Below are 57671 nucleotides of genomic sequence, written 5' to 3'. Positions count from 1 at the left end.
GGACGACCTCCAAGTCAGCGGATGGAACACGCACCAAACGACGGTCCGCTCCCCACTGCCACACCTCCTGCACATGCGTATGGCCATGAAAGGCGATCTGCACTCCCCTGAGCTCCATGGCCGCCAGGGCTCGCCAGCGAGCCTCCGCATCCCGGTGCAGGGCTGGAAACATCGCCAGCCAGGACAGGCCATGTCGGCGGCGATAGGCCTCCGCCGCCTCCACGGAATCCACGTCCTCTGGCCAGTCGGGCGAAGCGTGTGCCGCCACCCACCGGTCCTCGCCCCACAACGGCGGCCACCCGCGCACCCAGGATCGGTGACGTTCGGCGTACCGATGCCAGCCGGACACCTCCCAATTGCCAAACACGCACACGGCCCTGATCTCGGACAGAAGGTCCAGGCAGGCTGAGCTGCCCACATCCCCCAGACAGACGAAGCGCTGCGCCCCCTGGCCGCGGGCGTCCTCCACAACGGCCTCCAAGGCGGCCAGATTCCCATGGATATCCGAGACGAAAGCGATCATTTCCCTCTCCAAGACACGTTTGATAGCACCCACGAAAATGTGAGCAGCCCTTCCCCCGCCCTCGCCCGCCTGGCCGGGACTTGAGCCAGTAACCTGCGGGCCTCTCGCTATCGAAACCGCAAAGACGCTTGCGGAACCCCGGGTTTTGCGATAAGGTAGAGGCCATCGTCTTTCCTCAACCCGCCATTGTCATCGCGGCCATAAGCGGGTTCCTCAGGCGAAGGGAGGCTGCAAGATGAAGATCACTGACGTGAAAACCGCCGTCGTACAGGGGAACTTCGAATGGATCCTGGTCCGCGTGTACACGGACCAGGGGATCATCGGATTGGGGGAGTGCTACTGGGGCGCCGGCGTGGAGACCATCGTGCGCCGCATGAAGCCGCTGCTGATAGGCGAAAGCCCGCACAACATCGATTGGCTGTACCAGAAGATGGTGCGGGGGATGTCTGGGGCCGGATCCACCGGCGGCGCCGTCGTGGCCGCCATCAGCGGCATCGAGCTGGCCCTGTGGGACATCAAGGGGAAGGCCCTGGGCACGCCGATCTACAACCTGTTGGGCGGGCGATATCGAGATCGGATCCGGGTATACGCGGACTGCGGTCATGGCGCCGAACCTACACCGGCCGCGTGGGCTGAGCACGCCCAACAGGCGGTCGCCGAGGGATTCACCGCCATCAAGTTCGATCTCGACAACATCGCCCCCGAACGATTCCGGGATCCCTACCACGTAGGCGTCGGCGCACGTAAGGGATGGCTCCAGGGCCAGCAACGCCCCCTCTCCACCCGGGAGATCGATCTCATGGTCAGCCTGGTCGGCGCCGTACGTGAGGCCATCGGCCCCGACGTGGACCTGGCCGTGGACTGCCACTGGAACTACAACACCCGTGATGTCATCAAACTGGCCCAGGAACTGGAGCCCTTCCGTCTGATGTGGATGGAAGATCCCACGCCGCCCGACAACGTCGAGGCGCTAAAGCGCGTCACCGAGCACTCGCCGGTCCCGATCTGCTCCGGCGAGAACCACTACACGCGCCATGGGCTGCGTCCCATAATCACCACTCAGGCGGTCGACATCGTCCAACCCGATATCCCCAAAGTGGGCGGCCTGCTGGAGGCTAAAAAGATCGCCGACTTAGCCGACATCTACTACATCCCCATGGCCGCTCACAACGTCTCCAGCCCCATCGCCACCATGGCCGCGTGCCACTCCTGCGCCAGCATGCGCAACTTTTTCATCCTCGAGTTCCACGCCCAGGAGGTGCCGTGGTGGGATGACCTGGTCGTCGGCGACACGCCGCTTATCCAGGACGGCTACATCGCGCTGCCGGACGAGCCCGGGCTGGGGATTACGCTAAACGAGGAGGTCGCACGAGCGCACCTACAAGAAGGGGCCTCCTTCTTCGAATAGCGTCATCACGGCCCGTCCATGGAGGCAGGCTCCCTTCGACGCCTTCCGTCCACGCCCCGTCGAACATCGAGCCATTCGCGGAGAGCACACCGGAAAATTCGCCGGCTCGGCGCCCGAAGGTGCTCCCTACCTCTGTGCCCTCCCAAGGGGAGGCAGATTCTCCCTCCTATTCGCATCAACTGAACAGCATGAGCGAGGCCCCTGCCTGCCACCTTTTCCCTCCACGGGCGGTCGCACCTGAAAGGGGGGGGCGGAGGGGAAGCCCCTCCGAACCACCCCAGAGATGCGGGGCCACGCTTCCATATCGCTTAAGTTGATACCAATGGGGAGGCAGATTCTCCCTCCCCAGAGCTCTCACCTCCCAGCCAGCACCTGCCGGGCCTCGGTCCTTTGTGTGGGGATCTGGGCCGAGGCCCGGCAGATCGGAGGCCGGAGAAAGAGATCTTTCCGGGGGGCTTTGCTCCTTCGGGTTATCCCGTAGTAATGTCTACTCATCCCTCGTCAGCGTCAAAACGGATCGCATCCACCGTGGTGATCGTCCCCTTGTACAGGAAGTCGATCTGATGCAACGCGGCCTCCTGGTCGAACTCGTTCAGGGCGGCCACGGCGTCCTTCGGGACCACGATCCGATACCAGCGCAGCGCCGCGCTTCCGGCCGTGTGGAGCACGCAGATATTGGTCACCGTGCCCGTGATGATCAGCGTGTCCACCTCCCAATGTGAGTGCAGCACGTCCTCCATGCGAGAGGCGTAGAAGGCATCGTAGCGAGGCTTCTGTACGATCTCATCCCCCGGCTGGGGAGCCAGCTCCGGGATGATCTCCGCCCCCCAGGTGCCTGCCTTCACGTGCTCCCCCCAGATCCCATACTCGGGATCATCCTCGCCATGCAGATCCTGCGTATAAATGATCAGAACGCCCGCCTCTCGCGCCCGCTCCAACAGTCGGGCGATCGGCTCCACGGCCTCCTGAGCGCTGGGAACGTGAAGCTTCCCATCCGGCTTCACGAAGTCGTTTTGCATATCCACCACCACCACGGCGGTGCGCCGCGGGTCGAGGGAAACTTCTCCAGCAACCGGATACATCGGTGCTTCCAACATGCGAGCCATATCCTCATCCCTCCATAGCCCATGCTAGAGGACGCGCCATCGTTGCGTCGCGTGGGCATTATACGGGCGCAGCACGGGCTCGTCAATGAATTCCCGGGAGGCGTGGCAGGACAGGCTGCCATCTCCTCGGACCGGCCGCACGATCCCCCCTCCGATTCTGCCTTCGACCTGCCCGGCCCCGGCCTGGATCCTTCGGAAAGGGCCGAGCAAGGCAGGTGCAGGCCGGAGAGGGACTCCCCTCCGCCCGAAGATACTTTCTCCTTTCCATCCATTAGACATGAGTCCACGCGGTGTGATATGATAGGCCCACGCCTCCCCCGATGGACGAATCGAACATCCTCTACGTACCCGAGAAGAGCAGGAGGCCTGCATGCCCGGCCGGGCACGAACGATCTTAGCCATCCTCATCGCAGGATTGCTGGCAGGGCTGATCCCAGCCATCGTCGTGAGCCATCTGGAGGAGGATAACCGGTTCTGTGCCAGTTGCCATCGCCCCTCGGAGGTGCGCTACGTCAATCAGGCCGAGCAGGCCACGCCGGACTACAGCCCCAACCTGGCGGCCTTCCACTACGCCGTCACCGTCAGAGGCGAATGGGAGGAGGAAGAGGACGACGAGGAGGAGTTCTATCAGTCCCCCGGAGGGGAAACACGAGGCGTCGTCAACTGCGTGGCCTGCCACCGGGGGGATCAAAGCCTGCGACACAGGGCGATCGCCCTGACGCTGGGCGCCCGAAACACGGTGAAATGGCTGCTCGGTGACGAGGGGACACAGGCGGTCGGGCGCTCACGATTCGATTGGCTTCCCAACGCGAGCTGCACGCGCTGCCATGAAGAGGCCATCGACGACCAAGACTTCGAGAATCACTACCACTTCTACCTGCCGGAGTACAATGCGGACCCCGTCGTCCGGGCGGACGCGGACGCGAACGTCCTGTACTGTAGCGATTGTCACGTCAGCCACCGGGATATCCCACAGGAGCTGGACTTTCTGTCCGAGGAGATCGTCTTCCCGGCCTGTGATCGATGCCACATCGTGTGGCAACGAGGGCCCCAGGGCGACCTGAACTGATCGCCGTGCCCTCCAAACCCGGCGCCCACCGCATCAGCGGGGTGGTCAACACGGTGCCTACGCCTGCTAACTCGTCATCCAATCACGTCTCCCGGATCTCGGAGCGATCGCTTCGGCTCCTCACCGGTCTGCGCGCCATCGCGTTGATCATCATCGCCCTGCACCTATCGGCGCCCGCCCTTGGGGAGACCCGCGCGTGGGGCCTGTGGCCGACGACCTATCTCCCGCCATGGGCGCGCTGGCCCCTGGCCGGGCTGGCAGTTCTCCTCTGCTATCCTCCCATCACGCGGCGGGCAGCGGCGTTCGCCGAGCGCATCCTGGCTCGCGTGACCATCCGACGACTGCCTCTGCTGCTGGCCCTGATCGGCCTGCCACTGTTCTGGCGATTCCGCCTGGTCCACACCCGCTGGGGCGACGCGTATATCCTCAGCCAGGCGATCGCGCACCCCGATGTCCATCTCACGTACACCTGGCAGGCGCCGCTGACCGTCTATCTGCACGCGCAGCTGTGGGCGCTGGGCCACCGACTGTGGGGCTGGAGCGACGCGATGCCCCCCTACGCGCTCACCAGTGTGCTGGCGGGCGGGATCTTTCTCTACGCGCTGGCACGCCTAGCCATCGAAACATCCCGTGATCGGTACGCGGCGGCGATCACCTTCGGCCTGGTCGCCACGCTGGGCACCATACAACTGTTCTTCGGATACGTGGAGAACTACTCCCTGATGACGCTGGGGATGATGATCTACCTGTGGCTGGCGTGGCGCTGCCTGCAAGACCAGATCCCGCTCCTCTGGCCCGCGACGGCGCTCGCGCTCACCCACGCGCTGCACCCATCGAGCATCGTGCTGGCTCCCTCTTTGTTGTACCTGGGATGGGTTTGGGCGCGAAAGGGCGAAGAGCGGCGCTACGGCGCGGCCGCATGGCAGATCATCCTGCCGATGGTGATCGTGGCCGGCGGTGTTATCCTCCTGATGGAACAGGGCGGGCACGGCCTCCGCTACCTGGTCGGAGAGGATCGGCCGGGGGGAGGCGATGGCAAATGGTTCGTGCCCCTATTCGCCGCGACCACCCGCTGGGAACACTACACCATGTTCTCCTGGGGACACCTGGTCGATATGCTGAATGAGCAGCTGTTGACGGCGCCCATGGCGCTATGGACGCTCGTCGCGCTGGCGGCCCTCGCCTGGCCGCGCGTGCGCACCGGATCGACGTGGACCCGCCTCCTGGCGATCGCAGCCGGCCTCTACCTGCTCTTCATCTGGACGTGGAACCCAGACTACGGGGGGCAACGGGATTGGGATCTTTTCGCCCCCGCGGCGGTCCCCCTCACGCTGCTGACGGTGGATCGCCTGATGGCTGCGCTTCCCGAACGCAGCGCGCAGCTCGAGGCCGGGATCCTGCTCATCGCCACGCAGGCATTCCACACCATCGCCTGGGTCTACCAGAACACGCTGCCCTGGAGCTGGCCTGATTGAGGGAGGGGGAAGGATGAGCGCTTCACCGATCACCTATCCGCCGATCACGCCCATCGCGGAGCTGTCGGACTGGGCAAGCACATTGCAGCGGATCGCCACCGAGCCGTTGGCGTTCTGTCCGGATTTCCCCACCATCGCCCGGCGCTTCGAGGCGTGGTGGGCCCACGAGCTACTGGACCGTCCCATCTTCATGGCGACGGCCAACACCGATCCCTCACGCCCCATCACCCGACGGCTGGAGCTGCTCCATGACCCCGACGCCTGGTTCGAGGCCAAATACGCGGACCTGAGACAGCTCCACCGGGTCGGCGACGCGCTGCCCTACATTCGCGCCGACTTCGGGCCGGTGCTGCTGAGCGGGATGTTCGGAGGAAAGCTGGAGTTCGGCGCCGACACGGGGTGGACGCACGCCTTCATCAACGACGACTGGTCCAACGCGCCCGATTGGACCATCCATGAGGACAATCCGTGGTGGAAGCTGTTGCGCCACCTGTTGCAGCGCGTGGCCAAGGATGCGGTGGGACGCTACCTGGTCTGCACGCCGGATCTGGGCGGATCGGCCGACGTGCTGCTCAACCTGCGGGGAGCCACCCAGCTCTGCATGGACGTCATCGACCAGCCCGACCGCGTGCGCGCCGCCATCGATGCCATCTACCCCGCCTGGCGACAGGTCTTCACGGAGATGTATCGGATCGTCCTCGGGCGGGGCGCGGGGCTGATCCACTGGCTCGGCCTGTGGTCGAACCGCCCCTACATGATCCCCGCCTGCGATTTCAACTTCATGATCGGGCCACGGGAGTTCGAGCGCCTGTTCCTGCCGGACATCGCCCGCCAGGCGGCGACCGTCGGCCGGGCGGTCTTCCATCTGGACGGCCCCGGGGCGGCCACCCACATCGACGCGCTGCTGTCGGTGCCCGAGATCCAGGCCATCCAGTTCACCCCGGGCGCGGGCACGCCTTCGGCCCTGGCCTGGGTGGATATGTTCCGCAAGATCCAACAAAAGGGACGATCCGTCCTGGTGATCTGTCCCCCTGACGAGGTGCTCTCCCTGTGCGAGGCGCTACGCCCCGAGGGTCTGGCCCTTCTGATCGATGGGGATCTCACGCCCGAGGAGCTGGATGATCTGTTCGACCGATTCTGTCGGCGCTATACATCGTCGTAGTGCATCATCAAAGCCAAAGGAGGGCAGATAGGGAAATCTGCCCTCCTTTCATCGTGCGCCAGAGAAAAAACCTCACCGCAGGATCTGCATGACCCTGTCCCAACGGTACGTGGTGCGAATCACTCGCAGGGTACCCGTCCTCGAACGAGTGACGATGCTATGCGTCCTGGCGTGCCTTCCGAAGTACTTCACGCCCTGCAACACCTCGCCATCGGTGACGCCCGTGATGGCGAAGAAGATATCCTCGCCTTTGACGAGATCATCCGACGAGAGGACCTGATCCTCGGCGATCTGCAGCTGAGACAGATATTCCGCCTCCTCCGGGTTGCGGATGTAAGGGCGACACAGGATCTCCCCGCCCAGACATTTGAGCGCGCAGGCGCCGAGCACGGCCTCCCCCGCGCCGCCGATCCCCATGAGCACATCGATGCCGCTCTCCGGCAGAGCGGTGTAGACGGCCGCGGCCACGTCGCCATCGCGGATCAGCCGGATACGAGCCCCGGCCGCCCGGATCTCCTCAATGAGCGCAATGTGCCGTGGTCGATCCAACACCATCACGGTCAGGTCGCCCACATCGCGCTGTTTCGCCTGCGCGATGCGCTGCAGCGTCTCGGCCACGGGCGCCTCGAGATCCACCACATCCTTCGCCTCAGGGCCGACGGCGAGCTTCTCCATATATCGCAGCGGGCCGGGCACGAACAGCGTTCCCCGCTCGGCCATGGCCGCCGCGGAGACGGCGCCGGGCCATCCCTCGGCCGTGAGCCGGATGCCATCCACCGGCTCGACGACGATGTCCAGCTTGGGAGCCGAGGCGATCCCCAGGCGCTCCCCATGGTACAACCGGGGCGTATCCGCCTTGTCCCCCCGGCCGATCACGACGATCCCGTCCATCTCGATCTGCTGCAGGACCAGGGACATGGCATAGACGGCGGCGCGCTCCACCGCCTCCTTGTCCCCGCGCCCGGTCCACCGGCCGGCGGCCAGGGCAGCCGCCTCGGTGACCTGCACCAGCTCCAACGCCAGATTCCGCTCCGGCAGCTCTGCCATCGCTCCTCCTCACGTCACCCCGGGCAGTGACGACCGCCTCACATCCCTTGCAGGCGACGCGCCTCCCGGATGCGCTCGTCGATCTCCGCCACCTTGGCCTGTTCCGCCTGCCACCAGGCCGGGTCCCGCTGCGCGTCGAGCTCCTCCACAGTCTTGCCCTGCTGTTCCACCCACGTATAGTACTTCAGGTTATGCCACCGGGATCGCTCGTCCCGTGTGGCCTCCCGGATCCAATCCAGCTTCTGCTTGTGGAAGATGCTCACCAGGCGAACCGCGGCCTCGGTCTCGTCCATTGGCCCGTATTGCTCCGTCAACTGCGCCATCACGCTGCGATACCGGTCGATGGCGTCCGTACAGATGGTGACGATCACGTCGTCCCCGGACAGGCCGTAGAACTTCGCCGTCTTGATGGCCCCCAGGACGTTGCACACCCCGGAGATCCCGAAGATGGTGGCCATCTTGCGCACCTTCTCCTCGGGCACGCCGTATCGATCGACCATGGTGCGCCAGCCGGCCTCCTCCGTGAGCAGCTGCAGCCCCATCTTGCACTCGAGATCGTCGATACACATGAGGGCATCCATGTTCCACACGTTGTGGATCCAGGTCACATGCTTATCGCCGATCCCCTGGATATCGTGCGTGCCGTAGCCGTTCTGATACAACGTGGGGCACTGGATGGGCTCTAACCCGACGATCTTATGCTCCGGCCAGACCTGCTTCAGCCGATCCCCGGCCGCGATGGTGCCCGCGGATCCCATCGCCGAGACGAAGGCCGTGATCTCGCCCCGGCCGATCCCCTGCTCGCGCAGCACGTCAGCCAGCTCCACGATCGTGTTTCCGGTGACGTAATAATGGAACCGATAGTTGCCCATCACCTCGAACTGGTTCAGGACGCGCACATCGGGATCGGCCCGCCGCAGCTCCCAGGTCTTGTCGTAGATCTCCTTCACGTTGGACTCCGACCCTGGGGTTCGGATCACCCGGGCGCCGTAGGATTCGATGATCTCGAAGCGCTCCTGGCTCATCCCCTCGGGCAGCACCACGATGCTGTCAAAGCCCATACGGCACCCCACCCACGCGCCGCCGATGCCGTAGTTGCCAGTGCTCGGCCAGACCAGCTTGTGGACGGAGGGATCAACTTCGCCGTAGAGCTCCTTCTCCACCAGGACGGAGTACGCCGCCCCCACCTTGTGGGAGCCGGTGGGGAAATCCTTCCCATACAGGACCACGATGGGGGCCGCGACGCCCGTCAACTCCTGGGGCAACACCTCATAGCGGATGCGACCATCGGGATCCCGCCAGGTGATGTTGTAGAGGTTGATGGGATCCAGCGGATCGGCCGTCATGGCCCGCAACGCCCGCCGACGCACCTCGGGATCGATGCGCTCCGGATGCAGCATCTCCTCGAACGTAGGCCCGAGGACCAGATTCTTGACGTTGATGTTCTCCAACATGGGTTCATCCACCCCGATAAAAGATAAGGTTCATCTCATGAGCCGACCATTCTCCAACAGCGAGCTGAGCTCCCACGCTCAGCCCCGGAGGCACAGAACTCACTCCCGCTACTCCTTGTGTTCTGGCCATCCGGGCGCTCTCTCAGCTGATGAGGTCTCTCACTGCCTCCTCGACGGCCGCCAGGCGCGGCTCAATCGAGGCCGGTTCGGACACGGATCGGCGCACGCTGGCGATATCCTTCAGCCCGTTCCCCGTGACGAGGAGCACCACCTCGGCCGAGGGGTCCACGATGCCCTCCACCACGGCCCGCCGCAGCCCCGCGTACCCCGCGGCGGCCGCCGGCTCGGCGAACACGCCGCTCCCCCGCGCGATGGCCGGGATAGCGGCCAGGATCTCGTCGTCAGACACCGCCACACAGGCGCCATCCGTCTGGCGTACGGCGCGCAGGGCCCGCACACCATCCCGGGGGAGATCGGCCGCGATGGAGTCCGCCACCGTGTGAGCCCGGACCGGTTCGACTCGATCTCGCCCGGCCGCCCACGCACGACACACGGCCGCTGAGCCCTCCGCCTGCACCGCCAGCAAGCGAGGCATCCGGTCGATCCAGCCCAGGGCCATCAGGTCCTGGAGGCCCCGATGCACCCCGGTGATGATATTCCCATCCCCCACAGGCACCACGATCCACTCAGGGGCGCGCCAGCCAAGCTGCTCAGCGACCTCGAAGGCCACCGTCTTCTTCCCCTCCGCCGTGTAGGGATTGTAGGCCGTGTTGCGGCAATACCAGCCGAAGGCCCGGGCGGCCTCCAGGCACAGATCGTACGCCGCGTCGTAGTTCCCGCGGACCAGCAACACGCGAGCCTCATACGCCATCAGCTGGGCGATCTTGGCCGGCGGTGCGGCCGCCGGCACGAAGATGACCGCCCGCTGGCCGGTGGAGGCGGCCAAGCCGGCCAGGGCCGCGGCCGCGTTGCCCGTGGAAGCCGTCGTGACGATGGCCTCGCCGCGCCCCGCCGCAATGGCCAGAACCAGCGCACTGGCCCGATCCTTCAGCGAGCCCGTGGGGTTACGCCCGTCGTCCTTCACCCACAGGGCGCGGACCCCCACCTCTCGCGCCAGACGGGGCGCCGGATACAGGGGAGTCCACCCCACCTGAAGCGGCGGAAGCGGCGCTCCATCGGGCAGCGGCAGCAGGGGGCGATAACGCCAATGATCGGCGCCGCCCTGGGTCCGGATCGCGCCCGGGGTGATCTCCCGGGCGATCGCGACGTAATCATACAGGGCGTCCAGGATCCCCGCGTCGCCACAGGCCGGGCAGGTGTACGTCACCTCCTCCGGCGCGTACTCCGTCCCGCAGAGGCTGCATCGCCAGCCCGTCAGGTGATCCACGCCTCCCTCCATGAGCGTCTCAATCCGGCACGATGTGGGTGCCCGTCTCCCCTTGCAGGGCCCGGGCGATGTTCTCCGGATTCGTGATGATGGCACGCGGTCCGCCCGCCTCCAGATAGTGGATCACGGCCTCGATCTTGGGGCGCATGCTGCCCGGGGCGAAGTGTCCCTCGGCCAGATATCGCTTCGCCTCCGAGAGCGTCATGCGATCCAGGTCCACCTGGTCAGGTTGACGATAATTCAGCGCCACCTTCTCCACCGCCGTGGAGATCAGGAAGAGGTCGGCCCGCAGGCCGATGGCCAACAGCGCCGTGGCCAGGTCCTTATCCACCACGGCCATCACACCGCGCAGCTCTCCCTTCCGGTTGCGCACCACGGGGATCCCCCCGCCCCCCACCGCGATCACGATGTAACCATCCTTCAGAAGACGGGTGACGATCTCCAACTCGAGGATCTGTCGAGGCTTCGGCGAGGCCACCACGCGTCGCCAGCCGCGCCCCGCGTCCTCGATCACCGACCAACCCTCCGCCTCCAGCGCGCGTGCCTGCGCCTCATCCAGGAAGGCGCCGATGGGCTTGGTGGGATGCCGAAAGGCGGGGTCTTGGGCATCGACCAGGGTCTGGGTGATCACGGTCACCGCCTGCTTGCGGATCCCCCGGCGATGCATCTCGTTGCTCAACGCCTGCTGAAGCATGTAGCCGATGGAACCCTGGGTATCGGCGTTGATGAGGTCCATGGGGGTCTGATGCACCTCATGAGCGGCCAACTCGTTCCGGCGCAGGATGAAGCCCACCTGCGGCCCGTTCCCGTGGGTGATGGCCAGATCCCATCCCTGCTCCACCATCTCCGCCACATGGGTGCAGGTCTCCCGAACCGCATCCCACTGGTGGGGAACCTCGGGATGCGCGGGGTCTTTGATGAGGGAGTTGCCCCCCACGGCGACTACGGCGATCTTACGTCCATTCGATACTCGGGAAACGCTCACTTTCGTCTCCTTTGACGAGGGAGCCTATCGGATCCGGCGCGATACAGGTCGCCCGCCATCAGGAGGCAACATCCCCTAACGCGGCGGGCAACAGCGCGTAGAAAGCGGCCGACTGAACCACGTCGGCCAGGGGGACCTGATCCAAGACAGTATGTGCGTGAACCTCATTGCCGGGGCCGAACCCGATGCTGGGGATGCCCGCCTTCCCCATCCAATAGATCCCGTTCGTGCTGAAATCCCACTTGCCCGCCGGCGCGTCCGGCAATCCGATGGCCCGACGCACCACCTGGCCCGCTCGCACCAGTGGATGATCATCCTCCAACACCCAGGCGGGGAAGTACTTCTCCACCGGAAAGACGAACCCCGTGTACGAGGGCTCGGCGTATTGTAGGATCTCCACGGTGATCTCGGAGCCGGGGGGGATATGCCGACGCACCTGATCCAGCGCGGCCTCCTTACTCTCCCCCAGGGTCAGGCGTCGATCGATGAAGATCGTGCATTCGTCAGGGACGGCGTTGATGGATGGCGTGCGCACGCGCATGTCGGTGACGGTGATCTTGCCATGCCCCAGGAACGGATCATCTCCCAGGGATGGCTCCATGTCCCGGATGGCCTCAATGACCGGCAGCATCTTGTAGATGGCGTTGTCCCCCAGATGGTTGGAGGCCGCGTGCGCGCTGCGTCCCTTGGCCACCACCTTCATCTCGACCCGCCCCTTGTGCCCCCGGTACACCCGCATGTTCGTCGGCTCGCCGATCACCACGTAGTCGGGGCGAATGCCCTCCACCTCCACCAGGGCGTTGGGGGCGATCCCATCACACCACTCCTCCATGTTGCCGAAGTAGTACACCGTCCAGCCCTGAAGCAACCCACGATCCCGTGCGATGGCCAGCCCGTAGATCATGCCCGGCGTGGAGCCTTTCTCATCGCTTGCGCCGCGGGCGAACAGGATGCCATCCTCGACCTTGCCCTGGAATGGATCCCACTCCCACGCGTCCGGATCGCCGATGCCCACCGTATCGATGTGACTATCGTACAGGAGGACGCGCGGCCCATCCCCGATGCGGCCCAGGATATTCCCCATACGATCGAAGCGCACCTCATCGAAACCCAGCTTGCGCATCTCCTGCGCGCAACGCTCCCCGACGGGGCCGATCTTCCCATCATAGGATGGGATGGCGCAGATCGCCCGTAGGAAATGGATCATGGACTCGGCCGCGCGCTCCACATCGGCGCGAACCGCAGCGATTTGGTCAGAAGACAGATCCATAAGCTCCTCGACACGATCCAGATTCAAATCATTCGGCAGCGATGGCTTCCATGCCGCCGCAGGTGGGGCATGGAAGCCCCACTACCCGGGGAAAGGGGAGCGAATCGTCCCCCTTCCCCCGACATAATCTCTGACCCTGCGCCGACGACCGCTTAGGCTCAGAGCGTGTCCGAAAACTTCCAATAAGAGGTGCCGGAGGGTCTCCCTCAACGACCCGCTCCACAGGGGGAGGTGCGGAGGGGTCCCCCCTTCACGGAAATCCCACTTTTCCGGCCTGTACCTGCCTCTCTCGGCCCATCCCGAAGGGCCCAGGCCGAGGCTGGGCAGGTCGAAGGCAGAAGAAGGACCTTTTCCGGAGGGGCTCCCCACAGCAGAAGCGACGGCATTCCTCAGACACACCCTCAGCTACGGCTCCCCTCTAAGATCCAGCCGAGGCCCGACAGGATTCGGGGGCAGCGGCCGTCGGAGCCGGGGAAGGACGATACAGGTGATGGCGATAGATGTATTCCTCCACCGCCGGCACCACTTGATAGCGGATCGGACGCCCCTGCCGCACACGCTGCTGCAAGATATGCGAGGCGATCTCCAGCTCGGGCATATCCAGCAGGATCACCCGCTGGCGGATGCCCGGCAGCGCGCGCTCCAGATGCTCCCAGTCCAGGGAGACATAGGGACGGCTGAGGGCGACGAGGTGACAGGTGGCGACCAGATCGGCCGCGCGGTGCCAATGAGGCAGATCCGCCAGAGAATCCAGCCCCATCAGGAAGAACAACTCCACTTCATCGTTCGCGAACTGCCGACGCAGGATATGCACCATGTCGATGGTGTAATGCGGGCCCGGTCGATCGACATCGACCCGGGAAAGCTCCAGATGCGGGTTGTCCGCAATAGCCAGCTCCACCATGCGCACACGGTGGAACGCGGGGGAGAGAGGCTGTCCCCGCTTGTGAGGAGGATCGCCGGCCGGCACCAGGAGCACCCGATCCAGATTCAACTGCGACCAGGCCTCCTCCGCCAGGATGAGATGTCCGATATGAGGAGGATCAAACGTCCCCCCCAGAATCCCGATACGCATCATGCCTCCTGGTCGCCCCACACCAGCTCTGTATCACCGATGATCACCGTATCGCCGTCCTGCACTCCCGCCTCCTCCAGCGCCTGGGTCACCCCCATCGCCTCCAGAATGCGCTGGAACCGTTGCACGGCCTCGTAATATTCCCAATTCGTCATGGCAGCGGCGCGCTCGACCCGTTTGCCCTTGACCCGCCAGACGTCCCCGTCTCGCTCGATGGTGAACTCCGCCTCGTCCGGCTCCGGCCGGAACACCCGAAGCTCCTCGGCGACGGCCTCCGGCTCCTTAGGCAGGCGATCGAGCAGACTCAGGACGCGCTGCAGCAGGGCGGGGACGCCCTCACCGGTGGCGGCGGAGATGGCCATCGGGTCCTCGACGCCCCGGTCCAACAACGCCTGACGGACCTCGGGCCAGCGCTCCCGCACCTCCGGCAGGTCCATCTTATTGAAGGCCACGATCTGGGGTTTCGCCGCCAAACGAGGATTGAAGAGCTCCAGCTCCTGGTTGATGGCCTCCCAATCGCCGACGGGATCCGGGCTGAGGCCGTTCAGGAGGTGGATCAACACTCGACAGCGCTCGACATGACGCAGGAACTGATCTCCCAGCCCCGCGCCGCTGTGCGCTCCCTCGATGAGCCCTGGGATATCGGCCATCACGAAGTCGCGATGATCGATCTGGACGACGCCCAGGTTGGGCTGCAACGTCGTGAAGGGGTAATCGGCGATCTTAGGCTTGGCCGCCGTCACGCGAGCCAGCAACGTGGACTTTCCGGCGTTGGGCACCCCAATGAGACCCACGTCGGCGATGAGCTTGAGCTCCAGGCGCAGCCACCGCTCCTCCCCCGGCTCACCCCGCTCCGCGATGCGCGGGGCCTGGTTCGTGGGGCTCTTAAAGGCCGCGTTGCCACGCCCGCCCCGGCCGCCGCGGGCGACCAACGCCTTCTGGCCGGGCTCTACCAGATCCGCCAGCAGCTCCCCAGTCTCATCGTCATAGACGACCGTCCCAGGCGGCACCGGGACGAACAAGTCGGCCCCTTTACGGCCATGTTGCTCTTTGCCGCGCCCGTTCCCCCCCTTCTCCGCCTTGAAGTGGATCTTCCTCCGGAAATGGACCAACGTGTTCAGGGAGGGATCGACCACCAGGTAGACGTTCCCGCCGCGCCCGCCATTGCCACCATTGGGCCCGCCCAGCGGCACATATTTTTCACGGCGGAACGACACGCAGCCGTTTCCGCCGTCTCCACCCTTCACGTAGATACGCGCCTCGTCAAAGAACAATGCCCCGCCTCACCCGGATATCTCCATCACAATACAGTCACGATCGCGGGCCAGTATACACGTATCGATATCCCTTGACAAGAACCTTTGGGAATCGGTCGTACATCCAAGCCAGCAGGGGCTGGGCCCTCCGCCCTCACGGGCATCCATGTAAGCGACACGCCCGGGACTGGATGCCACAGGAATCGGACCAGAAGTCGCCCCCTATCCGCCCATCGCCCAGCGCAGATACGCCAAATCCTCTCGCGTCTGTTCGATGAGCTCCTCTACGGTCAGGCTCCGCCAGGAATGGCCGCCCTGATATTCGCTATGCACCGAGATCCAGCCATCGAAGCCGATCTCTCGCAGGCAGGCGAACAGCTCGGGCCACGGCACCACGCCCCGGTTCAGCGGCACCAACCTCGTGACCCACCGCCTCTTCCCCAGGACAGGATCGTCCACCTGCCGCCACTCCATGTCCTTCACCGCCAGCAACGTGATCCGATCGCGCAGCAGGTCAAGGGCCATCTTCCATGTGGACACACCGCCCTCCACGACGATATGCCCCGCGTCCACGTAAGCGCCGATGGCGGCCGGATCCCGGTCCCTGATCCAGTGCCAGATGATGAAAGGACTGGCCGACATGTAGTCGCCGGAGTGCGTGTGGATGTTGGCCCGCACGCCGGTGCGTCGGGCCAGCTCCTCGATGCCATCCAGCCGGTGGGCCACCTCGTCCATCGCCCGGCGGAAGGTGCCGAAGCTCTCATAGCGCCAGTATCCCAGCTTGATCTCGGGCACGCCGGCCTCGGCCGCCGTCTCGAAGATATCGACGGCGTACGGCTCGTCCGCCGCCGTGACGGCCGTCGTGATCAGCGGCACCTGAAGCCCCAGATCGGCCAGCGTCTGCACGGCCGTGGGCAGATCGGCCCGCACGTTCTCGGGCAGCACATGTCCGCCCGGCCGCACCGTCAGGTCCACCCCCTCGAAGCCCAGGTCCCGAATCACCCGTCCCGCCTCGGCGACGGACATGGATTGCAGATGCTTGGAAAACATCATGAGCTTCATGAACACTTCGCCTCCACGGAGGATATCCCCTTCCTTGCCGCAAGTCGCACGGTTGTCCCCTTCGTTGACAACAGACGATGAACGAGGGGTAGGGTCCTCATAGGCCCCCGTCATTTCTCCTTCGTCGTCCGTTCATCGTCCTCCGTAATCCATCATTGCGATCGAAAGATGGGCCGGTCAATCCGCTCGATCTGATAGCCCAGCCCAGGGCCGCGCAGGGTCTCGGTCCGGGCCACGCCGCTCCGCCGAGAGAAGACGTTGGGATGAACGGCGGCCTCCGGCTCCGATGTGGCCGGGAAGTACTGTCGAGAGTTGGCCTCCACACCCATAAGGGGATGCAGCCGGGCGGCCAGCCCCACCGAGTGGATCAACGCCAGCCCGGGGTTCGTCAGGTCCTGAACCGTGTACGGGACTCCCAGCGCTTCCGCCCGGGCGGCCACCAGCAGCGCCATGCTGTGGCACTTGCACGTTTTCAGTGCCACGCCCGACCACCCCAGATCCAACGCCAGATCCATGTCCTCCAATCCCGTCAGGCTCTCGTCCACGATCACCGGCTTCAGCGTGGCCAGCTCCCGCATGTCGAAGCGATGGGCCCGCAGGTCCCGCTCGGTGGGCTGCTCCACGCACAGCAGCGCGTCATACGCCCCGGGCGATGCCTCCCGCAGCCGGTGGAGCAGCTCGACCATGTAGGCCGGGCTCTCGCACTGCTCGTTGGTGTCGACGGACAGGTACAGCTCATCCCGTCCTTGACGCGTCTGCACCTCCCGGGCCACCCGGTAGACGTCCAGGATCCGATCCAGATCCCAGTCCAGGTCGTTCCCACGCAGCTTGACCTTCAGGCACTTCAACTCATCCCGCTCGATCCAGCGATCCAGGGAGTTGGGCAGCCCGTCCTGCGGCGCGTCCGGCGGCACCTCCGACTCCCGCAGCTTGTCCAGGCCCCCCACCAGGTGGAAGACGGGGATCTCCGGAGCGTATTGCGGCCGGATGAAGTCGGATAGATAGCGGCCGCGGAAGTCCGGCCCCAGGTACGCGCTGAGGTCGTGCGCCATGAACTCCGGCCCATAGCCCTCGTAGGTCGAGATGCCGTTGACCACGCCGAACGCGTCGTGGATGGCGGCATCCACCGGGGAGGCGCACACCAGCGCGGCCAGGAAGGGCAGCGGCTCGGCCAGGGCCATCTCCTGGGACACCTCGGCCGCGATGGTCCGCAGGTCGCCCTCCAGGGCCAGGAAGATGTCGACGGGATGGGCGAACCCTTTGTGGTCGGCGACTCGACGGCAGAACCGCTCCGTCATCCGGCGCATGGCCTGGTCTCGCACCGGATGCTCCACCCGCGGCGTCGGGAACGCCCAGAAGTCGGCCAGGAAGATGGCGCCCCAGCCGTCGGCCACCCGGCCGCGCCGATTCTCCACGCGAGCGCGCACCTGGCAGTAGGTCACCTCCGCCATGACCACCGCGCCGAACTTCAACGGCTCGCGAGCCCTCTCCCTGGAAAAGAAGGGCTCCACCTCCAACACGCGAACATCGGAATCCCTTTCGCTCAAATCGTCCCTCCCCGATCGATGGCGTATAGCAGCTCCATCAGCTCGACCCCATAGGCGAAGTTGGTATCCGGCTGCCGCCCCTCCCGGATGCACCCGATGAAATGACGACTCTCCTGGAAGTATCCATAGGTGTGATGGAAGGCGTTGCTTTGGGCCAGCGTGGGGCCGTCCAGGACCTCCGGCTCCAGGTTGCCGTCGCGATAAATGCGCGCCACCTGCGGCGCCCTGATATAGGCGGCGATGCCCCGGCCGTGCATCTCAAACCGCTCGACGCGCGCGCCCGAGGCGTAGTTGGCGCACAGGACGCCGCAGCCGCCCGTGTCGAAGGAGAAGAGGGCCGTGTAGTTGTTCGTCGCCGCCGAGTCGTAAAGGCGACGCGCGTTGACTATGAGCCGCTCCACCCGGCCGCCCAGGAACTGAATCGTGTCCACGGTATGGATGGTATCCATCCGCAGCCAGCTCTCGGAGTCATAGTATGGGCGATCCCCCAGATGATGTTTGTGGAACTCGCCGATCACCAACGTGGCCGGGCCGCGCTCTAGGACGCGGCGGCGCGCCTCCACCACCACGGGCGCCCAACGGCGGTTGACGCCGAACATGGCCAGGCGATCCTCCTCCGCGGCCACCCGGGCCATCTCCCGGATGTCCTCCAGCCGATATCCCGGCGGCTTCTCGATGAACACATGTTTCCCCGCTCGCAGACAGTCCACGACGATCGGCCTCAGCCCCATAGGAGGCATGATGACGTAGACGGCCTCCACCTCCTCACGGGCCAGCATCTCACGGTAGTCTGTGTACCACCGGGGGATGCCATAGCGGGCGGCCGTCTCCTGGGCCTTCTCCGCGACCAGATCGCACACGGCCACCAGCCGCACGTCGGGCATCTCAGATAGGGAGGGATAATGCACCCGGTTGGCAAACCCTCCCGCGCCGATGAACGCGATGGGAATCCTCTCCATGAGATCGCCCCTTCCCTACGCCATGATGTCCAGCTTTTCACGCGTGACCGGATACCGAAGCGGCTCCCCTCGCAGAAAGCGCCGCACCTCCTCGACCACTGTCCACCCCTGCCGATGGCGAGCCTGGATGGTCGCTCCCGCGACGTGGGGCGTCAGGAAGACATTGTCCAACGTCCGGAACGGGTGATCGGGTGGCAATGGCTCCTGATCGAACACGTCCAGTGCGGCCTGGATCCTCCCCGTCCGCAGCTCGGCCAGCAGCGCCTCCTGATCGACCAGCCACGATCGGGCGGTGTTGATGAGGATGGCGCCATCCTGAAGCAGGCTCAGCTCCCGCGCGCCGATCATGTGGTGAGTCTCCTGGGTGGAGGGCGCCTGCAACGACACCACGGGGCAACCTTGAAGAAGCTCATCCAACGCCACCTTGCACACGCCCAGCTCCGCCGCCTGCTCCTCGCTGAGGTAAGGATCATACACCCACACCTCGGCGTCCAGCGCGCGGAGCATCCGGATCAAGTTGCGGCCGGTGTACCCCGCGCCGATCACGCCCACGCGCAGGCCAGCGATCTCCCGCCCCATGCCCAGCGCCTTGGCCTCCGCCCACTCCCCACCCGCCTTCAGCATCCGATCCAGCTGATGCACCCGGCGAAGGAGGAGGAGCACCAGAAGCAGGGACATCTCGGCCACGGCGGGGGCGATGGCCGAGGCCGCGTGGGTGACGGCGATGCCCCGTTCGAAGACGGCCGGCGGGAGCATGTGCTTGACGGAGCCGGCGGAGTGAGCGATCAGTCGCAGTCGGTCGGCCGCGGCCAGCACCTCGTCGGTGAACGGCGGCGTCCCCCAGCCGGTGATGACGACATCAAAGCCGGGGAGTCGACGGGCCAGCTCACCCGATGAGAGATCGCGCTCCTCATCATGGAAGACCACGCGCCCCAGCCCACGCAGCACCCGATCCGCCTCCGACGGGAAGAGCAGATCGTACAGGCTGGGACGCAACAGGACGAGGATCCTGGGGGATGACTCGAGGGTCATGGTGACGTCTCCTTGCTGAACCTGGCTCGATGTGGCGCACGTTTCGCGAGCGGATGGCCGATTGCAAGGTATTATACCACCTCCCGATCAAGCGGGTGAGGGGCTCATCCCGACATACGATCGCACATCCCGCTTCCGCCGTTCGCTCGAGAGGCCATAGCCATGGTATAATTCCCCGCGTCATGACCACGACCCTTTCCACCCTGGATGCGAATCTACCCGATGAGAGATGGGACGCCTGGCTTACCCGCAGGAAGGACGCGCACATCCTGCAACATCGCCTGTGGGGCGAACTCAAGGCCCGCTTCGGCTGGCGGGTTCATCGCGTGGCCCTGGTCGATGGCGATGAGATCACAGCCGGCGCCCAGATCCTGTTCCGACGGCTTCCCTGGGGACAGACGCTGGCCTACATTCCCAAGGGGCCGATCGTGGACTGGGGACGCCCCGATCAGGTTCACGCCCTATGGCGGGCCCTTGAGGCCATGGCGCGGCGCTCCCACGCGGCCGTGCTCCTGATGGAGCCAGATCTTCCGGATGGGTCTGAGGCCGCCTCATCGCTGAGCGCAGGGGGGTGGCGGCCGGCCCCCCAGCCCATCCAACCCCGCAGTACCATCGTGATCGAGCTCGATGACGACGACGCGATGCTGGCCCGCATGAAGTCCAAGTGGCGATACAACATACGCCTTTCCGCCCGGAAGGGGGTCACCGTGCGCGCGGGCACCCGGGAAGATCTTCCCGCCGTGTACGCGCTCATGCAGGAGACGGCCCGACGAGACGGTTTCGGGATCCACACGGCCGCGTATTACGAGGCCGCCTACGACCTCTTCACCCCCACGGGACAGGCCGCATGGCTGCTGGCCGAACACCAAGAGCACCTGCTGGCCGCCATCGTCGTCCTCGCCCACGGCGACCGGGCGTGGTATTTCTGGGGGGCGTCGGCCAGCCAGGGCCGAAACCTCATGCCCAACCACGCGCTGCAATGGGCGGCCATGCGTTGGGCCAGGGACCGCGGCTGTCGCCTGTACGATCTGTGGGGCATCCCGGACGAGGTGGGCCGAAACCCCGAGGTGTTCACATCCTCCGACGTCGGTCGGAGGGGCGGGCTGTGGGGCGTCTACCGGTTCAAGCAGGGGTTCGGCGGGCGCATCGTGCGCTTCATGGGCGCATGGGAAAAGCCGCTCTCCCGTCCGGGATACGCGCTCTATCGGGTGGGCAGACGTCTACGCCGGAGGGAAGCATGATCGCGGTGCGGCGAATCGACGAGCCTCAGGCCTGGGATGAGGCGCTCCTGCAATGGCCGCGGCCGCACGTCCTGCAGAGCTGGCTGTGGGGTGAGTGCAAGACCCAGACGGGATGGCAGGTCCACCGGCTCCTGGTCACGAACGAGGAGGCGCCTGTAGCGGCCATCGCGCTACTGGTTCGCGCCCTCAACCGCCTTCCCTTCCGCATCGCCTATGTGCCCAAAGGCCCAACCCTGAATTGGGAGGACCCGCAAGCCGTCCAGGCAGCCCTGGAGGCCCTGGAAGCGGAGGCCCGACGACAACGGGTGCTCTTCGTCAAGATCGACCCGGACGTGCCCGCCGACACGCCCGCCGGAGAGGAGGTGCGCAGGCTCCTGAAAGCGCGCGGGTGGCGCCCCTCCGCCGAGCAGATCCAGTTCCGGAACACCCTGCTCATCGATTTACGCCCCGACGAGGAGGCGTTGCTGCTGGCGATGAAGTCCAAATGGCGGTATAATATCCGGCTGGCCCAACGGCGAGGGGTCACCGTGCGCGCGGGCACCCCGGCCGATCTGGGCACCTTCTACGCCCTGTACGCGGAGACCAGCCAGCGCGACGGGTTCCTGATCCGCCCCTTCCCTTACTATCGGTTCGTGTGGCAGCGGTTTCTGGAGGCCGGACAGGGCCATCTCCTGCTGGCGGAGGTAGAAGCTCAGCCCATCGCCGGGATCTTCCTGTTGCGATTCGGTCCGACCGCCTGGTACTTCTATGGGGCCTCCTCCCACCGGGAGCGACGCCGCATGCCCAACCATCTGCTTCAGTGGGAGGCCATCCGCTGGGCACGCGCCCAGGGGTGTACCACATACGATCTTTGGGGAGCGCCGGACGTCTTGGAAAAGAGCGATCCCATGTGGGGCGTCTATCGATTCAAGGCCGGCTTCGGAGGCCGATTCACCGCCTGGATCGGCGCGTGGGACTATCCCGTATCGCAGGCCGGCTATCGCTTTTACAACTTTGCCATGCCCCGTGTGCTGGAGATCATGCGACGACGACACCGTCTACAAGCATCCCTCCTCCATCGACACCGCAGATCTCACGCTTAGCGCATTTCCAGGAAACCTCTTTGGGGTCCCGTTGGGCCCCTGAGCACGCGAACAAGCGAAACGCAGCAGCGGCGGCCTTCACACCACCGCGGGTGGCGCATGGAAGCTCCACTCACGCAGGGAAGGCATCACGGACTGCTCGATTCCCAGATACGCCTCTGGACCCTTCACAGGCCGCAGCCCATCTCATCCATGGACGCGCCGCCGTTGTCAGTAGGTTGTAAGCCCTAGCAAGCAGATTTTATGTTACGATATTTTGGTTTCCATATTATCATGAGAGTGAAAGTAAGATAGCTCTGCCCTTCGTCGTGAGCCGAAAGGAGAGCGTCTGACCCGGAAACCCGACGGCGCAGCTCTCGTTGGCCGGGTTCAAAAGCGTCCGACCTGGAGAGGCGCAGATAGTGCATCCACGCCGAGGCGCATACTCACCAGATCAGCAAGTTGTGTTATAATATCGATAAACTTCCGCCTTATGTCGATCAGAGAATCGCAAGGATACAGAACGGTTGCTGAGGAGGACAAGGGCCTGTGCCGGCTGAGATCCCCCAAGTGAAGCACCAAGGAACCACCCAAGGACAACGCTCCCATGCCTTAACTGCCTTGATGCAAACGGCCAGGATCACCGCCTTCTCCCTGAAGCCCTCCGAGCTGGCCCAAGCGGTGCTGAAGACGGTCGTCCAGGCGTTTGACGCCGAAGCGGGCGTTGTGTTCGTCCTGGACGATGAGACCCGCACGCTACGCATGCTGGCCCATCATGGCCATCCGGCGGATTTCGTCCAGGCGTTCCGAGAGATCCCAGCCGAGCATCCGAACAGCCTTCACGCCCGCGTGTTGCGGACGGGAGAGCCCCTTTTCATCGAGAACCTCCCCCAGCAATCCGGCCTCGTCTCCCAGCAGGATCAGATCAAAGACGGCATTCCACGTGCCGCCCTCATCGTCCCGCTGATCGCGCAAGGACGCCCCATAGGCACCATCGCCATCGGTTACCTCTCCGACCGACGATTCAACCCCAAGGATCTCTCCCTGCTCGCCACCATCGGCCAACAGATGGGCACGGGCATCCAAAACGCGCGCCTGGCTCAGGATGCCCAGGCGCGTGCCGATCGGTTGGCGACCATCGGCCGCCTGGCACAGCGACTGAACACGGAGCAGGACCTGGACAAGCTGTTACAGGCCGTGGTCGACGCCGCGGCCCGGCTGCTACAGGCGGAGGAGAGCGCGCTCTACCTGAACGGGGACGGCCAGGCCGAAACGCGAGCCATCGTGGCCAACGCATCCACCACCTCCTCCCTGCTGGATCCCGTTCTCGCTGAAGAGATCGTCAAATACGTGGCGAACACAGGGGATACGATCATCAGCCCAGTCAAGGCGAGGAAATCTGGGCGTTTCTCTCCCCTGAAAGCCCTGGAGGAGACGGACCACCCCCTCCTCTGCGTGTCCCTGATCCATCGCGGGCAGAAGCTGGGCGCTTTGCTCGTCGTGCGGGCACGGGCCAGGCCATTCCGGTCCGCCGACGTGGAACTGCTGAGCACCTTCGCCAGCCATGCGGCCATCGCCATCTACAATGCACGCCTGCGCCAGGAGATGGAACGTCGGGCGCACCAACTCCAGACCCTGGTGCAGATGAGCACCCAGCTCAGCGCGACCCTGGACTGGGACTTGCTGGCGACCCAGATCGCCCGATACGCCTCCGAGCTGGCCCATGTGCCTCGCACGGTGCTCCTCCTGTACGACCCCGAGCACAACGAGCTGGTCGTGAAGGCGGTACAGGGGTATCAGGGGGACCTCCCCTTACACACCATGCGCTTCCCCCTGAACCAAGGGGTCCTGCCGATCGCGTTCCGAACCCGACGTCCCATCATGACCCCTCGTCTGGGGGATGAACCCTACTACACCCCGTACCCCGGGCTGGAGGAGGTCGCCGACTGGTCCTTCCTGTTCGTGCCGCTGCTGGTGGGCCAGGATCCCATCGGCGTGCTGGCCTTCAGCGACGAAGCGGGCCGCATATACTCCGAGACGGAGCGGGAGACCTTGATCCTGTTGGCCAATCACGTGGCCATCGCGATCACGAACGCCCGGCTCTTCGCGGAGATGGAAGCGCGACAGACGCAGCTGGAGGCACTGAATGAGATCGCTGCCACCATCGCCCAGGTGCGCGATCTGCATCAGGTGCTCGATCTGATCCTGGAGCGGCTGGCGGCCGTCGTCCATCATCATGGGGCGCTGATCATGCTGATGGAGGAGGATGAGACATACACGGTGGCCGCGCGAGGCTGCCCCTACCTGGAAGACCTGATCGGCATTCGCGCGTGTGTGGACATGCAACAGGAGGATTGGCAGCAGGGGAGCCTCCACATGACCGTGGACAGGGCACACATCTGCTCCTGGGATCGAGGAGCGCCGGAGTCCCCCTGCCCCAATCACGCGCAGGTGAAGGCCCCGCTGGTGGTGCAAGGGGAGGTCATCGGGTGCATCGAGGTCTGCCGGTCGGGAGAGGACGGATTTCATCCCCAGGAGGCGAAGCTGGTACAGGCGTTCGCGAATCACGCCGCCGTGGCCATCCACAACGCGCGCCTTTACAACACGCTCCAACGCCACTCCGCCGTGTTGGAGGCGAAAGTGGCAGCCCAGACCAAGGAGCTACAAGCGGCCCTGGAGCGCGCCCAGGAGGCCGATCGCCTGAAGAGCGCCTTCCTGGCGATGATCTCGCACGAGCTACGCTCCCCGCTGGCCTCGATCAAGGGATTCGCCTCCACCCTGCTGCAAGACGACGTCGAATGGGACAGGGCCTCCCAACGGGAGTTCCTGTCCATCATCGAATACGAGAGCGATAAGCTATCCGAGCTGATCGACCAACTGCTGGATATGTCGCGTCTGGAATCCGGCACCCTGGAGGTGAAGCCGGTGCCGTGTCCGCTGGAGGCGATCCTGGAGGACGTCATGGAGCGCCTTCATATGCTGGCCAAATCCCATCAATTGCAGGTGACCCTCCCGCCCGATCTGCCGAGGGTTTTCGCGGACCGCCAACGCATTGGGCAGGTGCTCTCCAACCTGGTCGAGAACGCGGCCAAATACTCCCCCGCCGGGAGCACCATCGCGATCGGCGCGACCGCCGACACGGACTGGATGACCGTCAGCGTCTCCGATCAGGGGGTCGGCATCGCGCAGGAATTCCACAAGCGTATCTTTGAGGAGTTCTTCCGGATACCGGAGGACCAGAATCAGCCGGGCACCGGGTTGGGCCTGGCCATCTGCCGGGGGATCATCGAGGCACACGGTGGTCGGATCTGGGTCGAAAGTGAGCCGCAAAAGGGCAGCACCTTCAAATTTACCTTGCCCATCGTCCATGACGCCGAGGCGAACGAGGTGGACATATGAACGATCTCACGATTTTAACCGTCGATGACGATCCCTACCTTCTGAGATTTCTGGAGGTCAACCTCACCCGGCGAGGGTTCCGGGTGATCCAAGCCCAAGATGGCATAGAGGCGCTGGAGCAATTCACATCCCAGGAGCCCGACCTGATCATCCTCGACCTGATGATGCCTCGCCTGGATGGGTGGGCCGTATGCCGACGCATTCGCGAGGATTCGGTCGTGCCCATCGTCGTCCTCAGCGCCCGCGGTGATGAGGATGGCAAGGTCCAGGCGCTCTACCTGGGGGCGGATGACTATCTCACGAAGCCTTTCGGCGTACAGGAGCTCCTGGCCCGCGTGCGCGCCGTCCTCCGTCGCTCCGTGCCCTCGGCGATCAAGGAACACACCAACCATCGGGACATCACGCTGGGCCCCTTGCACATCAGCGGCGAGACGCACGCGGTCGAATGGAATGGCAAACCGGTCCACCTGACCCCCACGGAATACAACCTTCTCTACGAGCTGGCAAGCAACGCCCCTCGCGTCCTCTCCCATGACGAGCTGCTGACCCGAGTCTGGGGACCGGAGTACAAGGGCGCAACCCACTACATCCACATCTACGTGGGGAGGCTGCGCTCCAAGCTCAGCGAACAGGCGATCGTGACCACCCCGGGCGTGGGGTACCGCTTCGGCATCCGCCCGGATAAGTGAGAGGGGCAACGGGATCTGCGAGCCCAGGATGGGTCTCAACGCCGAGCGACCGTCTGCCACTCATCGGGCAACGTGTATGCCCGCGCCAGGCATCGCCAAGCCTCACATCGTGTAGAGGCGGCGCAGGTCTATGCCCCTCGCCAGGTTGTGCACGGCGGCCCGCAAGCCCGCCTCGGCCAAACGGAGCAGGAACGGATGGGAGGCGGGCGAGACATCGCGAAGGTGCGCGGCCGTCCAGAGCGCCAACCGGGCCGTCTCCGCATCGCCCGCGAGACGAAGCCACCGACTCATGCGCCGCAACCGATCAGCTAGCTCCTCCGGTATCTGCCCCTCAAAGGCCCGAGCCGCGATCCCCTGGGCCGCGGTGGAGAACTCCTCGTCGGCCGGCCAGTCGGACGAGCCCTGAAGCAGCGATTCGGCCACGTCGTACACCCACGGGGTCTGCAACCCCCAGGCATGAAACGCCGGATGCCTCAGCATCTCGGCGGCGCGCTCCAGAGACCAGGAAGCGTCATCGGGAGGCGCCTCCGCCTCTGGCTCCTCCGGCGGGGCCCAGGGCACAGCCCACAGATGCACGCAGTAAAACCGATAGGGCATAGGCAAGGGCTGTCCCTTCTCCAAATGCTGTGAGATCGCCTCCAGCAGGATCGCACGCCCCACGTCGAAAGATGCCTCCAACAACAGCGCCGACGTCCCCAACTGGGGCATGCGCACCACATGAACGGTGCCGATGGCTGGATCAGCCGCCAGGTGCGGGAACGGCAGGTCCTCGCCCTTCAACGCATACTGAATCCCCATCTGATCGTTCAACAACAACCCGATAAACAGATGATCCGTCTCCTCCGAGGACGAGCGCAAGAACCAGAGCGCCTGACGTCCCTCGCTGTCCAGGGGGCTGACCAGCGCCCGCCATTGCGAGGTATCCGGCGCAGGAGCCCGGACGCCACTCAGCTGCAGCTTACGCAGGCTGCGCTCCGCCAAAGGCTTCAGCGTGGCGGGCAGGTTCGGCAACAGGCTCCGCAGGGCCGTCACGGCGGCCGGAAGCCGCAGGCTGCCCAACTCGCGCAAGGCCTGCTGCGCGACCCGCCGCCTGGGATCGAGGGAGAGCATGCGAAGCAGCTCGATGGCGTCCGCCGGGTCCACACGTCGCGCCGCCCGCACGATGATCAGGGCGGTCTCCGCCGGCTCCTCCTCCAGCTGGGACAGGTACTCGATGAGCACCTGCGGATCCTCATGGACCTCCGCCAACACCTCCTGCAGCGACTCCAACGCCAACGTCTCAGGATCGGCGAGCCCCTCGAACAGATCGGGCCCCAGCTCCTCGTCCAGGTAGCGCTCCAGGATGGTCATCGCGGTCATCCGCTCTCGATCGGAGCGGGTTCGATCCCGGGCTGCCGCCCGCAGGGCGGGTACGACCTTCTCCCGCGGCAGCAGGCGAGCGATGTGGGCCAACCCGCCGCGCAGCTGAGGATCGGACGCGCCCAGATACGCCAGCAGGACGGGGAGAACGACCTCGCCCTGCCTGGCGATCTCCGCCGCCCGCTCGATGAGCTCCTCCTCGCTTTCCGCCTCCGTGAAGGCCTGGATCGCTCGCTCTATCTGGCGACGCTGACGCAACGTGGTGATGATCTTGGAGTCTCGTGAACCCATGGGTCACCCGCCCTTTTTCCTTATTTCAACAAACGAGGGATAGGAATCAAAAGTTATCCCGGCCGTGGAATCCCGGCGAGGATCGCCCTGACAAGGCTCAGGGCGCTTCAATCCTCGCCCAGTCGAGGTACATGGAACCGGCCCAACACGGCCCTGATGCGATCGGATATCGTCGAGTGCTCCTCGGCCGGATCAGGGCGACGCAAGGACTGCGCCAGTTGCACGAGCTCGCGAGCGATCGCGCTGCGCGGTGAGCGTAGGACGAGCGGCACGCCCGCGTTGATGGACGCCAGCACCCTGCGCGCATCATAACGGATGCGCACGGAGGGATACGCTTTCAGATCCTCGGGTAGCTCGTCCACCAGAATGCTTCCCCCACGGCCGACCTGATTCAGGACCAGGCAAAACTGCGGGTGGGTCTCCACATCGCTATCCAGGCGCCTCGTGAGGGAATCCAACAACATCCCGGCTCGCGATAAAGCGGTTAACTCCGGCACCACGACCACCAGGATATGATCGGCCAGCCGAGCCGTCACCTCCACATGTTCCCGCATGGAGGCGGGCATATCCACGATCACATACGTCTGGTGTCCGGACATCAGGTGGATGATCGGGACCAGGAAATCGGGTGGTGGCAATTCGTCCAACACCCCAATAGGGGCAGAGAGAAGCCGGAGACCCGAGCTGTGCTCCTGGAGCACGCCCTCCACCATCTCCACGTCCACCGATTGCCCATAGCTGACCAAATCGGCCAGGGTGTGGGTTGGGCGCAGGTCCAACTGGACGGCCGGATCGCCGCCGGGGAATTCAGCGTCGATCAGGGCCACCTTCTCCCGCCAGCGGCGCGCCAGGGCCACGCCCAGGTTTACCGCGATGGTGGTCGCCCCCACGCCCCCCTTGGCGCCCACGACCAAGATGACGGTAGGGCGAGGCGCCTGATCGTAGCGCAGGAGCATGTGGACCCGGACCACCAGCTCCGTTGGATCGGCCGGCTTGGTCAGGTAAGCGCTGGCGCCGTGCTCCAGCCCCCGCACCAGATCCTCTCGATCGCGCAGGCGGGAGACGATCAGAATAGGGCGTGCGCGCCCACCAGGCAACAGGCGCAGCCGGCGACACAGGTCGAACCCCGCCCCGTTTTCGATCGCGGCCTCCAACACGATCAGGTCCGGATTCTCCCGGCGGGCGGCGTTCAGCCCCTGGGTCACGCTGTGGGCGCCAATCACCTGATGACCGTGGGGCTGCAGGGTCAGCTTTAGGAACAGGTGGGTATCGTCATCGTCATCGATGACCAAAATGCGGGGACTCATACGTGAGCCCGCCCCCATCGAGCGCGACACAAACGGTCAGGCGTTTCTATCCTCAAGGCGCATCTCCAGGATCCGATCCAGCCGGAACGTACGCTGTTCTCCACGCAGGTGACAATAGGCGATCAGATATCCGCCGTTCACATCCAGCGGCTCGACCCATCGCTCGGTCAGGTCACGTCGCTGGCCCAGGTAGCGCAACCAGAGCCTGCGGCCGGTCTGAAGCGCCTCCCGCAACGGATCGGGCAGGTTCTGCCACATCGTGCCAGGCCAGACCACGGGCCCGCCCTGCGCGTTGATCAGATCGCCCAAAGTGGTGAATCCATACCCCTGTAGATAACGAATCAGCGCTTGCAAGACCCCCCAGGTCATGCGGGCGTCGCCCAGAGCGCTGTGCGCTCCTCGGACGGAGACCCTCAACGCCCGCGCGACGGAACCCAGCCGATTGTTTGGGAGCCGCAACCAGCGCCGCGCCAGGGAGAGCGTATCGACGATGTGCACGGCCGGCGCGGGCCACCGCAGACGCCTCCATTCGGCCGCCAGAAAGCCGAGGTCGAACGGGGCGTTGTGGGCGACGATCACAGTGCCCTCCACCAGATCTCGCACGGATGGGGCGATCTCGGCGAAGCGCGGCGATCGCCACAGGACCGTATCGGGGATCCCATGCACCGCGCGGGCTCCAGGATCTACCGGCCGCTCCGGGTTGACATATTGGGAGAACTCCTCGGGCTCCTGCCCAACCCGCCCGCGCACGAGGGCGATCTCACACAGACGATGCCCAAGGCTGACATCCAAGCCGGTGGTCTCCACGTCCAGGACGGTGAAGAGCACCTGCGTAAGCGGCAGCGAAAGCGATGGACGTCCCATGGATTCCATATTCCGAGCTTCCCCCAGAGAGATGCTTCACCCTGACAACGCCACATTGAACCGCAAGCTGGAGAAAGGGCGCTCGCCCCAGGAGTCAAGGAGGAACAGGCTTACGCTATCCCTATCCCGCTCCACCCCCGGCGGCGATCCCGGCCGGCTCAGAGCGTGTCTGAAAATTTACCGGCAAGATGTTCTGAGGAGGCTCCCTCAACGACCAGCTCCGCAGAGGGAGGTGTGGAGGGGTCCTCCCCTCCACGGAAATCCCACCTTTCCGGCCTGTACTTGCCTTTCTCGGCCCTTTCCGCGGAACCCAGGTCGAGGCTGGACAGGTCGAGGGCAAAAGAAGAGCTTTTTCCGGAGGGGCTCCGCCCCTCCGGGCCTCCTCCCAGCAGAAGCAACAGCGTTTTTCAGACATACTCCCAGACGCACCCGATCACGGGGCAGGCCCTCTCACAAGATTTGCCATCCCCCGGATACACTATCCTACCACGCTGACTATTGAGCGTCAATGCGATCTGGTGTATAATGCAGCAGGCCGTACTCACATCTCTCTGGTCTCCTCTGGATACGGAGCATCGAGACCGTCCTCGCGATTCGTAAGGAGGGCATCGCCATGGGATTCATCAAACGAGCCATTATCCGGCATCATCACTGGGGGACGATGGGCGCCCTGGTGTTGTTGATCCTGCTCCTCAGCGTCTCCCTCGCCTCCGCACAGGAAGGGAACGGGTATTGGTATACCGTCCGGCGAGGCGACACGTGGACCTCCATCGCTGCGCGCACCGGCGTCAGCGTGGCCGAACTCCAACGGGCCAACCCACAAGCGATCCACCGGTTCCACTGGCTCTATCGCGGCGAGCGCATCTGGATCCCCCGGCCGGGCGGGGAATCCGGATATTGGTACACGGTGCAAAGGGGCGACTCGTGGACGTCGATCTCGCAGCGTACGGGCATCAGCGTGCGCCGTCTACAGCAGGCCAACCCGCAAGCGATCCACCGGTTCTACTGGCTCTATCGCGGCGAACGCATCTGGATCCCCACCGGCGGAGCAGCACAGGCGGAGGAGACCCCGACTCCCACGCCTCCTCCCACCACGTGCCCGGCCGATCTCGCCGGCTATGACGCGGCCATCGTCGCGTTCCTGGCCAACGCGAACGGCGATGCCCAGGCCCTGGGCGACTGGCTCTCCACATGCGGCGCCATCGCCAAAGGGAAAGACCAGGTACGGGCGGTGGACCTCACCGGGGACGGGGTGAAGGAGATCATCGTCGCCCTGACGACGCCCAACTCGGATATGACCGCTCCTCCCGGAGATCTGCTCGTGCTGCGCTCGGCCGGATGGTCCGTGGCCTTTCGAGCCAACGCCGCCGGTCAGGTGAAGATCCTGGACGTGGCCGACATCAACGAGGATGGGAACATGGACATCGTATGGACGGAGACGACCTGCGGCGCCCATACGTGCTTCGGGTCCGTCTACGTGATGTCCTGGGTCGATGCGGAGTTCCAGAACTGGATGGACGGGACCCTGACCATGGCGTACCCCGAGGTACGGCTGGAGGACGTGACCGATGAGGGCTCCGGCAAGGAGATCGTCGTCCACGGCGGCGTGATCGGGTCCGTGGGGGCCGGGCCCCAGCGAGCCTGGACCGAGACATGGGCCTCCATCGATGGCGCCCCGTACGTCCAGATCGAAAAGGTCTATGATCCGTCCGATTGCCTCTACCACACGGTGCTGGACGCCAACCAGGCATTCCTCAACGGCCGATCGGACAACTTCGCCCAGGCCATCAACCTGTACCGCAAGGCGCTGGAGGACCCAACGCTCATCGCGTGCTGGGTGCGCCCCAACGAGCTGGAGGAGCTGCGAAGCTTCTCGGCCTTCCGCCTGGCTATGGCCTACGGGTACCAGGGCGATTTGGACAACGCCGAGGCGACCGTCAACCTCCTACAAACGGAGTACCCGGACTCCGTATACGCGCAGATCGCCGATATCTGGTGGTCCAGCTACCAGCCAACGCAGGACATGGCAGCCGCGTGCGCGGCGGTGAACGCCTTCGTCACAGGCCCCACGCCGCACCCGGAGGCATACGAGATCCTGGCCGATTACGGGTACGCCAACCCCACCTTCACGGCCGCCGACGTGTGCCCTCTCGTCCCGTAGATGCGCTCCGGACGGTCTCACCAGCGCTCTTGATCCAGAATCCCCGGCCTGGCAGCCAGGCCGGGGATTTTTCATGCCATATCAAGGAGCCCACAGGCTCACGCGAGGGGGCCATATAGCTCCGGCCGCCGGTCGAGAAGGATCGGGAGCTTGCGGCGCGCCCGCTCCACCTGATCCAGGTCCACCTCGGCCGTCAAGACCTCCTCTTCCTCGCCTCCCTCGGTCAACACCTCCCCCCAGGGGCCGATCACCGCCGACCGGCCGCCGAAGAGGGCCTCGCCCTGTGCGCCAACCCGATTGCACCCGGCGATGAACATCTGATCCTCGATCGCGCGAGCGCGCAGCAGGATCTGCCAGTGGGAGACGCGAACGCGCGGCCATTGGGCGGGGACCAAAGTCAGCCCGGCGCCGGCCACAGCGTATTGGCGGAACATCTCGGGGAAACGCAGATCATAGCATATGGCTATCGCGAGGGAACCCCAGGGGGACTCGACAAGGGACATCCGATCGCCGGCGGCCAGATACTTGTCCTCAGACATGGGGCGAAACAGGTGGATCTTGCGATACACGCCGCGCAACGCCCCGGACGAGTCCCAGATCGCGGCCGTGTTGTAATAGGAGCCATCCTGGCCGCGCTCCAGCAAGGAGCCCGCCAGCCAGACCCGAAACCGGGAGGCCAGCTCCGCAGACCGGGCGAAGGCGCCCTCCCCCAAAGGGGCTGCGTGCTGAGCGGCGTACTCCAGGTCGTAACCGCTGGCCCAGAGCTCAGGCAGCAGGACGATATCCGACCCCCGCCCGGCCGCCTCACGCACCGCCTCCGTCGCGTGCGCCAGGTTGGCCTCAACCATGCCATCCCGGCAGTTCATCTGAACCAGGGAGAGGACCAGCTTCACGGTGCAGACTCCTCCGGTGCCGCCGACTCCGCCTCCCCTTCCTCTTCCGACCCCTCCAGCTCGATCACGGCCGTCTTCGGCTCCTCGGTGGCTCCCGCATCGGCCTCCGCGGGCTGGGACGGCTCAGGGGTGCCCGCCGACTGGGGACGCGCCCGCAGGATCGCCCGCACGACCAAGAACAGGCCGCCGAGGATGGGGAGCAACGGCCACGCCTTGGCCCAAAACTGCTCCTGCCCCAGGGTCAGCACATAGATAAACAGACCGGAGACCACCAGCGCCGTCCCCGGGATCAGGGCCCACCAGACCTCTCGCTTGCGCGGCCCCAGCGCATAGACCAGGAAGAAGACGATCCCAAAGCCCACGAAGAGCAGCGTGCCCTGCTGGGTGGCCTGTAGCCGGGAGCTCAGGAGGATCACCAGGCCGACGACCAGCAGGATGCCGCCGGGGATGATCGTCCACCAATCTCTCGGGTTGGCGATGTACACCAGGGCGAAGGCGAGCGCGATGGCCAGCAAGAGCAGGCTGACCAGCGTCTCCCCGCGGGCTATCCCCCGCGTGCCCAGGTAGATCACGACACCCACACCGATGAGGGTGAACCCGGGCAACACCGGCCACCATTGCGTTCGGTCGTACGCGTAGTAGATCAGAAAACCGAAGCCGGAGAGGATGGCCACGCTGGCCGTCACGTACTCCAGCCCTGGGCGCAGGGCATCAAAAGTGCCGAAGTTGAACAGCAGGATCAGGATGCCGCCCAACAAGAGCGCCAGTCCCCAAAGCAACGAGTTCGATCGGAATCGCATTTCTTATCCTTCACGCAGGATCTGTTGCAGCGGAGGGCTCACTCCGGCTCACGATCGGATGGAGGGGGCGTATCCCAGCCATGCCGGAACCCGGAGCGCCCATAGAACCAGGTCTGCCAGGCGAACGATGCGGCCAACACGCCCCACGCCCCGATCTCCCACCATCGCCGGCTGGACAAGGCCAGCCCCACACAGAAGAGCACCATAGCCGCAGAGAACGGCGCCTGAAAGCGAGGAGTGCTCAGGGCAAACCGAAGGCGCCACTTTTGCTGGTATCGCCACCAATCGATATAGCTGAAGCTGGCCAACGCGAGGGCCAATCCGGCGATCCACAACGCCCCTCGGCCCACCATGCCCCAATCGATCATCGCACACCTACAGATACGACAAGGTCCCGTCCTGTGGGGTCATTATACCACAGACGTGTGGATCCGAACCGATCCGCCTCTGAGGAGAAATGCCGTTGCTTCTACTATGTGGAGTTCCTCCGGGAAAAGTCCTTCTCCCGCCTTCGACCTGCCCGGCCTCGGCCCAGACTCCTGCGGAAAGGGCCGGGAAAGACGGGTGCAGACCGGAAAAGTGGGAATTCCTTAGAGGGGAGGTCCCCTCCACATCTCCCCCTGCGGAGCTGGTCGTTGAGGGAGACCTTCAGACGCCTTGCCGGTAAATCTCCAGACACGCTCTGATAGGAGGACCGGGGGAGTTCTTACCATCCCGATTTCCAGCACCGACTTTGAAAAAGCCCTGCCCCAGCAGCCCCAAAGCGTTGCCCGCGCAGGGAGAGGCTGGTATAATGCATCCATCTTGCACATCACAATCGGGATGTCATATCTCTATGCCGCCAGACCCAGAGCACACATCGCCTCCTGAGAGCTGGGAACAGATCGAACAGCAGTTGGAGGCCCTACGGGAGGGCCTCCGCCATAGCTGGAGATGGTATCGCGATCGCTACGCGGCGCTGGCCGACCGCCGGGACGCACAGGTGGATCGGCGACGTCTGATCACCCTGTGGCAGCGCGCCCGATCTCGCTTCCTGGCGGAGGTCGAAGCCCTGAACCGCCGGATCGACGCGCACAACCGAGAGAAGCCCATCCGCTCACGCCACTGGCCGCGCATCGACCCCGACCAGGAGATGAGGAAGCTGGGCATCCCCGACGCGCCGCCGGACGTTCCATCAAGGGATGAGCCCTCCGCCCCCCCAGAGTCACCCCCTTCCGGGCAGCCCGAACCGCCCATCACGTCGATGTTACATCAGATCATCACCTTGCGTGAGAAGATCCCCCACACGCCGCGCTGGGAACAGGCGCGGAAACGAGCGCTATGGCGCTATCTCGCCCGTATCCAGGCCAAGCAACGTGAGGAATAGCCCATGGACATCACAACCCCTTATCCACCCACCTTGATCATAGACGCTCACTGCGACACGTTGCTCGCGGTCGCCAAGGGCGATCGCTCCTTACTCGAGCGCTCCGACCAGGGGCACATCGATCTCCCGCGGCTGCAAGAGGCGGGCATCACCGCCCAGGTCTTCGCCCTTTTCGTGCCCGACCCATACGCCGCCCTCGCGCCCACCGCATACGCCTTGCGCTTGCTGGATCACCTCTACACGGCCATCGACCACTCCGATGGGCGCCTGACGCTGGCCCGGTCGGCCGCGGAGATCGAGGCCGCCTACACCGACGGCCGCGTGGCCGCGATCGTGAGCATGGAGGGAGCCGAGCCCCTGGACGGCTCCCTGGAGCTGTTGCACATCTTCCACCGGCTCGGATTGCGCATGCTAGGGTTGACCTGGAACCGCCGCAACGCGGCCGCCGACGGCCTGGACGCCCAGCGGACGAACGGCGGGCTCACCCCCTTCGGCGTGCGGGTGGTGGAGACCTGCCACGAGCTGGGGATCGTGGTCGACGTGGCCCATCTGGCCCCTCCCGGCGTACGTGACGTGCTTGAGATAAGCGCCCAGCCGGTCATCGCCTCCCACGCCAACGCCCGGGCGCTGTGTGATCACCCTCGAAACCTGACGGACGAGCAGCTTCAGCGCATCGCGGAGACGGGGGGCGTCGTGGGCGCCACTTTCGTGCCCCACTTCATCAACGAAGATCCCGAGGAGGCGACGCTGGAACAGTTTCTGGATCATATCATGCACATGATCCAGGTGATGGGACCGGACCACGTCGCGCTCGGATCCGACCTCGACGGGTTCACGGCGCCGCTCCCCCACGGGCTCACCTCCGTCCAGGACGTCCACAAGATCGGGGAGGGATTGCTGGCACGTGGCTGCACCACTGAGGATGTGGAGAAGGTTCTCGGGGGCAACTGGCTGCGCGTCTTTCGATCGGTCTGGCGCTGAGCCGCCGTCGATCCCCCAGGCACCACGACCATGGGAGGCCTATGATGAAGTTGCTCATGTTTCAAGCGCGCCGCTTCTGGTGGAAGCCGTTCTCCAAGACGCTGCCGGAGGTGCCCGACCAAGACCAGGAGGTGGAGGTCCACGACGCGGCCGTGATCTTCCTGCATGCCGAGCCGGCCGATGAGGACGACCGGGCCCGAGTTTTTCGACGCGCGCTCAAAAACGTGAAGTGGCTGGCCAACAAGCGCGGCTTGCGGAACGTGGTCCTGCACAGCTTCACCCACCTGGCGGACGCCAACGCCTCGCCCGAGTTCGCCCAGGCCTTCCTGGAGGAGCTGGCCGACCGGCTACGCGCTACCGGCTATCAGGTGTGGATCACACCCTTTGGATATTTCTGCGAGTGGGAGCTGAGCGTGTACGGGGAGAGCCTGGCCAAGGTGTGGAAAGCCTTCTGAGGGCACCCCCGGGCGGCCCAAACCTTCACCGGAGTGGTATGGAGGGCCCTCCTTCGCCAAAAACGGGCGGGCAGAGGCGATTCATGAATCGCCTCTGCCCGGGACAGGCACTTCCAGATCCCCATGCAGGCAACCGAACAGCAAGCCGGGCATGGGAGCCCGGCCTGCTGTTGAAGTTTCATCCGGCTTCTCTACCAGATACGCATGACAACAGCGGGCTCGCGAGGGCGCCGGCAGGGTCTGCCATCAGGCCAGGCGGGCGGAGGCCACCACGTCCACGTCCCAGCCCGCCCGCTCCCCGGCCAGGAAGCGATAGTGGCCGGCGCAGGCGATCATGGCCGCGTTGTCGGTGCACAGCCAGATGGGGGGGATGGAGTACGGCAGCGTCATCCGCCTCGCCAGCTCATCACGCAACGCGCGGTTGGCGGCCACCCCGCCACACACGCACACATGGCGGGCTCCACAATCCTCCGCCGCCCGGATCGTTTTCGAAACCAGCACATCCACCACGGCCGCCTGGAAGCTGGCCGCCACATCGGCAACCGGCACCGGATCCCCCAGCTCACGCACCAGGCGCAGGACCGCCGTCTTCAGCCCGCTAAAGGAGAAATCATATCGGTGATCCGGCGCATCGAGCAACGCCCGTGGCAGGGAAAACCGTTCGGGATCCCCATCCACGGCAGCCCGCTGGATGGCCGGCCCGCCCGGATACGGCAGCCCCAACAGACGAGCCACCTTGTCGAACGCCTCCCCGGCTGCGTCGTCCAGGGTGCCTCCCAGCCGCCGATATCGCCCATGTCCCTCCATGACCAGCAGCTCCGTATGGCCGCCGGACACCACCAGCACCAGGATAGGGAAGTCGTCCTCGCTCAGCCGTGGCCCCTGATAAGGCGGCTCGCCCGGCCGCACGGGGTCCAGCCAGCTGGAGTAGATGTGACCCTCCAGGTGGTTGATGGCGACCAACGGCAGGCCGCGTCCCCAGGCAACCCCTTTGGCCACGTTGACCCCCACCAGCAGGGAGCCTGCCAGGCCGGGGCCATACGTCACCGCCACGGCCGTAAGATCGTCCCAGGCCACCCGAGCCTCCGTCAACGCCTGCTCGATCACCGGGCGGATGGCGAGCACGTGCTGACGCGAGGCCACCTCCGGGAAGACCCCTCCATACCGGCGGTGCAAATCGATCTGAGAGGCGACCACGTTCGATAGGAGGCGGCGACCATCCGCCAGCACGGCCGCCGCCGTCTCATCACAAGAGGTCTCGATGCCTAAAATCAGCGTCATGGGATAACCAGTCGCTGTCCTGCATAGATCCGATGTATGTTGCGGATGCCATTGGCCTCCGCGATCTGCCGAACCGTAACCCCATATCGACGGGCGATGCCGTATAGCGTCTCCCCCCAGCGCACCCGATGATAGCGGGCCTCCGACGGGGCGCCCTCGGCCGGGTTGAGACGCACACGTGCGGTCACCGCATCCAGCTTTGATCCATCCTCGGGGCTCCGCCAATAAGCCTCCACATATCCCCACTGGGGCCAGGAGATGCCGCTGTAGGACACGGTAGCCGTAAAGGGAGCATAGGATCCGAACGAGCCTCCCATCGTTGTCGCCGTGCCGACACGCCGGAACAGATAGTCCAATATATCCACGACGACATTGCCCTCAAACGTATCAGATCGGCCGGTCACCGTGATGGGGCTGCTCACCTCCTGTCCTGTAACCGGGGCGGTTAACAGGACGCCAGGATGCTCGCTGGAGATCTTCAGCGTCTGGCCGATGAAGATCAGGTTGGGGTTGCGGATCCCGTTCTCCCGCACGATATCCGACACGGACACGTCGTGCCCCTTCGCGATGCGATACAGCGTATCCCCGGGATGTACGTGATAGGTGATGGCCGTGACGGGGCCGGGTGTGGCTGACGGCGTCGGGCTGGGGGATGGCACAGGCGTAGCGGTAGGCGTCACCGCGGCCTTGTTCAGGTAGACCCGAACGGTCACCTTGTCACGCTCGCTCCCATCCCTGGGGCTGACCCAATACACATCGATGTACCCCCACTGGGAGTAGGGAACCGAGTAGGACACCTCCACCTGGAACGGCTTATACTCCCCCATGGCGGCGAGGGCTGTCGCCGTCCCCACAGATCGGAAATACCGATCCAGCACGCGGATATACACCTTCCCCTCGAAGGTGTTGGCGCGCCCGCTCACCAGGATAGGCGGCGACACCCGGGCGTCCGGGGCCGGCTGCGTCAGGACGATCGCCGGCGACGCGCTGGGGATATGCAACATCTGCCCCACATAGATCCGGTTGGGATTGGGAATGCGATTGGCGGAGACCAACTCCCGCACGGTGACCCCATGCGTCAGGGCGATCTGATAAAGCGTATCGCCCGGATGCACGATGTACGAGACCCCATCGGAGCCGGTGGCTGCCCCCGCCATCGGAAGCCCCGCCAGCAGGAGCGCCCAGGCCAGGAAGAACGCGATCACGACCAGTCGAGAGCGAGTCATGGTATCCCTCACTTCCGATTGTATTTGTTATGTAAGCATTCCCCACTCGGCAACGTATCTCTCTCGGTGGAAAGAGGGCGGGGCGCTTTGGGGGCTGCCCCATTGGTATCAACTTAAGCGATATGGAAGCGTGGCCCCGCATCTCTGGGGTGGATCGGAGGAGCGGCCGCCCCTCCGAAGAACTCTATGTTCAGCCCCTCACCTGCCCCGTGGGGCCGGAGGCCACACCGGCCAAAGCCCCAACCAGGCAGGTAAAAGGCGAGAAAAAGAGTTTTTCTGCGGAGGGGCTTCCCCTCCGCACCTCCCCTTTCAGGTGCCACCGCCCGTGGAGGGAAAAAGCGACAGGCGGGGGCCTCGCTCATGCTGTTCAGTTGATGCGAATGGGGCGCTCTGGGGGCTGCCCCCACATTACGGCGGTCGCGACCACGCACCCTCGAAAGGCGTACACGATCGCGAACGCGCCGCACGCAGCGCGACGCCGTGAAGCGGTGCGTGGACGGGAGGGCGCCATCCGCGGTCCGCGCCATGGGATCAGGTGCGCTCTAGCAGCTCAATCAGCACCCCGTGGGCTCCCTTCGGATGAATGAACGCCACGCGGCCATGGGCGCCGCGACGCGGCGTCCGATCGATGAGATCCACGCCGCTGGCCTCCAGCGCCTCCAGCGCCGCCTCGATGTCATCCACCTCCAGACAGATGTGATGCATCCCCTCGCCGCGCTTCGCCAGGAACTTCGCCACGCCGGAATCGGGATGGATCGGCTCCAACAGCTCGATCTCCGAGTCCCCCGCGGGCAGAAAGGCGATCTTCACATCCTGTTCGGGGATCGTCTCCACATGGTCGAGCGTCAGGCCCAGCGCGTCCCGATAGATGCGCAAGGCCGCCTCGATATCGTTGACCACGATCGCCACATGATCGATACGTCGAATCATCGCCGCTCCTGAGTATGCTCTACCCGTCGATCTACAGACCTTCGCACGGGAACCGGCCCCAGCCTGCGCAAAGGGATAAGGGCGAGCGCTTCCATCCTGCCATTGACCGGGCGTGAGAACTCAGCCAGCCGTCGGCTTGCCCGCCTCCAGCCTGCGGGCGGATCGTCTAGGCCCCCGATGCCCCCTCCATCAGCTCCGCTTCATGGCCTGAAGTTCGTTCTCCACCCGCTGCAATTGCTGCCGGGCCCGCTTGCCGTGATCGAGCAACTTGTCGCTGTACATGAGCGCCTGCTCCAGCCAGCGGCGCGCCTCCTCCCACTCCCCACGCTGAATCAGCAGGCCCGCCAGCGCGGTGGCCGACGCGGCGTCCGTCGGGTCCTGGGCGAGCAGACGGCGCAGCCGCTGCTCCCGCCGCGCGGCCTCGCTAGTCCAGCGAAGCGAGACGCCGATGTCAAAGAAGCGCTCGGGATCATACCGCTCGGCCCGGTGGCGCACCAACGCGTGCGCTCGCGGCACGATCATGTCCACGCTGCGCACCACCTTGAACTCCACCTGAACCGCCTCAACCTCCCCCTCCAGGGTGAGCGTCACATCCTGTCCAGGGTCCAGAACCACATTTAGCGCCCTCTCATCCTCCCCGTACATCAGCCGCTCCAGCAACACCGGCTGAGCGTGATGATTGGATAGGGTGAGATGTGGCCCCTCCAACCGGATCTCCACATCGCTACGAGCCTTCTCCGGCTCCTCCCGTGATACGGTAATGGTGTGTTTCTCCGGGTGGAAGACGTCCAACAGCTCCAGGAAATCGGAGGAATACTCTTTGAAGACGCCCACGTACTCGTTTACCGTATCCCCCTCGACCACTTCGATGACCACCCGGCTTCCCACGTATCGCTCCAACAGGGGATCGTAGCGGGTGCCGACGTAGCCGATGATGTTCTTCCCCACCTGGGTCAGGTACTTCTGGCTGGTATCCGTGATAACCGGGACGGTAGGAGCGCGCACGCGGCCCAATACCAGGTTCAACGCCTCGTTGACGGAGTCGCTGGCCGTGTTGATGAAGTCACGGGTTTTGCGCCCCAGGCGCCGGAACAGGCCCGGGTGGAAGCTGCGCTCCAGATCCCGATTGCGCCGTTCGATGTTCTCCGGCGTCAGCTGGTCGGTATAGCGATAAATCGCCTGAATATTCCCGTACTCGTCCCGATACAGGATGTAGCTGGTCTCAATGTGCTGCTCATCATGCACGCTATCCCGATACAACAGCTCCATCCCCGTCGATTCCAGGGACATGGTGCCCCATATCATGCGACCATCCTTCATCTCGACGAAGATGTGAAACCCGTCAAAGGACTTCAGGCACCGGTCGCGCTGAATGGAGCGCAAGTACGAGCCCAACAGCGCAGCGGCGAAGATGACGAGGATGGTAACCAGCAACGAGATGTCCATGGAACTCCCCTTCTGATGCGCAACCCTGCCTCATCAGAGGCCCGTTCTACACCCACATCTCGGGATGGTACTCGCCGAACACGCGACGGAGCACATCACAGATCTCGCCCAGCGTAACGTAGTGCTCCACACACTCCACGAACAGGGGCATCAGCTCGGCATCCGGCTGCCGGGCGGCGGCCTCCAGCTGTCCCAACAGCTCGGCCACCTTATGATGATCCCGGCTGGCCCGCACCTGCTGCAACCGCCGGACCTGCGCGGCTTGCACCTCCTCATCCACGCGCAGGATCTCCGCCGGCGGCTCCGCCTCGGTGACGAACCGGTTTACCCCCACCACGACCTGCTCCCCACGCTCGATCGCCTGCTGCGTGCGGTAGGCGGCCTCCTGAATCTCCCGCTGGATGTATCCCCGCTCGATGGCCCGCAGCGCGCCCCCCATCTCGTCGATCTTCGCGATGTACTCGAGAGCCCGCTTCTCGATCTCGCTGGTCAGATACTCCACGAAGTAGGAGCCCGCCAACGGGTCCACCACGTCGGCCACCCCGGACTCATAGGCGATGATCTGCTGGGTGCGCAACGCCAGTTGAACGGACTCTTCCGTGGGCAGGGAGAGCGCCTCATCCTTGGAGTTAGTATGCAGGGATTGGGTCCCTCCCAACACGGCAGCCAGCGCCTGGATGGTCACCCGCACGATGTTATTGTCCACCTGCTGAGCGGTGAGGGTGGAACCCCCCGTCTGGGTGTGGAAGCGCAACTGCCACGAGCGGGGACGCTGGGCGCCGAACCGCTCCCGCATGATGCGGGCCCACATGCGTCGCGCCGCCCGGAACTTGGCGATCTCCTCGAAGAAGTTGTTGTGCGCGTTGAAGAAGAAGGACAGGCGCCCGGCGAAATCGTCGACGTTCAGCCCCGCCCCGATGGCCGCCTGCACGTATTCGATGGCATTGGCCAGGGTGAAGGCTACCTCCTGCACGGCCGTGCATCCCGCCTCCCGCAGGTGGTATCCGCTGATGGAGATGGTGTTCCAACGCGGCACGTGACGCGCGCAGAAGCGGAACAGGTCCACCGTCAATCGCAATGACGGCTCCGGCGGGAAGATATAGGTCCCGCGCGCCACGTATTCCTTCAAGATGTCGTTCTGCACCGTGCCCCGCAACCGCTCCAGGGACACGCCCTGCTTCTTCGCCACGGCGATGACCATCGCCAGCAGGATCGCCGCCGGGGCGTTGATGGTCATGGAGATGCTCACCCGATCCAGCGGGATCCCCTCCAACAGCGTCTCCATGTCTGCCAGGGACGAGATCGCCACGCCCACCTTGCCCACCTCCCCCTGCACCAAGGGGTGATCGGCGTCGTATCCCATCTGGGTGGGCAGATCAAACGCCACGGAGAGCCCGGTCTGTCCCTGCTCCAACAGATAGCGATAGCGGCGATTGGACTCCTCCGCCGTGGCGTATCCCGCGTACTGGCGCATGGTCCACAACCGGCCGCGGTACATGGTCGGCTGCACGCCGCGCGTGAACGGATACTCCCCGGGGAATCCCAGATCGCGCAGGTAATCGAGGTCCACATCCTCGGGGGTATAAAGAGGATCCACGGGAATGCCGGAAGGCGTCTCAAACTGAGGTCGTCGCTCCGGAGCGCGCTGCAACGCTCGTTGCAGAGTCGTCTGCTCCCATTCCGCCTTGCGTTTCGAAAGCTCGCTCATGGACACTCCCCAGCACACGGAACCTCGAACTCTTCTCCCCGCCGACGGGGCCGGCAGGGCGCGCCGCAACATCCGATAAAGAGGCGCCTGCCAACGGAAAGGAGAGGACAAACATCCCCAGCAGAAAACGACGGCTCGCCCCCTGCGGGGATACGAGCCGTCAGTGGATCGTCACCAGCAGATGGCCCTGCTCCACGGTCTGACCCGGCTCCACCGCCACGCGCGCGACCGTTCCCTCCCGCGGGGCCCGGATCTCATTCTCCATCTTCATGGCCTCCAGCAGGACCACCGCCTGCCCGGCGGACACCTTCTGCCCCTGCTCTACCAAAACGCGGGTGACCATGCCGGGGATGGGAGCCCGAACCGGGATCTCGCCGCCAAACGGCGGCAACTGATGCCCGGCGCGAGTCAGCCGCCGTGTCCGCTCGTCCTCCACCCGGACCTCGAACAGCTCCCCATGCAACATGACCCGGAAGCAGTGCCCGGCCTCCTCCACGGCAACCTCGTGAGAGACGTGATCCACCAGGAGGGAGTAAAGCTGCGAGGCCTCAATGCGCTGCATATCCACTTCCAGCGCCTGTCCGTTCACGACGACGTGTCGCTCGTCCTCCACGTCGATGATGAACTCGCGCCCTTGAATCGTCGCCACGTATCTCATCGTCGCAACGCCTCAATGCGAGCCGCCTGCTTCCAGGGCGAGCGGTTGCCGTTCCGGGCGCGGCTCAGGATGATCGCCCGGCGGCCGCGCTCGTGGGCCACCAATGTAGCCGCGATGGCGGCAATGCGCTCCCACTCCTCGATGTCCGGGCGCGCCACCAATCGGCCTCCCATGCGCCGCTCCAGGAACTCCGTGTCGAAGGTGCCCCAGAGGAACTCGGTGTGATCCATGATCTTCTGGTGGAACGGGATCGAGGTCTGGATCCCGCCGATCCGATATTCCCGTAGCGCGCGGCGCATGCGCAGGATCGCCTCCGCCCGCGTCTCCCCCCACACGATGAGCTTGGCGATCATGGGATCGTAATGGAAGGTGACCTCAAACCCCTCATAAATGCCGCTCTCGACGCGCACGCCCGGCCCCGTCGGCTCCTGCAGCATCACAACGCGCCCCGTGGACGGCAGGAAGCCGTTGTACGGGTCCTCCGCCGTGATGCGGCACTCGATGGCCCACCCCTTCGGGACGATATCCTCCTGCCGATACCGCATACGGCGCCCCGACGCGATGGCCAGCTGTTCCTTGACGATGTCCACGCCGGTCACCATCTCCGTGACGGGATGCTCCACCTGTAACCGGGTGTTCATCTCCAGGAAGTAGAAATTGCCCTCCCGGTCCAACAGGAACTCGATGGTCCCGGCGTTGACATACCCCACCGCGCGGGCGGCCTGGACGGCCACGGCCCCCATGCGCTGTCGCAGCTCGGCATCCACGGCGATGGAGGGAGCCTCCTCGATCAGCTTCTGATGGCGACGTTGGATGGAGCACTCGCGCTCGCCCAGGTGGATCACATTGCCGTGGGTGTCCGCCAGGATCTGGATCTCCACGTGCCGGGCGCTCTCGATCACCTTCTCCAGGTAGATGCGATCGTCGCCGAACGCGGCCTTCGCCTCCCGACGCGCGCTCTCCAGGGCGCTGGGGAGATCCTCCGGCCGGCGGACCAGGCGCATCCCCTTGCCGCCCCCGCCGGCGGTCGCCTTGACCATCACGGGGTACCCCAGGTCGTCGGCCGCCGCGATCAGCTCCCGATCCGACAACTCGTCCTCGGTGCCCGGGACCACCGGGATCCCGGCCTCCCGCATCCGCCTTCGCGCCGCCACCTTATCCCCCATCGCGGCGATGGCCTCCGGCGGCGGCCCCACAAAGGTCACCCCGGCGTCCGCGCACGCCCGGGCGAAGGCTGGATTCTCGGCCAGGAAGCCATATCCGGGGTGGATCGCCTCCGCGCCGGAGCGCCGCGCGACTTCCAGGATGCGATCGATGCGCAGATAGCTCTCCGAGGCCGGCGCCGGGCCGATGCAGTAGGCCTCATTGGCGCGACGCACGTGCAGCGCGTGGCGGTCCGCCTCCGAATACACGGCGACGGTTCGCAACCCTCGCTCTTCACAGGCACGGATAATACGAACGGCGATCTCGCCGCGATTCGCGATCAGAACTTTACGGAACATGTCGTTGATTTCCTATCCGCCAGCAGATGAATGATGATGTTCCCCACCCAACATCCAGGCGTTCCCTCAGCCGATCCACCCTGACTATCCTTCAGCAGAAACAATAATATTTTACCTCTTACCAGACATCGGTCCAATCGGAGCGACGGGCGCGCACGATCCGCACGATCTCCTCCCAGTGATCCCGTTGAGGCGTCGTCACGGCCAGCACGGCCAAAGCGGCCACCGTGAAGCCGAACAGGTCCAGGATCCTCCCGTTCAGCAGGAAGAGCACCAACCCCAACACAGCCACCGTGTTCGCCCCGCTGACCGAGATCATGAAGGCCCGCTGAAGCTGAGCCACCACGGCCGATAGCCGATTCATTCCCGGGAGGCGCACCAGCCGCTCCGGGTCCGTCAGACGCGCCGGAAGGAAAAACGTCAGGAACCCCACCGCGGCCGTCGCCATCGCGACCAGGATCATCGCCACCAGCAGGTAGGTCGGCCCCGGCAGGTTTACGAACCCCGCGGGATGTCCGCTGGCCTTGTAGATGAGCAGCCCAATGACCGCATAGAGGATCACCCCGCAGCGGAAGAACCACAGGAACGTCCGCATCGCACGTACACGGCCTTCCAGATCGATCATCGGCCACCTCTCAAACCGTAAGCCCCGCGTGGCGTCCAGCATACGAGCCCGCCCCTAGAGGAGGCTACAGCGGGATGTTCCCATGCTTCTTCGGTGGATTGCTATCCCGTTTGTTCTGAAGCATCTCCAACGCGTTGATGAGTCGCGGCCGGGTCTCGCGCGGCTCGATCACATCGTCCAGGTAGCCACGGGCCGCGGCAACGTAGGGGTTCGCGAACCTCGCCCGATACTCGGCCACCAGCCGCTCCCGCTCGGCCTCTGGATCCTCGGCAGCCGCGATCTCCCGCTTGAAGATGATGTTGACCGCAGCCTCAGGCCCCATCACCGCGATCTCGGCGGTCGGCCACGCCAGGTTGATGTCGCCCCGCAACGCCTTGGGCGACATAACGCAATACGCCCCACCATACGATTTCCGGGTGATCACCGTCAGCTTGGGCACCGTGGCCTCGGCATACGCGTACAGCAGCTTGGCGCCATGTCGGATGATCCCGCCATGCTCCTGAGAGATCCCCGGCATGAAGCCGGGCACATCCTCAAAGGTGACCAGGGGGATGTTGAAACAATCGCAGAAGCGCACGAAGCGAGCAGCCTTCGTGCTGGCGTCGATGTCCAGAACGCCGGCCAGGACCGTCGGCTGCTGGGCCACGATGCCGACGGAGTGCCCTCCCAGACGAGCGAAGCCGACGATGATGTTCTGGGCGAAATGCTCCTGCACCTCCAGGAGATAGCCATCGTCCACCACCCGGCGGATCACCTCTTTCATGTCGTAGGCGCGATTGGGCTGGTCCGGGATGATGTCGTTCAGCTCCTCGTCCATGCGCAGCGGGTCATCGGTGGGGGGCACGTACGGCGGGTCCTCCAGGTTGTTCTGCGGCAGGAAGCTGAGGAGTTTCTGCAGGATGAAGAAGGCATCCTCCTCGCTATCCGCGATGAAATGCGCCACGCCGCTGGTGCTCGCGTGGACGTAAGCTCCACCCAGCTCCTCAAAGGTGACGTCCTCATGGGTGACAGCCTTGACCACCTCCGGCCCGGTGACGAACATATAGCTGGTGCCCTTCACCATGATGATGAAATCCATCAACGCCGGAGAGTACACGGCGCCGCCCGCACAGGGCCCCATGATGACACTGATCTGGGGGATCACGCCCGACGCCAGCGTGTTCCGCAGGAAGATCTCCGCGTAGCTGGCCAGCGAGACGACCCCCTCCTGGATACGGGCCCCACCCGAGTCGTTCAGGCCGATAAAGGGGGCGCCGTTCTTCATCGCGAGATCCATCACCTTGCAGATCTTCTCCGCGTGAGCCTCCGAAAGGGACCCGCCGAAGACGGTGAAATCATCCGCGTAGACGAAGACCAGCCGGTTATCCACGGTGCCATAGCCGGTCACCACCCCGTCCCCCAGGATGCGCTGCTTATCGAGCCCAAAGTCATGGCTGCGATGTACGACGAACGCGTCCAACTCCCGGAAGCTGCCCTTATCCAGCAGCAGATCCAATCGCTCTCGAGCGGTCAGCTTTCCCTTAGCGTGTTGCTGCTCAATGCGCTGCACGCCGCCGCCCAGCTTTGCCTGGGCCTTCAGCTCGCGCAGGCGCTGAATCTTCGGATTGACGCTCAAAATGCGCCCTCCTTCAATAGTCTCATGTCTCACTCACGAAATCTGAAAAGCCGATGATCTTCCCGTTTCACATTGACGAAGGCGCGTCCTCACGTGCGCGATGCCCGGGCCGCCGAGGAGGCCGTCCCCCATCGGGCCCACACGCCCGGCCAGTCACGCCATCGGGACAGCCGCCAAAACGCGGCGGTCAGGATGAACGTGACCGGGATGGTATGCCACTGCATCACAGAGACGGGCACCTGCCGGGGCAGCCGCGGGTAGTATCCCAGCCCATAGTCCACGAAATCACTCAACAGGAACCAGCCGCCAGCCACCAGCGCGCCGCGCCGCGACGGCCGGTAATACGTGAACAGCATCATCCCCTGGGCGATCATGGCCATGTGGGTGACCGTCATAAAGACGCTCTCAAAGGTGACGAACCCCCGGGTGTTCCACCAGAATACCACCCAGGCGAACACGGTCCACAGCCCGTATTTGATCTGCCCCATGGCCGCGATGCTCAACCACTCGTTGGGCACCCGATTCCAGACCGCCGCGGTGATCAGGCACAGGCCACCCAGCAGCGCCCACATCCCCTCGTAGGCGGCGATCCAGCGCGCCCACAGCAAAGGGGAAGCCCGTCCGCCAGCCCATGCCGCCACGCCCATCGCCACCAGGGAGGATGCGCCCACAATCCACAACGCCGCCCGCATCCAGGAACGCGCCCGTGGGGACGCGTCCTGCGCCACCACCAGCAGCAGGGCCAACCCTCCCACCAGTCCGAAAAGCGGACAATCCGGGATGAAAGGCCACGACCAGACGGGCGTCCCCGGCAGCTGCCGCCCATACCAGTACAGGATCCCCCACACAAAGCCCGTCATATCGGCGATCAGGACCGCCGCCATGACAGGGGGGAGTCGGAGCAGCCGCTGCAACCAGGCGATCACCCGCCCGATCTGAACCTCCCGCACCACGTTCTCTCTCCCCTAAGAGCGTGCCTGAAAACTTACCGGCAAGATGTCTGAGGGGGCTCCCTCAACGACCAGATCCACAGGGGAGGTGTGGAAGGGATCTCTCCTCCACGGAAATCCCACTTTTCCGGCCTGTACCTGCCTCTCTCGGCCCTTCCCGAAGGACTTGGGCCAAGGCCAGGCAGGTCGAAGGCAGGAGAAGGGCTTTTTCCGGAGGGGCTCCGCCCCTCCGGGCCTCCCCACGGCAGAAGCAACGGCATTTCTCAGGCACACTCTAAGAACTTAAACGAGCTCCTTGACCACGCCATCCCCGGTTTCTCCAGCGGCAGGGCCGCCCCACCATCGCCAGCCGACGGCGACGCGCCCCTCAAGCCAGCGGGCGAATGGGCACCCCGCCAACCCGGGCTCCCGGAGGCACGTCACGATTGACCAGGCTCATCGCCGAGACCACGGCATCATCCCCAATGACCACACCGGGCAGGATCGTGCAGTTGGCCCCGATCGTCACACGGTCGCCGATCACCACGGGGCCGCGTCGCCACTCGCGCCGCAGGTACTCATGCCCCAGGATGGTCGTGTTGTACCCGATGATCGTGTCGGCCCCTATGGAGATCTCCTCCGGGAAGAACACATCCATCATCACCATCAAGGCGATCGAGGTGTGGTCTCCCACCCTCATCCCCGTGAGTCGGTAAAGCCGGTTCTTCAAACCCAACCAGGGGATGAACCGGCACATGTAAATGATCAGGAAATTACGGACCACCCGCAACGGGTTCACATGCCGCCAGATGTACTGCAACGAGTTCCAGGGGCCATCGCTGGGATGCACGCTCAGTCGATCGCGTCGATGGGATGACGTAGCGTTTTTCTTTGGATTTTTTGGGCTCTCTATGCACATATAACCGACGATCACTCACAGAGTTACGATGGCTCTGCGATCTCGGGAGCCAGATACGTCCCTCGGCGGCTCTCAGTCCTCTGGTCCCCCAGGCGCTTTTGAGGCCCAGCCGTAGAGCGTATCGGAAATTTCACCGGCAGGCGTTTGAGGGCAATCCTCAGCCGTATGCCCCACAGGGGGGAGCAGAGAACAGCGCTCATGAGCGGCTGCACACCCCACTACGACATGGCGACGGAAAATGGGCAACGCTGGCACACCGACGAGATCTCGGCATGTCAAATGAGGGGGGTGAGCACCGCAGGGAAGCGCCTGACCTTACCCGTCCGCCGTGAGGTCGGGCAGGCGGCCATCGGCCACCAGCTTGTGTAACGCCCTCGCCAGACGCTCATACGTGTCATCGATCCATTCCGGGATCACCCGCGTCTTGGCGACGATGGGCATGAAATTCGTATCGGCCTCCCAGCGCGGCACGATGTGGATGTGAACATGGTCATCAATCCCGGCGCCGGCCACTTTGCCCAGGTTCACGCCCAGATTGAAGCCATGAGGATGGAAAGCAAATCGCAGGACGGTCAAACTGTGATTCACCAACAACATCAATTCCGTCAGCGTCTCGGGCGGCAAGTCCTCCACACTCGGCACGTGCGCGTACGGCAGCACCAGCAGGTGGCCATTGTTATACGGGTAGAGGTTCAGCGTCACAAACCCGTGCCGGCCTCGCATCAAGACGTGAGCCGCCCGATCATCATCGGATTGCACCTTTTGACAGAAAACGCATCCCTCCGCCTGTTTGTCGCTGACCAGATAAGGCATCCGCCAGGGGGTCCATAGCCGATCCATTTCACCTTTGCCCACACATTGGATTGCAGGGGCATTCTACCACCACTTGCACGCGGGAGCAATCACATTGAGAGCGGGGAGGCCCCTCCGCACCACCACCGAGGGCCTGTGACGGGCATCATGGGCTGTTTCCACCATATTGGTTATACTTATCGGGAGCAGGTACAGCATTTTTAGGGGGGACTTTGTTCTGGCTGAAGACAAAAGAAAGCCCAAAGTGCCATTTTTATCCTCCCTCGCAAGCAATGTAGTCTTGACTTCTATGTACTCACGTGTTAAACTAACGTTGGTTATGAGAACCTCTCAAGGACCTCTGAATCTCGGGCGAAATACAATCGTCACTGATTCATCTGATTCAACCCTCACAGCGATTCTAGCAGCAACTCTCGCTTAGGGCCGTGTGCCCTGATTATCTCGGAGTCGAGCACGCACTCTCCAAACGCCCTCTCGATTCCGGCACCTCAAACCAGGAAAGGAGGTGATGCGCAAGGAGGCCAACGATCATACTTCCGTCTCCTAAGGGAACCACCTTATCGTTTACATCGGAAACGCGGTAGGTTTACCCCCGCAGATCAACACACCACAAGGAGGGAAGTTTCATGTCAGCCGTAAAGCATCGGGCACAGTACCTCATAGCCGTGCTCATGATCCTGACGCTTGTCCTCGCGGCTTGTGCGCCCGCAGCGCCAGCCCCAGCGGCTCCCGCGGCCGAGGAGAAGCCGGCAGCTGAGGAAAAGGCCCCGCCGCCGGAAGAGAAGCCGGCCGCTGGTCCGGAGGAGATTCCCCGAGAGGAGACCCTCATCTTCGATATCGACGGTGGCCGCGTCGTGGATCCCGAGCTGTGGAATCCCTACGTCCCTGGCTGGCGTGGCGACAACGGCTTCCACCAGGCCGTGATGGAGCCCCTCTTCATCCTCAACTACCAGACGGGCGAGATCATGCCCTGGCTGGGCGAGAGCATGACCCACAACGACGCGATGGACGAGTGGACGCTCAAGCTCCGTGACGGGGTCAAGTGGAGCGACGGGGAGCCCTTCACCGCCGACGATGTCGTGTTCACCATCCAGATGCTGCTCGACAATGCTCCTGAGCTGAACTGGTCGGCGGCCATGGACACCTGGGTGGATCGGGTGGAGAAGGTTGACGATCTGACCGTCAAGTTCTACCTGAAGAAACCCAACCCGCGCTTCCAGCTGGACCACTTCTCCGTGAAGATCTGGGGCAGCGTCAACATCGTGCCCAAGCACATCTGGCAGGATAAGGACCCGCTCACCTTCAAGAACTACGACCCCGAGAAGGGTTGGCCGGTCTTCACGGGTCCCTACAAGCTGGTCAGCGTCAGCCCGACCGAGTTCGTCTACATCCGGGATGACAACTGGTGGGGCGCTCAGATCGGCTGGAAGCCGCTGCCCAAGCCGAGGAAGCTGGTATGGACCTGGGCAGGGCCGGAGGAAACCCGCGCCGCTCTCATGGCGGACGGACAGCTGGACAGCCTGATGGACATCACGCTGGGCGCTCTGCTGGCCCTCAAGGAGAAGAACCCCAACGTCATCACCTGGTTCGACGAGCTGCCCTACGCCTGGGTGCCCGATCCCTGCTCCCGAACCTTCGAGCTCAACCTGACGAAGGAGCCGTGGAACGACAAGGACATGCGGTGGGCGCTGAACTACGCCATCGACCGGGATGAGATCGTCAAGATCGCCTACGAGGGCACGACCCTGAAGTCCCGGCACTTCTTCCCGGCCTACCCGCCGCTGGACCGCTACGTGGATCTGGCCATCGAGCAGGGCGCATGGGATCTGGATCGGCTCTGGAAGCATGATCCCGATCTGGCCAAGCAGATCATCGAGTCCAAGGGGTGGGAGCTGGGCGACGACGGCTACTACTACAAGGACGGCAAGCAGCTCTCGCTGGACATCACCACCCACGAGGCCTTCATCGAGAAGCAGCGCATCGCCCAGGTCCTGGTGGAGCAGTTCCAGCGCATCGGCATCAACGCCACCAACCGCAACGAGGCCGGCGGCACCTGGGGTGAGAACTTCAACACGGGTAACTTCGAAGCGCGCATGGGCTGGCAGACCTGTGGCTCCGTCAACGAGCCGTGGGCGTCCATGGACCGCTTCAACGTCCGCTGGCTGAAGCCCGTGGGCGAGCGAGCCTCGGGCGATCAGTGGCGCTGGTCCGGGCCGGCAGCGGAGGAGTACAGCAAGCTCGTGGACGAGATCGGCTCCCTGCCGCTGGGTGACCCCAAGATCGACGAGCTGTTCGTCAAGGCCACGAAGATCTGGTTCGAGGAACTGCCCGTCATCCCGATCACCCAGGCCCGGAAGATCATCCCCTTCGACACCACCTACTGGACGAACTGGCCAACCTTCGAGAACGACTACATCCATCCGCCCACGTGGTGGCAGCATACCCACTACATCATCCACAACCTGGAGCCTGCAAAGAAGTAAGTGGGCATGCAGCTGTTGGCTAGACTCGCTGGCGGCTCTGGCAACGGAGCCGCCAGCGATCCAGAGTTGGGTGTCGGGGAGTAGAAGGCAACAATTGGAGATTGGCGAGAAGGGACTCCCTTGCACCAGATCGCCAATCTCCATTTTTAACGTCAAGAAGGGGCGCAGCGGCGCTGCGCCCTTTTGAGGGAATGTACCACCTGCCTCGATCGGCACATACGACAAAACAGCAGAAAACGCTTGCGTTGTTCCTGCTTTAATGAAATAATATAGGGGGGGAGGTGGCCAGCCGGCTGCCTTCATGAGAGGGTTGTGTTGCCCACATGGGCGATTCCGGTAGAGCGGATCTGAAACACAACCTTCCATTTCCAAGCTCTGCGTCTTTGCGACAAGCTTTCTCAGAGCATACTAAATCTCTAAAGCAGAAGGTTGATAATGCGTGGGTTGACACCAGAATACCTGATTCAACGGTTGGGTATGTTCGTGTTAACGATCTGGCTGGGGGCGACACTGATCTTTCTTATCCCGCGTCTGGCCCCTGGCGATCCGGTGACCGCGATGGTCTCGCGGTTGCTGAACCAAGCCGGCTATATTGAAGACAGCGCCCAGATGATTGAGGCCTGGCGCGCCCGATTCGGGCTGGATGGTCCATGGTATGTCCAGTACGTCAGATACCTGCAAAACATGCTGACATTGAACCTGGGATATTCCCTGGCCTCCTTCCCTAGCGAGGTGGAGGATCTGATCGCGCGAGCGCTCCCATGGACCGTCGGGTTATTGAGCATCTCAACGATCATCTCCTTTATCGTGGGGAACACCATCGGGGCCTTGCTGGCCTGGCGGCGCACTCCCGCGCTCGTCAGGGCGTTGCTGCCCGTGAGCTTCACCTTCACCGCGATCCCCTTCTTCATGCTGGGCATTCTGCTCATTTATGTCTTCGGTTTCTGGCTGCGGTGGTTCCCCGTATCGGGCGCATTTGGGCGCGACCTGGAACACGGCTGGAATTGGCCCTTTATCAAGAGCGTTATCCATCATGGCGTCCTACCAGCGCTTTCCATCGTCATCACCTCTATGGGATTCTGGGGCCTCGGCATGCGGGGCATGATGATCACCAACGAAGGCGAGGACTACATGATCCTGGCCGAGGCCAAGGGACTAAGCCCGAGCCGTATCTTCTGGCGCTACGGGGTTCGCAACTCCGTGCTGCCTCAGGTCACCGCCCTGGCCCTCAACATAGGCGGCATCGCCGGCGGCTCGGTGCTTGTGGAGTACATCTTCGCCTATCCAGGCATGGGGTACCTGCTCTATCAGGGCATCGTCAATGCTGATTATACGCTCATCCAGGGCATCGTTTTCATGCTCATCCTGGGCACAGCCCTGGCTGTGCTTTTAATCGATTTGCTTTATCCCATCATTGATCCTCGGATTACATATGAGAAGAGGTGATACATGACCTCTGCGGCTGTTGGACGTAGTGTTCCGCGAAGACGATCTTTTCTTAGTCGCTGGGATTCACCCTGGCTGAACCCCAAGCTTCTGATCGGCTTGGCCATGGTGCTTACGATGGGTTTGATGGGCGTCGTAGGAGGACAGTTCTGGGATCTCACGCTGGCCCGAGTGGGCTCTTCCCCCTTGAACCTGCCACCTCCATGGGCGCCGGGATTCCGAACGGAGGCTGTCGAGGAAAAGGCGACGGATGTCACTACGACAAAGCAAGAGGAAGGAAGTGGAGCGACCGGCGCCCTGACAGGTGTCAATCCTTTCAAAACGAAAAAGAAAAGCCAATCGCCTACCGGTGGCGGGGAGGCGACCCGCTTCGGCACGCCCACCTGGGAGCACCCGCTGGGCACGGAGAGCAACGGACGAGACATGTTGGCGGTGCTGCTGGTCGGCGCACCTCGCTCGCTTCGCGTCGGCCTGATCGCGGCCGGCATCGGCATGGCGGTCGGCATCATCCTGGGGTTCACGGCCGGCTTCATGGGCGGATGGGTCGACAGTGTGATCCGCACCCTCTCCGACTCCGTGATCACCATCCCTTCTCTGGCCGTGCTGATCGTGATCTCCGCCTACGTGCGCCAGGTCAGCGTGGAGAACATGGGATTGCTACTCGCCCTCTTCGCCTGGCCAGGCCCCACCCGGCTCATTCGCGCCCAGGTGCTCAGCATGCGAGAGCACGGCTACGTACAGATGGCGCGGCTCTCCGGCGTCTCCGCGTTTGATATCATGTTCAAGGAGATGATGCCCAACCTGCTGCCCTACCTGGCAGCCAGCCTGACCGGCAACGTATCCGGGGCGATCCTGGCCGCCACCGGTCTGGAGGTTCTGGGCTTGGGCCCCACCCGGGTTCCCACCCTGGGCATGACCATCTTCTACGCTATCCGGGCGGCCGCTATCATCCGCGGCATGTGGTGGTGGTGGGGCGTGCCCATCGCGGCGCTGATCGTGATCTTCAGCGGCTTGTTCCTGATGACTATCGGGCTGGATGAGATCGCCAACCCGAGGCTGAGAGGAGCTCGGCCACAATGACAGTGACCTGGGAAGTAAAGGAAAGGGATATGCCAAGCGAGGGTTCCGACGATAGAGCCGTCTTGGATGTGCAGGATCTGCGCGTGTATTACGACACCCCTCTGGGGGATGTACGCGCAGTAGATGGGATCAACTTCCGAGTCTATCCAGGCGAGATCGTCGGCCTAGTGGGGGAGTCCGGTTGCGGCAAGACCACGGCGGCCATGGCGATCCTGCGCCTGGTACAGCCGCCTGGTCGCATCGTGGGGGGACGGGTATTCTTAGACGGCATCGAGCTGACATCGCTGAACGACCGGCAACTCAGGCGTATCCGCTGGCGCAAGCTGGCGCTCATCCCTCAGGGAGCCATGAACTCCCTGAATCCGGTCATGAAGATTAAGGACCAGATCGCGGATGCCATTGAGACCCACGAGGGGAAACAGCCCCGATCCGTAATGAAGGAGCGTATTCTAAAGCTGCTCAGCGAGGTGGGGCTGCCCAGCCGGGTATACGACATGTACCCCCACGAGCTGAGCGGCGGTATGAAGCAGCGCGTCTGCATCGCCATGGCCATCGCGCTCAATCCTCCACTCATCATCGCCGACGAGCCCACCAGCGCGCTGGACGTGGTCGTGCAACGCGTCGTGGGACAGACCCTGCTCGATGTGAAGGAACGCCTTGGCCTTTCGATGATCCTCATCGGCCATGACATGGGCCTGCAGGCCCAGTTGGTCGACCGCATCGCGGTCATGTACGCGGGGCACATCGTCGAGGTGGCCCCCGTTGAGATCATCTTCGAGAAGCCGATGCATCCTTATACGCAACTGCTCATCGAATCCATCCCTTCCATCAAGGAGCGCAAGCCGCTCAAGTTGACCGAGGGCCTGACCCACGACCTGCGAAACCCACCGCCGGGCTGCATCTTCCAGCTTCGCTGTCCTCATGTGATGGATATCTGCCGGGAGGAGAAGCCACCGCTGCATGAGGTGGACACCAGGCACGAGGTGGGCTGTCATCTATACGAATAAAGTACACGATCTGTGGTAGGTGTGAACCTTATGTCTCAACCACTTCTGGAAATCCGCAACGCGACGAAAATCTACGGTGGCGGCTTTCTCGGCTCTCGACAGGTCACGGTGGCCCTTCAGGATTTCAACATGACCATCGAGGAGCATCCCGCCACCATCACCACCATCGCCGGCGAAAGCGGCAGCGGTAAGACGACGCTGGCGAACCTGGTCCTGGGCTTCATCGGCCTGACGTCAGGCCAGATCCTGTATAAGGGCATCGACATCGCCACGATGGACAAACACCAACGCATGGCCTATCGACGCGAGGTCCAGGCCGTCTTCCAGGATCCGTACGCGGTCTACAACCCCTTCTATCGGGTGAAGCACATTTTCGATCTGGCCATCAAGAACTTCAAGCTGGCCCGCAACAAGAAAGAGGCGCGAGAGCTCATCGAGGAAGCCCTGAACGTCGTGGGATTGCGCGGGGAGGAGGTTCTGGAGAAGTACCCGCACCAGCTCAGCGGCGGCCAACGCCAACGCATGATGGTGGCCCGAGCCTACCTGCTGAAGCCCCGGCTGATCGTGGCCGATGAGCCCGTCTCCATGGTGGACGCATCCCTGCGAGCCATGATCCTGGACATCATGCTCCGCCTGCGAGATGAGCACAACATCTCCTTCCTCTACATCACCCACGACTTGAGCACCGCCTATCAGATCGGCGACCGGATATATCTCCTCTACCAGGGGACCATCGCGGAGCGAGGGGACACGACCGAGGTCATCGAGGATCCCAAACACCCCTACGTGCAGCTCCTCATCGACTCCATCCCGGTGCCGGATCCGAAGGTACGGTGGGGCAGCGAGACCGTGGTCTCGCTGGACGACGAACAGATGCGCGGGGAGGTCAGCGGCGGATGCCGCTTCTATCCTCGCTGCCCACAGCACATGGACCGCTGTCTGAAGGAGAAGCCGCCGCTCTACAAGGTAAAGGGCCATCTACATGAGGCCGCCTGCTTCCTGTATGAGGAGGAAGAGGTCCCCGCATGACATCGGGATGGCTCTAGCGGCTCTTTCACAACGAACGATCGCTCGCGGGGGCGCGTCATCATTGACGTGCCCCCGCTGCGCGTCCAGGGACAGCCGCCCGACCTCGTCCATATTGGCATACATGGCGCCTGCAGGGACGAGGCAAGATGCCGCGTCTGTATACGCATCTTCTCAGTTTCCCCCAGCACACGACGTGGCCAGACGCACCCCACCCCCCTGTCGTCCCCCCTCCCCAATCCGCTTCGCTGGGAGGGGGGACCTGAGAATGGGTGGTGGCGGCGGCGCAGCTC

At 64.1% G+C, this 57671-nt stretch carries 48 protein-coding genes (1 of these 48 running past the window's edge); 17 read left to right on the top strand and 31 right to left on the bottom strand.

Annotation, left to right across the window (positions count from 1 at the left end):
• A protein-coding gene (locus GXP39_07565) for a metallophosphoesterase family protein (protein ID NOZ27897.1) crosses the window boundary here: on the bottom strand, window positions 1–523 show its 5' portion. 119 nt of this gene lie to the left of the window's left edge; 523 of the gene's 642 nt are visible here — the first part of the coding sequence; its start codon is at window positions 521–523; the stop codon falls past the left edge of the window.
• A gap of 235 nt (window positions 524–758) precedes the next feature.
• On the opposite strand from GXP39_07565, the gene GXP39_07560 reads away from it, so the two are divergent.
• Window positions 759–1931, top strand: a complete 1173-nt coding sequence (locus GXP39_07560; GenBank protein ID NOZ27896.1) for a mandelate racemase/muconate lactonizing enzyme family protein — start codon at window positions 759–761, stop codon at window positions 1929–1931.
• 491 nt (window positions 1932–2422) lie between these two features.
• Here GXP39_07560 and GXP39_07555 read toward each other — a convergent pair whose 3' ends face one another.
• Window positions 2423–3028 carry a cysteine hydrolase gene (locus GXP39_07555; GenBank protein NOZ27895.1) on the bottom strand — a complete coding sequence of 202 codons (606 nt, stop codon included), beginning with the start codon at window positions 3026–3028 and terminating at the stop codon, window positions 2423–2425.
• A 379-nt stretch (window positions 3029–3407) separates the two neighbouring features.
• Between GXP39_07555 and GXP39_07550 the strand changes: the two genes are divergently transcribed.
• The 3 genes from GXP39_07550 to GXP39_07540 are packed head-to-tail and all read left to right on the top strand — an operon-like array spanning window position 3408 to window position 6743.
• Window positions 3408–4106 (top strand): hypothetical protein, encoded by a 699-nt coding sequence (locus GXP39_07550; protein NOZ27894.1) that lies wholly within the window; start codon window positions 3408–3410, stop codon window positions 4104–4106.
• The gene (locus GXP39_07545) at window positions 4073–5581 is read left to right on the top strand and encodes a hypothetical protein (protein ID NOZ27893.1); all 1509 of its coding nucleotides are present in this window, start codon (window positions 4073–4075) and stop codon (window positions 5579–5581) included. The genes GXP39_07550 and GXP39_07545 overlap by 34 nt, the downstream gene beginning before the upstream one ends.
• Before the next feature lie 13 nt (window positions 5582–5594).
• Window positions 5595–6743, top strand: coding sequence for a hypothetical protein (locus GXP39_07540; GenBank protein NOZ27892.1), 1149 nt, complete (start codon window positions 5595–5597; stop codon window positions 6741–6743).
• Window positions 6744–6815: 72 nt separating this feature from the next.
• On the opposite strand, the gene glpX is transcribed toward GXP39_07540, so the two are convergent.
• The 11 genes from glpX to GXP39_07485 all read right to left on the bottom strand — a co-directional run bounded on the left by glpX (window position 6816) and on the right by GXP39_07485 (window position 19817).
• Complete coding sequence (gene glpX, locus GXP39_07535; protein NOZ27891.1) at window positions 6816–7790, bottom strand: class II fructose-bisphosphatase; 975 nt, start codon at window positions 7788–7790, stop codon at window positions 6816–6818.
• Between the two features lie 38 nt (window positions 7791–7828).
• Entirely contained in the window at window positions 7829–9244 is a 1416-nt protein-coding gene (locus tag GXP39_07530) for a pyridoxal-phosphate dependent enzyme (protein ID NOZ27890.1), read from the bottom strand.
• 142 nt (window positions 9245–9386) lie between these two features.
• Window positions 9387–10643 carry a threonine synthase gene (locus GXP39_07525; GenBank protein ID NOZ27889.1) on the bottom strand — a complete coding sequence of 419 codons (1257 nt, stop codon included), beginning with the start codon at window positions 10641–10643 and terminating at the stop codon, window positions 9387–9389.
• A 7-nt stretch (window positions 10644–10650) separates the two neighbouring features.
• On the bottom strand, window positions 10651–11583 hold the full coding sequence (arcC, locus tag GXP39_07520) for a carbamate kinase (GenBank protein ID NOZ27888.1): 933 nt from the start codon (window positions 11581–11583) through the stop codon (window positions 10651–10653).
• A 91-nt stretch (window positions 11584–11674) separates the two neighbouring features.
• Window positions 11675–12886: a YgeY family selenium metabolism-linked hydrolase gene (locus GXP39_07515; GenBank protein NOZ27887.1), complete on the bottom strand. Its 1212-nt coding sequence runs from the start codon at window positions 12884–12886 to the stop codon at window positions 11675–11677.
• Window positions 12887–13304: 418 nt separating this feature from the next.
• Complete coding sequence (locus tag GXP39_07510) at window positions 13305–13964, bottom strand: nicotinate-nucleotide adenylyltransferase (protein NOZ27886.1); 660 nt, start codon at window positions 13962–13964, stop codon at window positions 13305–13307.
• On the bottom strand, window positions 13961–15235 hold the full coding sequence (obgE, locus tag GXP39_07505; protein NOZ27885.1) for a GTPase ObgE: 1275 nt from the start codon (window positions 15233–15235) through the stop codon (window positions 13961–13963). The genes GXP39_07510 and obgE overlap by 4 nt, the downstream gene beginning before the upstream one ends.
• A gap of 204 nt (window positions 15236–15439) precedes the next feature.
• On the bottom strand, window positions 15440–16279 hold the full coding sequence (locus tag GXP39_07500) for a sugar phosphate isomerase/epimerase (protein ID NOZ27884.1): 840 nt from the start codon (window positions 16277–16279) through the stop codon (window positions 15440–15442).
• Between the two features lie 152 nt (window positions 16280–16431).
• Window positions 16432–17826: a hypothetical protein gene (locus tag GXP39_07495; protein NOZ27883.1), complete on the bottom strand. Its 1395-nt coding sequence runs from the start codon at window positions 17824–17826 to the stop codon at window positions 16432–16434.
• On the bottom strand, window positions 17823–18785 hold the full coding sequence (locus tag GXP39_07490) for a Gfo/Idh/MocA family oxidoreductase (GenBank protein NOZ27882.1): 963 nt from the start codon (window positions 18783–18785) through the stop codon (window positions 17823–17825). The genes GXP39_07495 and GXP39_07490 overlap by 4 nt, the downstream gene beginning before the upstream one ends.
• 15 nt (window positions 18786–18800) lie before the next feature.
• Window positions 18801–19817: a hydroxyacid dehydrogenase gene (locus GXP39_07485; protein NOZ27881.1), complete on the bottom strand. Its 1017-nt coding sequence runs from the start codon at window positions 19815–19817 to the stop codon at window positions 18801–18803.
• Between the two features lie 182 nt (window positions 19818–19999).
• Between GXP39_07485 and GXP39_07480 the strand changes: the two genes are divergently transcribed.
• The 4 genes from GXP39_07480 (at window position 20000) to GXP39_07465 (ending at window position 26207) form a co-directional block, all read left to right on the top strand.
• Entirely contained in the window at window positions 20000–21058 is a 1059-nt protein-coding gene (locus GXP39_07480) for a peptidoglycan bridge formation glycyltransferase FemA/FemB family protein (protein ID NOZ27880.1), read from the top strand.
• Window positions 21055–22140 (top strand): peptidoglycan bridge formation glycyltransferase FemA/FemB family protein, encoded by a 1086-nt coding sequence (locus GXP39_07475; protein ID NOZ27879.1) that lies wholly within the window; start codon window positions 21055–21057, stop codon window positions 22138–22140. The genes GXP39_07480 and GXP39_07475 overlap by 4 nt, the downstream gene beginning before the upstream one ends.
• 549 nt (window positions 22141–22689) lie before the next feature.
• Window positions 22690–25518: a GAF domain-containing protein gene (locus tag GXP39_07470; GenBank protein NOZ27878.1), complete on the top strand. Its 2829-nt coding sequence runs from the start codon at window positions 22690–22692 to the stop codon at window positions 25516–25518.
• On the top strand, window positions 25515–26207 hold the full coding sequence (locus tag GXP39_07465) for a response regulator transcription factor (GenBank protein ID NOZ27877.1): 693 nt from the start codon (window positions 25515–25517) through the stop codon (window positions 26205–26207). The genes GXP39_07470 and GXP39_07465 overlap by 4 nt, the downstream gene beginning before the upstream one ends.
• Window positions 26208–26309: 102 nt before the next feature.
• Here GXP39_07465 and GXP39_07460 read toward each other — a convergent pair whose 3' ends face one another.
• The 3 genes from GXP39_07460 to GXP39_07450 form a co-directional block, all read right to left on the bottom strand.
• Window positions 26310–27857 (bottom strand): hypothetical protein, encoded by a 1548-nt coding sequence (locus tag GXP39_07460; GenBank protein ID NOZ27876.1) that lies wholly within the window; start codon window positions 27855–27857, stop codon window positions 26310–26312.
• Window positions 27858–27964: 107 nt separating this feature from the next.
• Entirely contained in the window at window positions 27965–29164 is a 1200-nt protein-coding gene (locus GXP39_07455; protein NOZ27875.1) for a response regulator, read from the bottom strand.
• Window positions 29165–29200: 36 nt separating this feature from the next.
• Window positions 29201–30028 (bottom strand): WYL domain-containing protein, encoded by an 828-nt coding sequence (locus GXP39_07450; GenBank protein ID NOZ27874.1) that lies wholly within the window; start codon window positions 30026–30028, stop codon window positions 29201–29203.
• Window positions 30029–30641: 613 nt separating this feature from the next.
• Between GXP39_07450 and GXP39_07445 the strand changes: the two genes are divergently transcribed.
• Complete coding sequence (locus tag GXP39_07445) at window positions 30642–32189, top strand: LysM peptidoglycan-binding domain-containing protein (protein NOZ27873.1); 1548 nt, start codon at window positions 30642–30644, stop codon at window positions 32187–32189.
• Between the two features lie 98 nt (window positions 32190–32287).
• On the opposite strand, the gene GXP39_07440 is transcribed toward GXP39_07445, so the two are convergent.
• Genes GXP39_07440 through GXP39_07430 form a run of 3 tightly spaced genes read right to left on the bottom strand, consistent with a single transcriptional unit; the run spans window position 32288 to window position 34250 of the window.
• Window positions 32288–33055 (bottom strand): carbon-nitrogen family hydrolase, encoded by a 768-nt coding sequence (locus GXP39_07440; protein ID NOZ27872.1) that lies wholly within the window; start codon window positions 33053–33055, stop codon window positions 32288–32290.
• A 23-nt stretch (window positions 33056–33078) separates the two neighbouring features.
• A complete protein-coding gene (locus GXP39_07435) occupies window positions 33079–33882 on the bottom strand; it encodes a hypothetical protein (protein ID NOZ27871.1) in 804 nt (267 codons plus the stop codon).
• 38 nt (window positions 33883–33920) lie between these two features.
• A complete protein-coding gene (locus GXP39_07430; GenBank protein ID NOZ27870.1) occupies window positions 33921–34250 on the bottom strand; it encodes a hypothetical protein in 330 nt (109 codons plus the stop codon).
• 467 nt (window positions 34251–34717) lie between these two features.
• Between GXP39_07430 and GXP39_07425 the strand changes: the two genes are divergently transcribed.
• The 3 genes from GXP39_07425 to GXP39_07415 are packed head-to-tail and all read left to right on the top strand — an operon-like array spanning window position 34718 to window position 36684.
• Window positions 34718–35248: a hypothetical protein gene (locus tag GXP39_07425; GenBank protein NOZ27869.1), complete on the top strand. Its 531-nt coding sequence runs from the start codon at window positions 34718–34720 to the stop codon at window positions 35246–35248.
• A gap of 3 nt (window positions 35249–35251) precedes the next feature.
• Window positions 35252–36229 carry an amidohydrolase family protein gene (locus GXP39_07420; GenBank protein NOZ27868.1) on the top strand — a complete coding sequence of 326 codons (978 nt, stop codon included), beginning with the start codon at window positions 35252–35254 and terminating at the stop codon, window positions 36227–36229.
• Window positions 36230–36273: 44 nt separating this feature from the next.
• Window positions 36274–36684 (top strand): hypothetical protein, encoded by a 411-nt coding sequence (locus GXP39_07415; protein ID NOZ27867.1) that lies wholly within the window; start codon window positions 36274–36276, stop codon window positions 36682–36684.
• A gap of 246 nt (window positions 36685–36930) precedes the next feature.
• Here GXP39_07415 and tsaD read toward each other — a convergent pair whose 3' ends face one another.
• From tsaD to GXP39_07355, 12 genes are all read right to left on the bottom strand, one after another.
• Entirely contained in the window at window positions 36931–37965 is a 1035-nt protein-coding gene (tsaD, locus tag GXP39_07410; protein ID NOZ27866.1) for a tRNA (adenosine(37)-N6)-threonylcarbamoyltransferase complex transferase subunit TsaD, read from the bottom strand.
• Entirely contained in the window at window positions 37962–39191 is a 1230-nt protein-coding gene (locus GXP39_07405) for a LysM peptidoglycan-binding domain-containing protein (protein NOZ27865.1), read from the bottom strand. The genes tsaD and GXP39_07405 overlap by 4 nt, the downstream gene beginning before the upstream one ends.
• Before the next feature lie 531 nt (window positions 39192–39722).
• Complete coding sequence (gene mce, locus GXP39_07400) at window positions 39723–40121, bottom strand: methylmalonyl-CoA epimerase (protein NOZ27864.1); 399 nt, start codon at window positions 40119–40121, stop codon at window positions 39723–39725.
• A gap of 189 nt (window positions 40122–40310) precedes the next feature.
• Window positions 40311–41567, bottom strand: coding sequence for a tetratricopeptide repeat protein (locus GXP39_07395; protein ID NOZ27863.1), 1257 nt, complete (start codon window positions 41565–41567; stop codon window positions 40311–40313).
• A gap of 46 nt (window positions 41568–41613) precedes the next feature.
• Window positions 41614–43275, bottom strand: a complete 1662-nt coding sequence (locus GXP39_07390) for a methylmalonyl-CoA mutase family protein (GenBank protein NOZ27862.1) — start codon at window positions 43273–43275, stop codon at window positions 41614–41616.
• Between the two features lie 160 nt (window positions 43276–43435).
• Window positions 43436–43837 (bottom strand): acetyl-CoA carboxylase biotin carboxyl carrier protein subunit, encoded by a 402-nt coding sequence (locus GXP39_07385; protein ID NOZ27861.1) that lies wholly within the window; start codon window positions 43835–43837, stop codon window positions 43436–43438.
• 92 nt (window positions 43838–43929) lie between these two features.
• The gene (gene accC / locus GXP39_07380; protein NOZ27860.1) at window positions 43930–45435 is read right to left on the bottom strand and encodes an acetyl-CoA carboxylase biotin carboxylase subunit; all 1506 of its coding nucleotides are present in this window, start codon (window positions 45433–45435) and stop codon (window positions 43930–43932) included.
• Window positions 45436–45553: 118 nt separating this feature from the next.
• Window positions 45554–46060, bottom strand: coding sequence for a hypothetical protein (locus tag GXP39_07375; protein ID NOZ27859.1), 507 nt, complete (start codon window positions 46058–46060; stop codon window positions 45554–45556).
• Window positions 46061–46124: 64 nt separating this feature from the next.
• Entirely contained in the window at window positions 46125–47678 is a 1554-nt protein-coding gene (locus GXP39_07370; GenBank protein NOZ27858.1) for an acyl-CoA carboxylase subunit beta, read from the bottom strand.
• An 86-nt stretch (window positions 47679–47764) separates the two neighbouring features.
• A complete protein-coding gene (locus GXP39_07365) occupies window positions 47765–48628 on the bottom strand; it encodes a DUF1405 domain-containing protein (protein ID NOZ27857.1) in 864 nt (287 codons plus the stop codon).
• A 364-nt stretch (window positions 48629–48992) separates the two neighbouring features.
• Complete coding sequence (locus tag GXP39_07360; GenBank protein NOZ27856.1) at window positions 48993–49523, bottom strand: acyltransferase; 531 nt, start codon at window positions 49521–49523, stop codon at window positions 48993–48995.
• A 315-nt stretch (window positions 49524–49838) separates the two neighbouring features.
• Entirely contained in the window at window positions 49839–50363 is a 525-nt protein-coding gene (locus GXP39_07355) for an HIT domain-containing protein (protein ID NOZ27855.1), read from the bottom strand.
• Window positions 50364–50962: 599 nt separating this feature from the next.
• Here GXP39_07355 and GXP39_07350 point away from each other — a divergent pair.
• From GXP39_07350 to GXP39_07330, 5 genes are all read left to right on the top strand, one after another.
• Window positions 50963–52819 carry an ABC transporter substrate-binding protein gene (locus GXP39_07350; protein ID NOZ27854.1) on the top strand — a complete coding sequence of 619 codons (1857 nt, stop codon included), beginning with the start codon at window positions 50963–50965 and terminating at the stop codon, window positions 52817–52819.
• A 435-nt stretch (window positions 52820–53254) separates the two neighbouring features.
• Window positions 53255–54265 carry an ABC transporter permease gene (locus GXP39_07345; protein ID NOZ27853.1) on the top strand — a complete coding sequence of 337 codons (1011 nt, stop codon included), beginning with the start codon at window positions 53255–53257 and terminating at the stop codon, window positions 54263–54265.
• 126 nt (window positions 54266–54391) lie between these two features.
• A complete protein-coding gene (locus GXP39_07340; protein ID NOZ27852.1) occupies window positions 54392–55345 on the top strand; it encodes an ABC transporter permease in 954 nt (317 codons plus the stop codon).
• 29 nt (window positions 55346–55374) lie between these two features.
• Window positions 55375–56352 carry an ABC transporter ATP-binding protein gene (locus tag GXP39_07335; protein NOZ27851.1) on the top strand — a complete coding sequence of 326 codons (978 nt, stop codon included), beginning with the start codon at window positions 55375–55377 and terminating at the stop codon, window positions 56350–56352.
• 30 nt (window positions 56353–56382) lie between these two features.
• Window positions 56383–57381: an ABC transporter ATP-binding protein gene (locus GXP39_07330; GenBank protein NOZ27850.1), complete on the top strand. Its 999-nt coding sequence runs from the start codon at window positions 56383–56385 to the stop codon at window positions 57379–57381.
• Window positions 57382–57671 lie beyond the last annotated feature (290 nt).

This window comes from Chloroflexota bacterium, from assembly GCA_013152435.1.
Classification (GTDB): Bacteria; Chloroflexota; Anaerolineae; order DUEN01; family DUEN01; genus DUEN01.
Note: the sequence above shows the minus strand (reverse complement) of the source record. Positions and strands in the feature narration are given on the sequence as shown.

Bases quoted from the DNA above. Each gene is read 5' to 3' on its own strand.
- GXP39_07560 (NOZ27896.1), top strand. From the start codon at position 759: ATGAAGATCACTGACGTGAAAACCGCCGTCGTACAGGGGAACTTCGAA.
- GXP39_07555 (NOZ27895.1), bottom strand. From the start codon at position 3,028: ATGTTGGAAGCACCGATGTATCCGGTTGCTGGAGAAGTTTCCCTCGAC.
- GXP39_07550 (NOZ27894.1), top strand. From the start codon at position 3,408: ATGCCCGGCCGGGCACGAACGATCTTAGCCATCCTCATCGCAGGATTG.
- GXP39_07540 (NOZ27892.1), top strand. From the start codon at position 5,595: ATGAGCGCTTCACCGATCACCTATCCGCCGATCACGCCCATCGCGGAG.
- glpX (NOZ27891.1), bottom strand. From the start codon at position 7,790: ATGGCAGAGCTGCCGGAGCGGAATCTGGCGTTGGAGCTGGTGCAGGTC.
- GXP39_07530 (NOZ27890.1), bottom strand. From the start codon at position 9,244: ATGTTGGAGAACATCAACGTCAAGAATCTGGTCCTCGGGCCTACGTTC.
- GXP39_07525 (NOZ27889.1), bottom strand. From the start codon at position 10,643: ATGGAGGGAGGCGTGGATCACCTGACGGGCTGGCGATGCAGCCTCTGC.
- GXP39_07515 (NOZ27887.1), bottom strand. From the start codon at position 12,886: ATGGATCTGTCTTCTGACCAAATCGCTGCGGTTCGCGCCGATGTGGAG.
- GXP39_07510 (NOZ27886.1), bottom strand. From the start codon at position 13,964: ATGATGCGTATCGGGATTCTGGGGGGGACGTTTGATCCTCCTCATATC.
- GXP39_07500 (NOZ27884.1), bottom strand. From the start codon at position 16,279: ATGAAGCTCATGATGTTTTCCAAGCATCTGCAATCCATGTCCGTCGCC.
- GXP39_07490 (NOZ27882.1), bottom strand. From the start codon at position 18,785: ATGGAGAGGATTCCCATCGCGTTCATCGGCGCGGGAGGGTTTGCCAAC.
- GXP39_07485 (NOZ27881.1), bottom strand. From the start codon at position 19,817: ATGACCCTCGAGTCATCCCCCAGGATCCTCGTCCTGTTGCGTCCCAGC.
- GXP39_07480 (NOZ27880.1), top strand. From the start codon at position 20,000: ATGACCACGACCCTTTCCACCCTGGATGCGAATCTACCCGATGAGAGA.
- GXP39_07475 (NOZ27879.1), top strand. From the start codon at position 21,055: ATGATCGCGGTGCGGCGAATCGACGAGCCTCAGGCCTGGGATGAGGCG.
- GXP39_07465 (NOZ27877.1), top strand. From the start codon at position 25,515: ATGAACGATCTCACGATTTTAACCGTCGATGACGATCCCTACCTTCTG.
- GXP39_07460 (NOZ27876.1), bottom strand. From the start codon at position 27,857: ATGGGTTCACGAGACTCCAAGATCATCACCACGTTGCGTCAGCGTCGC.
- GXP39_07455 (NOZ27875.1), bottom strand. From the start codon at position 29,164: ATGAGTCCCCGCATTTTGGTCATCGATGACGATGACGATACCCACCTG.
- GXP39_07450 (NOZ27874.1), bottom strand. From the start codon at position 30,028: ATGGGACGTCCATCGCTTTCGCTGCCGCTTACGCAGGTGCTCTTCACC.
- GXP39_07445 (NOZ27873.1), top strand. From the start codon at position 30,642: ATGGGATTCATCAAACGAGCCATTATCCGGCATCATCACTGGGGGACG.
- GXP39_07440 (NOZ27872.1), bottom strand. From the start codon at position 33,055: ATGAACTGCCGGGATGGCATGGTTGAGGCCAACCTGGCGCACGCGACG.
- GXP39_07435 (NOZ27871.1), bottom strand. From the start codon at position 33,882: ATGCGATTCCGATCGAACTCGTTGCTTTGGGGACTGGCGCTCTTGTTG.
- GXP39_07430 (NOZ27870.1), bottom strand. From the start codon at position 34,250: ATGATCGATTGGGGCATGGTGGGCCGAGGGGCGTTGTGGATCGCCGGA.
- GXP39_07425 (NOZ27869.1), top strand. From the start codon at position 34,718: ATGCCGCCAGACCCAGAGCACACATCGCCTCCTGAGAGCTGGGAACAG.
- GXP39_07420 (NOZ27868.1), top strand. From the start codon at position 35,252: ATGGACATCACAACCCCTTATCCACCCACCTTGATCATAGACGCTCAC.
- GXP39_07415 (NOZ27867.1), top strand. From the start codon at position 36,274: ATGAAGTTGCTCATGTTTCAAGCGCGCCGCTTCTGGTGGAAGCCGTTC.
- tsaD (NOZ27866.1), bottom strand. From the start codon at position 37,965: ATGACGCTGATTTTAGGCATCGAGACCTCTTGTGATGAGACGGCGGCG.
- GXP39_07405 (NOZ27865.1), bottom strand. From the start codon at position 39,191: ATGACTCGCTCTCGACTGGTCGTGATCGCGTTCTTCCTGGCCTGGGCG.
- mce (NOZ27864.1), bottom strand. From the start codon at position 40,121: ATGATTCGACGTATCGATCATGTGGCGATCGTGGTCAACGATATCGAG.
- GXP39_07395 (NOZ27863.1), bottom strand. From the start codon at position 41,567: ATGGACATCTCGTTGCTGGTTACCATCCTCGTCATCTTCGCCGCTGCG.
- GXP39_07390 (NOZ27862.1), bottom strand. From the start codon at position 43,275: ATGAGCGAGCTTTCGAAACGCAAGGCGGAATGGGAGCAGACGACTCTG.
- GXP39_07385 (NOZ27861.1), bottom strand. From the start codon at position 43,837: ATGCAGCGCATTGAGGCCTCGCAGCTTTACTCCCTCCTGGTGGATCAC.
- accC (NOZ27860.1), bottom strand. From the start codon at position 45,435: ATGTTCCGTAAAGTTCTGATCGCGAATCGCGGCGAGATCGCCGTTCGT.
- GXP39_07375 (NOZ27859.1), bottom strand. From the start codon at position 46,060: ATGATCGATCTGGAAGGCCGTGTACGTGCGATGCGGACGTTCCTGTGG.
- GXP39_07360 (NOZ27856.1), bottom strand. From the start codon at position 49,523: ATGTGCATAGAGAGCCCAAAAAATCCAAAGAAAAACGCTACGTCATCC.
- GXP39_07355 (NOZ27855.1), bottom strand. From the start codon at position 50,363: ATGGATCGGCTATGGACCCCCTGGCGGATGCCTTATCTGGTCAGCGAC.
- GXP39_07350 (NOZ27854.1), top strand. From the start codon at position 50,963: ATGTCAGCCGTAAAGCATCGGGCACAGTACCTCATAGCCGTGCTCATG.
- GXP39_07345 (NOZ27853.1), top strand. From the start codon at position 53,255: ATGCGTGGGTTGACACCAGAATACCTGATTCAACGGTTGGGTATGTTC.
- GXP39_07340 (NOZ27852.1), top strand. From the start codon at position 54,392: ATGGGCGTCGTAGGAGGACAGTTCTGGGATCTCACGCTGGCCCGAGTG.
- GXP39_07335 (NOZ27851.1), top strand. From the start codon at position 55,375: ATGCCAAGCGAGGGTTCCGACGATAGAGCCGTCTTGGATGTGCAGGAT.
- GXP39_07330 (NOZ27850.1), top strand. From the start codon at position 56,383: ATGTCTCAACCACTTCTGGAAATCCGCAACGCGACGAAAATCTACGGT.